This is a genomic window from Actinacidiphila glaucinigra, from assembly GCF_900188405.1.
Lineage (GTDB): Bacteria > Actinomycetota > Actinomycetes > Streptomycetales > Streptomycetaceae > Actinacidiphila > Actinacidiphila glaucinigra.
In genome coordinates, this window is sequence record NZ_FZOF01000002.1 from 570,775 (window position 1) to 613,468 (window position 42,694).

Sequence of the window (42,694 nt, forward strand, 5' to 3'; positions counted from 1 at the left end):
CAGCTCGGTCTCCAGAAGGTGCTTGCCGAGCAGCTCGGGGTCCGGCAGCTCCATCGGGTACTCGCCGTCGAAGCAGGCCCGGCAGAGGTTCGGCTTGGCGATCGTGGTCGCCTCGACCATCGCGTCGATCGAGATGTACGACAGCGAGTCCGCGTCCAGGGACTTGCAGATCTCGTCGACCGTCAGGCCGTTGGCGATCAGCTCCGCGCGGGTGGCGAAGTCGATGCCGAAGAAGCAGGGCCACTTGATCGGCGGCGAGGAGATCCGGATGTGGACCTCCGCGGCACCGGCCTCGCGGAGCATCCGGACCAGCGCGCGCTGGGTGTTGCCGCGGACGATCGAGTCGTCCACGACCACCAGGCGCTTGCCCCGGATGACCTCCTTGAGCGGGTTCAGCTTCAGGCGGATGCCCAGCTGCCGGATGGTCTGCGAGGGCTGGATGAAGGTCCGGCCCACGTACGAGTTCTTCACCAGGCCCGAGCCGTACGGGATGCCGCTCTCCTCGGCGTAGCCGACCGCGGCCGGCGTGCCGGACTCCGGGGTCGGTATCACCAGATCGGCATCGACCGGGGCCTCCTTGGCCAGCCGGCGGCCCATCTCGACCCGGGAGAGGTAGACGTTGCGGCCCGCGATGTCGGTGTCGGGGCGGGCGAGGTACACGTACTCGAAGACGCAGCCCTTGGGGCGGGCCTCGGCGAAGCGGGAGGCGCGCAGCCCGTTCTCGTCGACGGCGATCAGCTCGCCGGGCTCGATCTCGCGGATGAAGCTCGCGCCCACGATGTCCAGCGCGGCGGTCTCCGAGGCAACGACCCAGCCGCGCTCCAGGCGGCCCAGCACCAGCGGGCGGATGCCCTGCGGGTCACGGGCGGCGTAGAGCGTGTGCTCGTCCATGAAGACCAGGCTGAAGGCGCCCTGGACCTCGGGCAGCACCTTGCGGGCGGCGTCCTCGACGGACAGCGGCTTGCCGTCCTCGTCCACCTGCCCCGCGAGCAGCGCCGTCACCAGGTCGGTGTCGTTGGTCGCGGCGACCCTGGTCGCCCGCCCGTTGCCCTGGGGCAGCGCGGCGACCATCTCGGCCAGCTCGACGGTGTTGACCAGGTTCCCGTTGTGGCCGAGCGCGATGGAGCCGCTGGCCGTGGCGCGGAAGGTGGGCTGGGCGTTCTCCCAGACCGACGCGCCGGTGGTCGAGTAACGGGCATGCCCGACCGCGATGTGGCCCTGCAAGGAGCCGAGGGAGGTCTCGTCGAAGACCTGGGACACAAGGCCCATGTCCTTGAAGACCAGGATCTGGGAGCCGTTGCTCACTGCGATGCCCGCGGACTCCTGTCCGCGGTGCTGCAGGGCGTACAGCCCGAAGTAGGTGAGTTTGGCGACCTCTTCGCCGGGGGCCCAGACACCGAAGACGCCGCAAGCGTCCTGGGGGCCCTTCTCGCCGGGGAGCAGGTCGTGGTTGAGTCGTCCGTCACCACGTGGCACGGCACCGAGTCTAGGGCAGGTTCCGCCGTCGTCCGAACGAGGGAACCCGACAAAAGCGCGTTCTATGCGCGTAAACCCATGGGGCGCTTGGGCATGTGACCTTGGTCTAGGGACGCGGTCCGGGGTCTCGGGCAGGGTCTCGGGCCATGGCGGTCGGCTCGGCCGGGGCCCGGGGACACGGCGCGCGCTCGGCCGGACACCCGGGGTGCGGACGACCCCGCTCACGCCGGCCCGGGGGATGTGCCCGGTACGCGGGTACCGGCGGAACCGGCGGCGATGCGCCGGACGATCACCGCCACCGCCTCGGACAACTCGGGCAGCCGGGCCGCGGGGAACGCGGAAGCCGATCGCACGCGGCCGCGTCGGCACGAGCACCGGCACCGGCGGCACCGGCGCCTCATACGCCCTCCGGGGCCGGCTCAGCCCCGCAGGGGGAGGTACGGGGCCAGGTCGGCGCGCTCGCCGCTCGCGGAGACCGCGGCGGAGGCGAGGGCGTCCGCCCAGGACGTGCGGCCGGTGGCGAGGCGGATCCAGGTCAGCGGGTCCGTCTCGACCACGTTGGGCGGGGTGCCCCGGGTGTGCCGGGGCCCGGGCACGCACTGCACGGCCGCGTACGGCGGGACGCGGACCTCGACGGAGTTGCCGGGCACCGTGACGGCGAGGGTGTCCGCGAGGAGCCGTACGACGGCGGCGACGGCCTGCCGTTCCAGAGGGACGGGCACACCCGTCGCCCGGGCGAGGTCGTCGCTGTGGACGACCAGTCCGACGAGCCGGGTCACCAGGAAGTCCGTGGACCGCATCGCGCCGGGCGTGACGGCCACCAGGCGCTCGGGCGCCACCGCCTCGTCGAGCACCCCGGCGAGCCCCTGGGCGGCCTCCTCGAGGCGGCCGGCGGCGTCACCGCCCTCCGCGGCGCCCTCGCGGGGGCCGGCGGCAGGCGGGCCGGCGGCGCACGCCGCCGAGCGGGCCCACGTGGTGAGGTCGAGGTCCGCCTTCGCCGGGGCGGGCGCGGTCACCGCCCAGGCGACGGCCTCCACCTGCCGGGCGACGTGCACGAGCAGCGCGTGCACGTCCCACCCCGGCAGTCCGGAGGGTGCGGCCAGCTGCTCCTCCGTCAGTCCGCGGGCGGCCCCCAGGACGTGGCCGACCTGCGCGGTGAGCGCGGCGCGGGTCCTGGCGGGGTCGTAGGTGCGGGCCTTGCGGGCGGCGGGCGGCATGTCCGCAGCCTACGCGCCAGCCCGGCCCGCACCCCGACCCGTCGATCAGGCCTGGCGCGGGCGCTCGAAGGTGAGCAGCAGCCCCTGCACGGCGCCCGGGCCGATGCGGCCCTTGACGTCGGCCGAGGTGATCGCCTTCAGCTGCCAGCCGTCCTCGGCGTGCTTGTTGAGCGTCTTCTCCAGCTTGTCGTCGTCGATGGCGTCGCCTATCAGCGACTCGCGGAAGCTGACGACCTTGTACTCGTGCATCGTTGACACCCCTTGTCGTACCGGTGGTTGCGGGACGCACAGTAGTACCGCCGGTCGCGCGCTATGCAGGCCGGACCGGTCCCGCCGCCCGGTCGACGAGGGCGCCGCCCTCGGAGTCGGCGGACAGCAGCAGCAGTTCGGCGCCCTCGCACGGCGCCCCGAACAGCAGGGCCGGCCGCAGCCCGTCGTCCCGGAGCCCGGACGGGGTCTCGGGTTCGGGGTCCACCGGGCAGGAGAACAGCGCCCTGCGGCCCGCGTGGTCGTCGGCCGCGAACACCCATGTCCGGGCGTCCTCGTCCTCCCGGGTCAGCACGCGCAGCACCGGCTGCCCGCCGCGCCGCAGGGCGCCCGCCCGCATCCGGGCCGCCACGCCCGCGGCGAGCAGCGCGACGCCGGCCAGTGCCAGCAGGCGGGTCTGCGGCGGGACGGCGGCCGCGCACAGCAGCAGCCCGGACGCGATGCCGCCGAGGCCCCGGCGCAGCGGCGCGAGGGGTTCGGGGAGCGGAAGCCGCACGCCATGGGCGGCGTTGGCCGCGAGCAGCCGCTGCCTGCGGCGGACCCCCGTACGGTGCCGGGCACCGCCCCAGCACACCAGCAGCGCGGCGACGGCGGGGACCGCGGCCTGCGGTTCCACCCGCCAGACCAGGAGCGCGGCGAGCACCGGCGCCGACACGAGGGTGAGGCCGGGCAGCCTGAGGAGCCAGTACAACTGCACGGCGGCCAGCCCGTAGTGCGCCGCCCCGAAGGCCTCCGGGGCGGCGACGGCTGCGGCGGCCGCGGCCGCCGCGAGTGCCAGGGCGCCCCAGCGCGGGCGGGCCCACGCGGCGGGACGGCACGCCGCCCAGCGCACGGCGTCACGGCCGCGCCAACGGGGCAGTTCGCCGGGGGTATTGAGCTCGCTCACGCCAGGAGTATGGGGCCAACGACCGCGGCGCGGTCACGTGCCCCCGGCGGAGCGCCCCCGCGCCTGGCGGCACGGGGGCGCGTGGAGGGCGGACGGATCAGGCCAGAAGGGCCGGGATCGTACCCTCGTGAGCCGTACGGAGCTCGTCCAGCGTGATGCCGAACTCGCCCTGCAGCTCGACCGCGTCGCCGTCGACGACACCGATCCGCGTCGCGGGCAGACCGCGCGCGCCGCACATGTCGGTGAAGCGGAGCTCCTCGCTGCGCGGCACCGAGACGACCGCCCGGCCCGCCGACTCCGAGAAGAGGAACACGAACGGGTCGAGGCCGTCCGGCACGACCAGCCGCGCGCCGTTGCCGCCGCGCAGGCAGGACTCGACGACGGCCTGGATCAGCCCGCCGTCCGACAGGTCGTGGGCCGCGTCGACCATGCCGTCCCGGGAGGCCGAGATGAGGATCTCGCCGAGCAGCTTCTCGCGCTCCAGGTCGACCGCCGGCGGCAGTCCGCCGAGGTGGTCGTGGACCGCCTGGGACCAGGCGGAGCCGCCCAGCTCCTCCTTGGTGTCGCCCAGCAGGTAGAGCAGCTGGCCCTGGTCCTTGAAGGCGACCGGGGTGCGGCGCGTGACGTCGTCGATCACGCCGAGCACCGCCACGACGGGGGTCGGGTGGATGGCGACGTCGCCGGTCTGGTTGTAGAGCGAGACGTTGCCACCGGTGACCGGCGTGCCCAGCTCCAGGCAGCCGTCGGCGAGGCCGCGGCAGGCCTCGGCGAACTGCCACATCGCGGCCGGGTCCTCGGGCGAGCCGAAGTTGAGGCAGTCCGAGACCGCCAGCGGCTTGGCGCCGCTGGTGGCGACGTTGCGGTACGCCTCCGCGAGCGCCAGCTGCGCGCCGGTGTACGGGTCGAGCTTGGCGTAGCGGCCGTTGCCGTCGGTGGCGACCGCGACGCCGAGGTTGGTGTCCTCGTCGATGCGGATCATGCCGGAGTCCTCCGGCTGCGCCAGCACGGTGTTGCCCTGCACGAAGCGGTCGTACTGGTCCGTGATCCACGCCTTGGAGGCCTGGTTGGGGTGCGCGACCATGGTCAGGACCTGGGCGCGCAGTTCCTCGGCGGACCCGGGGCGCGGCAGCTTGTTGGCGTCGTCGGCCTGGAGCGCGTCCTGCCACGCGGGGCGGGCGTAGGGGCGCTCGTAGACCGGGCCCTCGTGGGCGACGGTGCGCGGCGGGACGTCGACGATCTGCTCGCCGTGCCAGAAGATCTCCAGCCGGTCGCCGTCGGTGACCTCACCGATGACGGTGGCGATCACGTCCCACTTCTCGCAGATCTCCAGGAAGCGGTCGACGTACCGCGGCTCGACGATCGCGCACATGCGCTCCTGCGACTCGCTCATGAGGATCTCCTCCGGCGAGAGCGTCGCGTCGCGCAGCGGCACGGTGTCCAGCTCGACCCGCATGCCGCCGGAGCCGGCCGACGCCAGCTCGGAGGTGGCGCAGGACAGACCGGCGCCGCCGAGGTCCTGGATGCCGGCGACCAGCTTCTCCTTGAAGATCTCCAGGGTGCACTCGATGAGCAGCTTCTCCTGGAAGGGGTCGCCGACCTGCACGGCGGGGCGCTTGGTCGGGCCGGTGTCGGAGAAGGTCTCGGACGCGAGCACGGAGACGCCGCCGATGCCGTCGCCGCCGGTGCGGGCGCCGTAGAGGATGACCTTGTTGCCGGCCCCGGAGGCCTTGGCCAGGTGGATGTCCTCGTGCTTCATCACACCGACGCACAGGGCGTTGACCAGCGGGTTGCCCTGGTAGCAGGCGTCGAAGACGACCTCGCCGCCGATGTTGGGCAGGCCCAGGCAGTTGCCGTAGCCGCCGACGCCCGCGACGACGCCCGGCAGGACGCGCTTGGTGTCGGGGTGGTCCGGCGCGCCGAAGCGCAGCGGGTCCATGACGGCGACCGGGCGGGCGCCCATGGCGAGGATGTCGCGGACGATGCCGCCGACGCCGGTGGCCGCGCCCTGGTAGGGCTCGATGTACGAGGGGTGGTTGTGCGACTCGACCTTGAAGGTGACCGCGTAGCCCTGGCCGACGTCCACGACACCGGCGTTCTCACCGATGCCGACGAGCAGCGCGTCGTTGGCGGGGGCCTTCTCGCCGAACTGGCGCAGGTGGATCTTGCTGCTCTTGTACGAGCAGTGCTCGGACCACATGACGGAGTACATGGCGAGCTCGGCACCGGTGGGACGGCGCCCGAGGATCTCGCGGATGCGGTCGTACTCGTCCTGCTTCAGACCGAGTTCGGCCCACGGCTGCTCGGTGTCCGGAGTCTCGGTGGCGTGCTTCACGGAATCGAGTGTCATGACGCGTGAACCAGCTTCTTGAGGATCGAGGTGAAGAATCCGAGGCCGTCCGTGCGGCCGGTCCCGATCAGCGACTCGACGGCGTGCTCGGGATGCGGCATGAGGCCCACGACATTGCCCGCGGCGTTGGTGATGCCGGCGATGTCCCGGAGCGAGCCATTGGGGTTCCAGTCCGCGTAGCGGAACACCACTCGGCCCTCCGCCTCCAGCTCGTCGAGGACGCGCTCGTCGGCGACGTAGCGGCCGTCGATGTTCTTCAGCGGGATGCTGATCTCCTGGCCCTGCTCGTAATCGGCGGTCCAGGAGGTCGAGTTGTTCTCGACGCGCAGCTTCTGGTCCCTGCAGATGAAGTGCAGGTGATTGTTGCGCAGCATCGCGCCCGGCAGCAGATGCGTCTCGGTGAGCACCTGGAAGCCGTTGCAGATACCGAGGACCGGAAGCCCGTCCTTGGCACCGGCGATGATCGACTCCATCACGGGCGAGAAGCGGGAAATCGCCCCGGCCCGGAGATAGTCGCCGTAACTGAATCCACCGGGCAGGACGACGGCGTCCACCTGGTGGAGATCCTTGTCACGGTGCCACAGCGGCACCGGTTCGGCGCCGGCGACGCGGACCGCGCGCTGGGTGTCCCGGTCGTCGAGCGTCCCGGGGAAGGTGACGACACCGATACGTGCGGTCACGACTCCACCTTCACGGTGAAGTCCTCGATCACGGTGTTGGCGAGGAAGGTCTCGGCCATCTCGCGGATACGGGCGAGGGCGGCGTCGTCGACCGGCCCCTCCAGTTCGAGCTCAAAACGCTTGCCCTGGCGGACGTCGGCGATTCCCTCGAACCCGAGACGCGGCAGCGCACGCTGCACTGCCTGGCCCTGGGGGTCGAGGATCTCCGGCTTGAGCATGACGTCGACTACGACGCGTGCCACGGTCACTCCCGGTGGTGTGCTGCGGTGAGATGTCCCCACCGTACCCCGCCGAAAAATCTACGCGGGTAGATATTCCAGGATGGTCACGGTATATCCACCGGCCGGATTGCCTCCGGGACGCCCGGAGGAATTGGCCGAGCGGTTGCGGCGAAAAAGACCGGACCGGTAAATGGAAAAGCATTGACCCCGGCCCTGAGCCTTCGATACAACAACGGGGCCAACGCAGGCCTCAGGCCTTCTCCATTGAAAGGACCGGCATCCATGGCGCAGCGCGTAGTGGTCACGCTCTCCGACGACCTCGACGGCGGTGAAGCGGCGGAAACGGTCTCTTTCGGCCTCGACGGCAAGTCGTACGAGATCGACCTGTCCGCCGGCAACGCCGAGAAGCTCCGTGAGGCCCTCGCGCCCTACGTCGAGGCGGGCCGCCGCCGCAGCCGGCTCGGCAAGGCCTTCAAGCACACCTCGCTCGCCCCCGACCCGGCCGCCGTGCGCGCCTGGGCGCTCTCCCGGGGCTTCGACGTGCCGCCGCGCGGCCGCATCCCCAAGAAGCTCTACGAGGCGTACGCCGAGGCCGGGTGATCCACCGGGCGGCGTCCCGGCCCGAAAGCGGGGGCGCCGCCCGGGAATCACCCGGAAGAAGCGATTGGACAGCGACCCCCGTTGATCCGCTAGAGTCTGGAGCACGCCGAGGGCAGGCCGAAAGGCCGGGCTCCCGGGCCACGCGGGTGTAGTTCAGTAGCAGAACATCCCCCTTCCAGGGGGAAGGCGCAGTGTGCGATCCCTGTCACCCGCTCTGATTGCTCGACCGATCCTGAGGATCGGGTACAGTAGTCGCCGTGCGGACGTGGCTCAGTTGGTAGAGCATCACCTTGCCAAGGTGAGGGTCGCGAGTTCGAATCTCGTCGTCCGCTCTTGAAAGAAGACCCCGGTCGAATCATCGACCGGGGTCTTCTTCGTTTTCCCGGCCGGCACCCGCGGTGTGACGGTGCCCACACGGTGGACACCCGAACTCCCCTCCGACGGGCGGTGATCGCCGCGACGCGGCGCCCCCGCGTGCTCCGGGGCGGATCCGCAGCGGGCGGCCCGAGCGCGCCTCAGGCGGCCCTGCGGTACGCGGTGGAACCGGAGTTGGCGTCCGCCGGTGAACACGGCGGCGGCCGCCCGCAGGCCCGCCAAGGGGCCCTCGCCCGCGCGGTGCGCCCCTGGCGGGCGCCGCGGGACACGACGCGGGACACGCCGCGGGCAACCCGCCGTGCCGGGGTGTGTGCCCAAGGCCCCGGGGGTTGGCTATAGTGGATGACGCACCGCACGGGAACGCGCGGAGCAGGCGGACGTAGCTCAGTTGGTAGAGCGCAACCTTGCCAAGGTTGAGGTCGCGAGTTCGAGCCTCGTCGTCCGCTCAACTGGAAGGCCCCGGTCGTGACGACCGGGGCCTTCGGTGTTCCTGGGACGGCTGGGCCGTTCGGCGTCGGCGCGGTCAGCGCACGCGGACGGCGCCCCCGCCTCACGCCCCTCTCATGCCCGCCTCACGCCCGCCGCGTACCCGCCGCATCCCCGCCGCACGGAGAGAGGCGGCGGGCACGCGGGCCGTGGACGGGCTACCAGCTGAGGCCGGTGAGCCGCTCGTACGCCTCGATGTACTTGGCGCGGGTCTGCTCCACCACCTGCTCCGGCAGGGGCGGCGGGGGCTGCTCGCTGCGGCGGTCCCAGCCGGACTCGGCGGAGGTCAGCCAGTCGCGGACGAACTGCTTGTCGTAGGAGGGCTGGGCGTGGCCCGGCTCCCACAGGTCGGCGGGCCAGAAGCGCGACGAGTCCGGGGTCAGCACCTCGTCGGCGATGGTCAGCACGTCACCGTCGAAGCCGAACTCGAACTTGGTGTCCGCCAGGAGGATGCCGCGCTCACGGGCGATGTCCCGGGCCCGGCCGTAGACCGCGAGGGTGCTCTGGCGCAGCTGCGCAGCGGTCTCGGCGCCGACCCGGCGGGCGACCTCCTCGTAGCTGACGTTCTCGTCGTGCTCGCCCACCTCGGCCTTGGTGGCCGGGGTGAAGATCGGCGCGGGCAGTTCCGAGCCGTCCACCAGGCCCTCGGGGAGGGTCACCCCGCAGACCGTGCGGTCGGCGTTGTACTCGAGCAGCCCGGAGCCGGCCAGGTAGCCGCGCGCGACGCACTCGACGGGGATCATGTCGAGCGGCTTGCAGATGGTCGTCCGTCCCTCCCAGTCGGCGGGGGCGCCTTCGGGGAGCTCGGTGGACAGCACATGGTGCGGCACCAGGTCGGCGATCTGGTCGAACCACCACAGCGACAACCGGGTCAGGACGCGGCCCTTGTCCGGGATCTCGGTGGGCAGCACCCAGTCGTACGCGGACATCCGGTCACTGGCGACCATCACCAGCTCCCCTGCCTCGTTCTGGTACAGCTCGCGCACCTTGCCGGTGTGCAGGTGCACCAGGCCCGGTACTTGCGCGGGCTCGGGCTTGTGGACGAATCCGGACATGGGTCCTCCCCGATCGGCGGTTCGGTTCCCGATTCTCCCGTACCGGTGCCCGTCGGGCGCGACGCGGGGTCAGCCGTGCTTGCAGATGTGGTCCAGGAGGTTGGCGGTGGCGCGCTGGATGCGGGGGTCGACATGGCCCGGGCGGTCCAGCGCCGGGGACCAGGCGAAGGTGCCGGAGGCGAAGACCAGGGCCCCGCCCGGCGCCCGGTACAGGGAGGTCTCCTGGTGCGCGCGGCGGCCCGCCGAGTCCTCGTACGGGGAGTGCGCGAGCAGGATCCGCTCCATGTAGTCGGGCAGCGGTGTGCGCGGGAAGTAACGGTCCGCCTCGCCCGCGACCAGGCCCGGGATCTCGTCGCCCTCCTCGGCGCCGGTGGCCTCCCACAGCCAGTGGCCGGCGTTCCGCACCACCAGCGGGGACGGTTCGGGCACCCGGCCGGCGTACTGCACGCCGATCAGCAGCTGTTCGGGCTCGCCCATGTCGCGCCACAGGGCGCTGCGGCCCGGCGGGAAGCCGCGGCGCTTGCGGCAGCTGAGCAGCCGGTCGGGGTCGCCGGACGGGGAGGGGCCCAGCTCGGTCTGCCAGTACATGGTGTTGGCGGACAGGAAGACCAGTGAGGTGCCGCCGTCCCGGGCCGCCTCGACGGCGCGCCGCATGGGCACCGTCCAGTACTCGTCGTGACCGGGGAAGACCATGCCCCGGTAGCGCGAAGGATCGATCCGCCCCGCGTGCAGGTCGCGGGCGTCGGCGTAGGCCAGGTCGTAGCCGTAGCGCTCGGCCCAGCGGATGAAGTCGTAGGCGTGGCCGACGTGCAGCGGGAGCCCCGCGCCCGCGTACGGGCGGTCGAAGGAGACGGTCACCGCGGCCTCCTCCTCGCCCAGCAGGCGGCCCTTCTCGTCCCACGCGTGGTACAGGCTGGCGCCCGTGCGGCCGTCCTCGGGGTAGAGGTTGTACGCCTGCCAGGTGACGTCGGGCAGCAGCAGGAGCAGATCGGCCGGCCGGTCGTCGCGCACGGTGAACGGGATGTGGCTGCGGTAGCCGTCCTGGGTGGTGAGGACGGCGACGTAGGCGCCGGGCTTCCAGTACGAGGGCACCTGCAGCCGCCAGGACTGCCACCAGTGGTGGCAGGAGACCGTGCGCCCGGCCGCGAGCGGTGTGGGCTGGACGATCCCCGACAACCGGGGGCTGGAGGTGAACTGGGCGGCGCCGTCCCCGCCGTAGTGGCCGATCCGGTAGACGTCGATGCCGAAGATCTGCGGCGGGTCGACGGTGATCCGGAAGTCGATGGCGTCGCCGGGGGCCACGGAGGCGCCCGGCGCGAAGCCCTTGACCTGGCACCGTACGTCGTCCGCCGCGCGCGGACCGGGTACGCGGGGCGTGCGCCCCACGGTGCCGCCCGGAAAACCCCCGGGTTCCCCGCGGCTGGCCGCCAGGTCGACGTACCAGGGCACGACCTGGCCGGTGTCGTCCAGATACTGCTCCGCACCACGCAGCCACGGCACCGGGCCCTGCCCGAAGGGGTCGGTGACCCCGTGCGCCAGTGCCCCGGACTGCCAGCGGCGGACCTGCTCCTTCACCACGATGGTCCCCTCCTCGTCGTCCCCCGAGGTGGTGTGCATGTGCGCACATCCAGCACATCACACAATGCGCTGACTTGGTTACTGTTCGTGGTGCATTATCGCCAGGATTTCACGCCGGGGCGGACAAACCCCGCCAATTTTCCGTCAGATGAGCCGTATCGGCTTCTCGGGGCGTACGCCCACGGCACTGAGCCAGGAACGCAGCGGGGCGGCGTCGCCGTTCTCCACGAGCCGGAGCACGGGCCAGGCCAGGTCTCCCTTGCGCACCCCGCCGACCAGCAGGGCCGGTCCGTCCAGCCAGTCCAGGCCCGGGGCGGCGCCGGCGGTGTCCACCGCGGCACAGCAGACCATCGCGGTCACGTGGTCGGTGAGCAGCTCGCGGCCGGTCCGCGGCGGGAGCAGATGGTAGACGGGCGTGAAAGCGCCCTCGGGCGGGACCTCGCCGGCAGACTCCTCCCGCACGGCCGCCTCGCGCACGGCCTCCTCACGGGCCACGTGCCGGGTGATGCGGGCCGCCAGCTCCTCGCCGCCGCCCGCGGAGAGCCGCTCCAGCACCCGGGCCAGGGTCGCCCGCCCCGGCTCGCCGCAGTCGTCCACGGCGCTCCTCGACCCGCCGGAGGGCACGGATATGCGCCGGCTCCCGGGGACCCCCGCGGGCTCGTGCACCTCGTCCAGGACGCTGACCAGGCGGGAGGCGTCGCTGCGCCAGATGCGGTCCACGACCTCCTGCGGGTAGGTGTCCCAGCCGACGGGCGCCCACTCGGGGCCGGACCGCCGAGGGCCGCCGTGGAACAGCCGGGCGGCGAGCAGCGAGGCCGCCTCGTCCACGGTGCCGGGCTCCTCCAGCAGGTCGCACGCCGGGCGCTCGCCGAGGCGGGTCTCGAAGCCCTCGGCCAGCCGGTCCCGCCGGGACAGCTCGGTCAGGGCCGCGACCACGCCCGCGTCGAGGCGGGACGGCCAGCGCCCCATGCGCCAGGCGGGCAGCGCGACCCGGGTCAGCAGCCGGTCCCACCCCGCGTAGGCCAGCCCCACCTGCTCCTGGGCGACGATGCGGAGCCCGTAGTCGACGGCCTGGGCCCGCTCGGAGGCGGAGGCGGCCACCGCGCGCTCCATCTCCGCCGCGTGTGCCCGGCAGCCGCGCAGCAGCAGTCTGGCGACCCAGCCCAGGAACCCGTACGCGGGCCGGCGCAGGAGGCCGACCGCCGAGGGCTCCCGAGGGGCGGTGGCCACGCCGACCGCGGCGTCCAGGCCGCGCACGAAGCGGCGGGCGGCCGCGATGTCCGGATCGGCGGCCGGGCCCGTGCCCGCCACGACCGGGGCGAGCAGGGCGCGCAGCTCGGCGACCCGCATCCACCACATGAACGGCGAGCCGATGACCAGCGCGGGCGCCTCGGTCTGCGCGCTGCGCCGCCGCCGGTGGGTGCGGTCCTCCAGCCAGCTGTCGCAGTCCGGGGTCAGTTCTATCGCCGAGGGGGCCGGCACCTGCAGGCGAACGGCCAGGTCACGCACCATGCGGTACAGATCGGGGGCGGACGCCTCGGAGACGGCCACGGTCGGGCTCACGGCCGGCCTGGCCCGTACGATCACCGCCGCGACACCGGCCGCGAGCAGCAGCACGAGCAGCGCACCCGCGACCACCGCCCAGCGCAGCACCTCGGACGCGTCGCCGACGATGCGGCCCGTCGCGCCGCCGACCAGCAGTACGACCGCCACCGCCGCGGGCAGCAATGCGACCGCCAGCGCGGCGCTGCGGATGCGCAGGACGGCGAGCGCGCGTGACCGCGCGTGACCCTCACCTGCTTCCCCGGCCAACGGTGTGCTCACCCCCAAGCTGCTGACGCGACTGCATGCCCCCACTGTCGCACCGCCCACCGACGCCGCAATGCCGGTAGGGCCGATAGTGCGGTGACAGCGGGGTTCCACAGTGCGCTTGCCGGGCACAGTAGTTGGGCTCGGGGCTCACGTCAGCAGGATGGCGAAGGCATCACCCCTTGGAGTGGCCTTGCCCGCTGATTCAGGCCTGGGCGGCCTTCTCTGCGATATCCGAACGGTGGTGCGAGCCCTTCAGCCCGATACGTCCCACCGCCAGGTAGGCGCGCTCCCTGGCCTCGGCCAGATCGGCACCGGTGGCCGTGACGGACAGTACGCGGCCGCCGGCGCTCACCACGCGGCCCTCCGCGTCCGCCTTCGTGCCCGCGTGCAGCACGTAGGCGTGCTCGTCCCGCTCCGCGACCTCGTCCAGGCCCGTGATCGGGTCGCCGGTGCGCGGGGTGCCGGGGTAGTTCTCGGAGGCGACGACCACCGTCACCGCGGCGCCGTCGCTCCAGCGCAGCGGCGGGAAGTCGGCCAGCCGGCCGGCGGCAGCGGCGCGCAGCAGGCCCGCCAGCGGGGTCCTCAGCCGGGCCAGCACGACCTGGGTCTCCGGGTCGCCGAAGCGCGCGTTGAACTCGATCACCCGCACACCGCGCGAGGTGATCGCCAGCCCCGCGTACAGCAGTCCGGCGAACGGGGTGCCGCGGCGGCGCAGCTCGTCGACGGTCGGCTGGAGCACCGTGCGCTCCACCTCCTCGACCAGCCGCGGATCGGCCCACGGCAGCGGGCTGTACGCGCCCATGCCGCCGGTGTTGGGACCCTCGTCGGCGTCGTGGGCGCGCTTGAAGTCCTGCGCGGGCTGCAGCGGGACCACCGTCTCGCCGTCGGTGACGGCGAACAGGGAGACCTCGGGGCCGTCCAGGTACTCCTCGATGACGACGCGCTCGCAGGAGTTGGCGTGCGCCCGGGCGGCCTCCAGGTCGTCGGTCACCACGACGCCCTTGCCCGCGGCCAGGCCGTCGTCCTTCACGACGTACGGGGCGCCGAAGGCGTCCAGCGCGTCGTCCACCTCGGCGGGGGTGGTGCACACGTAGGAGCGGGCGGTCGGCACGCCGGCCGCGGCCATCACGTCCTTGGCGAACGCCTTCGAGCCCTCCAGGGCCGCGGCCTGCCCGGACGGACCGAAGCAGTCGATGCCGCGGGCGCGCACGGCGTCGGCCACACCCGCCACGAGGGGGGCCTCCGGGCCCACCACGACGAGGTCGGCGCCAAGCCGCTCGGCGAGATCCGCCACGGCCGCGCCGTCCAGGGCGTCGACCGCGTGCAGCTCCGCCACCTCGGCGATGCCGGCGTTCCCGGGCGCGCAGTGCAGCGACTCCACGTCGGGGTCGAGGGAAAGGGCACGGCACAGGGCGTGTTCGCGGGCTCCGCCGCCGATCACAAGCACGTTCACGGTGCCCAGGGTATCGGCTGACGCCGTCCGCCCCGCGGGCCGGTCGCCACGGCTGCCGGGTCACTCTTTCGGGTGCCCGCGGCGCGGACCCATACCTGATCAAGCAACTCGTAAGGGCGGAAACTGCCGGATGACGCTCGCGGCGTCAGCCGTTCGGCGGTAAGAAGGTGCCTCGTCATCGGAAGTCGCGAGGGAGCGTGCAGGTGAGCCAGCCGGACATGTATCCCGAGGAGGTCCCCCGGGAGGAGCCGAAGCGGCGCGCGCTGCACAGGCAGGAGGACCTGCGGGCGCTGCCGTTCCCGCTCGGCGACTGGGGGGAGCCGGCCGAGCGGCTGGAGGAGCTCTACCGCTGGGTGGAGGCGGACGCCCTGCGCGCCGTCGAGTGGTACCTCGCCGACCGCCTGCGCAAGCGCCGCTGGGCCCGGTCGCTCCGGGTCGGCGCGGCCCTCTTCGCGACGTCCGGCGCCGTCCTGGCCGTCATGGGCGCGGGCGGCCGCATCCGCTGGGCGTACGCCGCCCTGGTGCTGGCCGTCGTGTGCGTGGGCCTGGACCGCTACCTCGGGCTGACGGCCGGCTGGATGCGGGACATGGCGACCGCCCAGGCCGTGCAGCGCCGGATGGAGGCGCTGCGCTTCGACTGGGCGTCCGAGTCGGTCCGCGAGGTGCTGGGCCCGACGGAGGGGACGGCGGCCGAGGCCGCCGAGCGCTGCCTGTCGGTGCTGCGCCGCTTCAGTGAGGACGTCTCGGAGCTCGTGCGCTGCGAGACCGCCGACTGGATGGTGGACTTCCGGGCCGGCGCCGCCCCGCTGCGGACCCAGTCCCTCACCTGGGCGGGGAGCACCCGGGGCACGGAGGGCGCCCCGTCCGGCAGCGGCGGACGGTTCCCGCTGCTGCCCGGCGGACGGCCGAGCATGCCGCGCCAGCGCCCACCGGAGGGCCCCCGCGCGAGCTGACCGCCGCCGGGAGCGCCCCCGGGCCCGGGCCTAACTGAAGACGATCATCGAACCCTGACCCAGCGCACGCGTCGCCGCCGCGTGCAGCCCCAGCCATACGTGGCGCTCCCGCGCGAAGGGGCTGCCGTCGTGGTGCGCGGGCGGGGCCGCCGGCTCCTCCAGCTCGGTGGGTCCGGCGGGCGGCGCCGGGGCGGGCGGCGGATTGCGCGGGTCGATGCCGATCACCGGGGCGACGAAGTCGAGTTCGCGCAGCAGGCCGTGGGCGGAGCCCAGCGGGCCCCCGGCGTCGAGGAGTTCGTCGTTGACCAGCGGGTGGGCGAAGTCGAGGGGGACGTACGCGCCCGCGTGGTCGTAGTGCCAGACCAGGTGCGACTGCTGGGCGGTGGTCTCGAACATCTCCAGCAACTGCTCGTAGTCGCCGCCGAGTTCGTCGACCGGGGCGACCGCGAGGCCCTGGATGTGCAGCAGGTAGGCGCGGCGCAGGAAGTGCAGCGCGTCGTAGTCGAAGCCCGCGACCGGGGCCACGTCGCCGGACAGGCCCGGCATGTAGCTGTAGACGGGCACCGGGGGGAGGCCGGCGTCGTTCAACGCCTTGTCATAGCGGGCGATCTCCTCGGCGAACGGGTTGTCGGGGCTGTGGCAGAGCACGTCCACCAGGGGAACCAGCCACAAGTCGCAGGCCACAGGCGCTCCAAGTCCTTCCGTGCGTGGTCGGACCAGCGTAGTGGGCGGCGGCCGTTCCTACCGGCCCGCTGCCAGTCGCCGCATGAGCGCGAGGGAATGGTCGTCGAACTCCTCGACGACGCGCTGGGCCGCCTCCGTGTCCCGCTTCTCGATCGCGGTGACCAGGGCCACGTGGTCCGACCAGCACAGACCCGCCACGTCCGGCCGGCCGCGCAGATAGGGCACCGCGTACACCCAGGTCTGGGTGCGGATCCGGTCGAGGAACTCGCCGACGTGGGCGTTGCCGGCCAGCGCGGTCAGCTCGCGCCAGAAGCGGATGTCGTAGCCGATGAGGACGTCCAGCTCGCCGGCCCGGGAGGCGCGCGACGCCGCCTCGGCCCGGCGCCGAACGGAGGCCAGCTCCTTGGGGTCCACCTCGCGCATGCCGCGCGCGGCGATGCGGCGGAAGATCCCCTCGACGACGAGGGTGCGCGCCTCGACCATGGAGCGGAACTCGGCGTCGGTGAAGCGCCGCACCTGGAAGCCGCGGTGGTGCTCGACGTCGAGCAGCCCCTGCGCCGCCAGGTCGACCAGGGCCTCGCGGACCGGGGTGGCGGACACGCCGTACAGCTCCGCGATCTCCTTGACCGTGAAGTGCCGCCCGGCCGTCATCCGCCCGGTGAGCACCTCGTCGCGGAGCGCGTCGGCTATCTGCTGCCGCAGACTGCTCCGTCGGACGGTTCCGCCCGCTGGGCCTTCCGGCATGCCGGTGCCTCCCTACAAGATGTGGCGGTGCGCTTACGGCTCCGCCACACCTTATGCGAGGCCGGGCCGCGAGTGGTCCACACCTGTGGTGCGGCTCACCCACGGCCCGGGCACCCGCCGGGGCGCGCTCAGCGCGTGTGCTCGTCGGCGACGGCCAGCGCCGCGTCCAGGAGCGCCAGCCCTTCCTTGGCCTCGGCCTCGGTGATGTTGCAGGCGGGCACCACATGGGTGCGGTTCATGTTGACGAACGGCCACAGGCCGCTCTTCTTGCAGGCCGCCGCGAAGGCCGCCATGGGGGCGTTCGCCTCGCCTGCCGCGTTGTAGGGGACGAGCGGCTCGCGGGTCTCCCGGTCGCGCACCAGCTCCACCGCCCAGAAGGCGCCGAGGCCCCGCACCTCGCCGACCGAAGGGTGGCGTTCGGCGAGCTCCCGCACACCCGGGCCGATCACCTTCTCGCCGAGCGCGGCGGCGTGCTCGACGACGCCCTCGTCCTCCATCACCCGGATCGTGGCGACGGCGGCGGCGCAGGCCAGCGGGTGGCCGGAGTAGGTCAGACCGCCCGGGTAGGGGCGGGTGGCGAAGGTCGCGGCGATCTCCTCGCTGATCGCGACACCGCCGAGCGGCACATAGCCGGAGTTGACGCCCTTGGCGAAGGTGAGCAGGTCGGGGATGACGTCGAACCGCTCGGCGGCGAACCAGCTGCCGGTGCGGCCGAATCCGGCCATGACCTCGTCGAGGACGAAGACGATCCCGTACCGGTCGCAGATCTCGCGGACGCCGGCCAGGTACCCGGGCGGCGGCACCATGATGCCCGCGGTGCCGGGCACCGTCTCCAGGACGATCGCGGCGACGGTCTGCGGGCCCTCGAAGACGATGGTGTCCTCGAGGTGCTGCAGCGCGCGGTCGCGCTCCTGTTCCTCGGTCTCCGAGTGGAACGGCGAACGGTAGAGGAACGGCGCCCAGAAGTGGACGACGCCGGCCGAGCCGCTGTCGGAGGGCCAGCGGCGCGGGTCGCCGGTGAGGTTGATCGCGGCCGAGGTGGCGCCGTGGTACGAGCGGTACGCGGAGAGCACCTTGGGGCGGCCGGTGTGCAGCCGGGCGAGCCGTACCGCGTTCTCGACGGCCTCGGCGCCGCCGTTGGTGAAGAAGATCTTGTCCAGGTCGCCGGGCGTGCGCTCGGCGATCAGCCGGGCGGCCTCGGAGCGCGCCTCGAGGGCGAAGGCGGGCGCGAAGGTGACGAGCTTCGCGGCCTGCTCCTGGATGGCGGCGACGACCACGGGGTGCTGGTAACCGATGTTGGTGAACACCAGGCCGCTGGTGAAGTCCAGGTAGCGGTTGCCGTCGTAGTCCCAGAAGTACGCGCCCTCGGCCCCGGCGACCGGCAGCGGGTCGATCAGGCCTTGCGCGGACCAGGAGTGGAAGACGTGGGCGCGGTCGGCGGCCTTGACGGCGGCACCGGTCTCGGGGTCGGCGAAAGGAGGGGTCATGCGCCCAGGCTAGGCAACGGCCCGGGCGCACGACATTGGCACCCTGTATGACGGTGGCCACGCGCGCCGACAGGTTGTAGCGCGCGCCGCCGCCGTCGCTCAGAGGAAGGAGTTGATCTCGATGGTCTCGGTGCGGCCGGGGCCGACGCCGATGGCCGAGATCGGGGCGCCGGACATCTCCTCCAGCGCCTTGACGTACGCCTGGGCGTTCTTCGGCAGGTCGGAGAAGGTCTTCGCCTTGCTGATGTCCTCGCTCCACCCGGGCAGGGTCTCGTAGACCGGCTTGGCGTGGTGGAAGTCCGTCTGGCTGAACGGCAGTTCCTCGACGCGCTTGCCGTCGATCTCGTAGGCGACGCAGACCGGGATCTGCTCCCAGCCGGTGAGCACGTCGAGCTTGGTGAGGAAGAAGTCGGTGAGGCCGTTGACCCGGGTCGCGTAGCGGGCGATCACCGCGTCGAACCAGCCGCAGCGGCGGTCGCGGCCGGTGGTGACGCCGCGCTCGCCGCCGATGCGGCGCAGCGCCTCGCCGTCCGCGTCGAACAGCTCGGTCGGGAACGGGCCGGCGCCGACGCGGGTGGTGTAGGCCTTGAGGATGCCGATCACCCGGTTGATCTTGGTGGGGCCGATGCCGGAGCCGGTGCAGGCGCCGCCGGCCGTCGGGTTCGACGAGGTCACGAAGGGGTACGTGCCGTGGTCGACGTCCAGCAGGGTGCCCTGGCCGCCCTCGAGGAGGACGACCTTGCCCTCGTCGAGCGCGGTGTTGAGGAGCAGCGTCGTGTCGGCGACGTAGTCCTTGATCTGCTCCGCGTAGCCCAGGTACTCCTCGACCACCTGGTCGATGCTGATGGCACGGCGGTTGAAGATCTTGATCAGGACCTGGTTCTTGTCGTGGAGGGCCGCCTCGACCTTCTGACGGAGGATCGACTCGTCGAAGAGGTCCTGGACCCGGATGCCCACGCGGTTGATCTTGTCGGCGTAGGCGGGGCCGATGCCGCGGCCGGTGGTGCCGATCTTGCGCTTGCCGAGGAAGCGTTCCGTCACCTTGTCGAGCGTCTGGTGGTACGGCGTGATCAGGTGCGCGTTACCGCTGATGACGAGCTTGGACGTGTCGACGCCGCGCTCGTTCAGCCCGCTCAGCTCGGAGAGCAGGACCGCCGGGTCGACGACGACCCCGTTGCCGATGACCGGGGTGCACCCCGGCGACAGGATCCCGGAAGGCAGGAGGTGGAGCGCGTACTTCTGGTCGCCGACGACGACCGTGTGGCCGGCGTTGTTGCCGCCCTGGTAGCGCACCACGTAGTCCACGGAGCCACCGAGCAGGTCGGTGGCCTTTCCCTTGCCCTCATCACCCCACTGAGCACCGAGCAGCACAAGTGCGGGCACAGGCGTACACCCCTTCCGGGCGGGGCATGTCCAACGTGGCTCCCCATGGCGGGGAGAGCCGTCGGACCGGTGCCCCGGAAATAGACGAAGCCCCTGGCGCAAGGCAGCGCAAGGGGCTCTTGCACCGAGATGTTACCTGAGGAAGGACCAAGGTGTCGGCTCAGCGACCGTCCGGGCAGCCCCTGCTCGTGGTCATCGACCCTGCCGCCCGCGTCATGGACGGCGAATCCGTACGCATCGCGAAGGACGTGCTGTGCGGGGGAGCGCCCTCCGTGAAGATCGCTCTTCCGGAGTCCGAGGAGGAGGCCGTCCGGGTGCTGGAGCACCGGGGCCGGCGGCGCCCGGTGGTCGTGGGCGACGACGCGGCGCTGCTGCGCACGGTACGGACGCTGCACTCGGCCCGGGGTTTGGGCGAGGCCGTCGTCGGCCTGGTGCCGGTCGGACGGCGCACCGGGCTGGCGCGGGCGCTGGGCGTGCCGGGCGGGGCGGTGAGCGCGGCGCGCGCGGTGCTGGACGGGGCGGAGCGCGAGCTCGACCTGCTGCTCGACGACAGCGGCGGCATCGTGCTGGGCGCGCTGCGCATCGGCTCGGCGACGCCCGCCTGGTGGACGCCGGTGGAGCGGCGGGCCCGCTCACTGGCCCGCACGCTGAGCCTGAACGGCCACTCCCCGCACCTGGGGCTGGGGATGCGCGGCGGCCACCGGCTGCGGATCGAGGCGGACGGGGTGGTGCTGGCCGACCTGGACGACTGCGTCGAGGAGGTGTCGGTCTCCACGGCGGTGCCCGGCGTCGCCGAGGTGCTGGTGCGCAGGGAGGGTGTGGCGCCCGCGGGGCCGGTGCACGCCCGGAGCGTCACCGTCTCCGGCCGGGACTTCCGCTACACGGCGGACACCGCGCCGGCCGGCCCGGTCCGGCGCCGCACCTGGACCGTGGTGCCCTCGGCCTGGCGGCTGACCGTCCCGCGGTCGGCCTACTAGGCCGACCGGAGGGTCGTCACAGGACGCCCTGTTCGCGCAGTTCCGACTTGCGCTCGCGCCAGCGGGCCATCATGTCCACGAGTTCGTCCTGCAGGAAGTCGAAGAAGGCCGCCGTCTCCGCGAGCCGCCGGCCGGCGGGGGTGTCGGGGCCGAGGGCGTCGATGCCGGAGCGCAGGGTGCCCTCCCAGCGGGCGAGTACCTGGTCGCGGCGGGTGAAGGTCTCGTACCACTGGTCGCTGTGCACCCGGTAGCGCTCGCGCCGTGAGCCCGGCTCGCGTTCGCGGGTGAGCATGCCGACCTGCGCCAGGTAGCGGACCGCGCCGGAGACGGCGGCCGGGCTGGCCTGGAGCCGTTCGGACAGCTCGGCGGCGCTCAGCACGCCGGTGTCCGAGGCGAGGAGCGCCGCGAACACGCGCGCCGCCATGCGCTGCATGCCCGCCTCGACCAGCTCCGCCGCGAAGCGCTCGACGAACGTCATCGGCTCCAAGGAATCCTCCGCCACCGTCATCGCCTCCCGTCCCGAAGTTTATACACTTCCTTAACTTCACAAATTTGTGAATCTACTGTACGTTCGGAATCATGACGAAGGCAATCAGTGTGGCCGGACTGCACAAGTCCTTCGGCCGCACGCACGCGCTGGACGGCCTCGACCTGGCCGTCGAAGAGGGAGAGGTGCACGGCTTCCTGGGGCCCAACGGCGCCGGCAAGTCCACCACCATCCGCATCCTGCTCGGGCTGCTGCGGGCGGACCGGGGGGCCGCCGTGCTGCTCGGCGGCGACCCGTGGCGCGACGCCGTCACGCTGCACCGGCGCCTGGCCTACGTCCCGGGTGACGTCACCCTGTGGCGCAACCTCAGCGGGGGCGAGGCCATCGACCTCCTGGGGCGGCTGCGCGGCGGGCTGGACGAGGCGCGCAGGCGGCAGTTGCTGGAGCGCTTCGAGCTGGACCCGACGAAGAAGGGGCGGGCGTACTCCAAGGGCAACCGTCAGAAGGTGGCGCTCGTCGCCGCGTTCGCCTCCGACGTGGACCTGCTGATACTCGACGAGCCCACCTCCGGCCTCGACCCGCTGATGGAGGAGGTCTTCCGCGAGTGCGTCCGGGAGGAACGCGACCGCGGCCGGACGGTGCTGCTCTCCAGTCACATCCTCGGAGAGGTCGAGGCGCTGTGCGACCGGGTCAGCATCATCCGGGGCGGCCGCACGGTGGAGACGGGGAGCCTCGGCGAGCTGCGGCACCTCACCCGCACCTCGGTCACCGCGGAGCTGGCGGGCCGGGCGGACGGCCTCGGCGGGCTGCCGGGCGTGCACGACCTCGAGGTGCGCGGCGACCACGTGCGACTGCAGGTCGACACCGACAAGCTCGACGCCGTGTTGCGGCGGCTGGGCGAGACGGGAGTGCGCAGTCTCACCAGCACTCCGCCGACGCTGGAGGAGCTGTTCCTGCGGCACTACGAGAACGGCCCCGACGGCCCCGACGGCCCCGCCGACCCTGCGGCCCCGGCCGTCGCCACCGGCGCCCTCGCGGCGGACGCGGAGGCCCGGCGATGAACGCCCTCACCGGGACGGGCACGCTCACCCGGCTCGCCCTGCGCAGGGACCGCGTCATGATCCCCGCGTGGGTCGTGCCGATCGCGCTGCTGGTCGCGTCCACCGCCTCCGCTTTCGGCGGCCTCTACGACACCCCGGAGGAACGCGCCGGGGTCGCGGCGAGCACCGCGGGCAACGGCTCGCTGCGCGCCCTGTACGGGCCGGTGTTCGACACGGGCATCGGCGGCCTGACGGCCTGGCGCATGATGGCCTTCGGCTCGGCGCTGGCGGGCCTGATGGCGATACTGCTGGTCGTCCGGCACACCCGGGAGGAAGAGGAGGCCGGCCGGCTGGAGCTGGTCGGCGCGGGCGCCGTCGGACGCCGGGCGCCGCTGGCCGCCGCCCTGGTCACCGGCTTCGGCGCGTCCCTGCTCCTGGGGCTGCTGGTCACCCTGGCCCTGCTCGGGCAGGGCACGCGGGGCGCGGTCGCCTTCGGGATCGCCTTCGCCGGCGCGGGCTGCTCCTTCGCGGCGGTCGCGGCCGTCGCCGCGCAGTTGACGGAGAGCGCCCGTGCGGCGCGGGGCATCTCGGGCGCGGTCCTCGGCCTCGCCTTTCTGACACGCGCCGTCGGCGACGCCGGGAGCGGCACCCTGACCTGGCTCTCGCCGCTGGGCTGGGCGGAGAACATCCGCCCCTTCGCGGACGAACGCTGGTGGGTGGCGGCCCTGTTCGCGGTCTGGGCCGCCGGTCTCGTCACCGTCGCCCACGCCCTGGTGGCCCGGCGCGACATCGACGCCTCCCTGCTGCCGCCCCGCCCCGGTCCGGCCGCCGCCGGTCGCCGTCTGCGCACCGCTCAGGGGCTGGCCTGGCGGCTGCAGCGCGGCTCCCTGTGGGGGTGGACGGCTGGCTTCGCCGTGGGCGGTGCCGCGCTGGGCGGGCTCGCCGACGGAGCCGCCGACCTCGTCCGGGACAACGAGCGGCTCGCCGACGTCATGCGCGACATGGGCGGCGCCTCCGGGCTGGTCGACTCCTATCTCGCCTCCATGACCGGGGTGATGGGGATGATCGCCGCGATCTACGCAGTCCAGGCCGTGCTCCGGCTCCAGGGCGAGGAGAACTCCGGCCGCGCGGAGCCCGTCCTCGCCACGGGGGTGGGCCGGGTGCGCTGGGCCGCGGGCCATGCGCTGCTGGCCTTCGCCGGTTCCGTCCTCCTCATGGCCGTCTCCGGCTTCACCATGGGGCTCGGCTACGGGGCGACGACCGGCGACACCGCGGGTCAGATAGGCCGGCTGACCGGGGCGGGCCTAGTGCAGCTGCCCGCGGTCTGGTTCGTGGCCGCGGTGGCGCTGCTGCTGTACGGCGCGGCGCCGAAGGCCGCGCGGGCGAGCTGGGGGGTGGCGTCGCTGACGCTCGCCACCGGGCTCTACGGGCCCGCGCTCAGGCTCTCGCCCTGGGTGATGGACCTGTCCGTCTTCACGCACCTGCCGAAGGTGCCCTCGGCGGACGTCACCGTGGCCCCACTGGCGGTGCTCACCGTGCTGGCCCTCGCGCTCGCCGCCCTGGGCCTCGCGGCGCTGCGCCGGCGCGACATCACGGCGTGAGCCGCGGGACCGGCGGCCCTAGGCCGTGTCGTCAAATGCCCTCCCCCAACCTTCGGCCGGGGGTGCCCCCACTAGGCGACGCTCCCCCAGCTCCGCTGGGAGGTGCCCCCACGCTGCGTTGTCGAATCGTCCGAGTAGCCCACTACGAGCGACTCTCCGCCTTGCGATGCACCGCACCTGGGGGCACCGCCCAGCGTCAGCTGGGGGAGCTCATGTGACGACACGGCCTAGCAGGTGACGCGCAGCTCGCGCAGACCCCGGATGACGTAGCCCTCGTTCCAGGCGGGCTCCGCCACGAGCTCCAGCCGCGGGGCGCGGCGCAGCAGCGCGGTGAAGGACGCGGCCAGCTCGATACGGGCCAGCGGCGCTCCGAGGCAGTAGTGGATGCCGGCGCCGAAGGTGATGTGCGGGTTGTCGGCACGGGAGAGGTCAAGCCGGTCGGGGTCGGCGAAACGCTCCGGGTCGCGGTTGGCGGAGCCGAAGAGCAGCGCCACCTCGCTGCCGCGCGGGATCACCGTGCCGCCCACCTCGATGTCGTCCAGCACCCAGCGCTCGAACATCTGCAGCGGGGTGTCGAAGCGCATCAGCTCCTCGATCGCCGAGGGCAGCAGCTCCTCCGGTGCCGCCCGCAGCTCCGCCAACTGCGCGGGGTGCCGGAACAGCGTCCACCAGCTGTTGGCGGTGGTGTTGACGGTCGCCTCGTGGCCCGCGTTCAGCAGCAGCACGCAGGTGGAGACCATCTCCTGCTCGCTGAGCCGGTCGCCCTCGTCGTGCGCCGCGATCAGCGCGCTGATCAGGTCCTCGCCGGGCGCCTTGCGGCGTTCGGCGATCAGTTCGCGCAGGTAGGCGGAGAACTCCTCGCTGGCGCGGACCGCCTTGCGCGCGGCCTCCTCGGAGGGATTGAGCTCGAACATCCCGACGATGTCGGCCGACCAGGGCCGCAGCAGGTGCCGGTCAGCGGCCGGTATCCCCAGCATCTCGGCGATGACGGCCACCGGCAGCGGCTCCGCGACCATGGCGACGAGGTCGCCGCCGCCCTCCGCGACCAGCCGCTCCACCAGTTCCCCGGCGAGCCGCTGCACGGTCGGCGTGAGCCGCTCGACCGTGCGCGGGGTGAAGGCCTTGGAGACCAGCCGCCGGATACGGGTGTGGTCGGGGGCCTCGAGGTCGAGCAGACCGTTGCCGTTGAGCGTGGTGAAGGGCTCGTGCTCCGGCGGCGGCGCGGTACGGCCGAACTCCTCGTGGGTGAAGCGGTGCAGATACGTCCGCCCGAGCCGCCGGTCCCGCAGCAGCGCGCTGACGTCCGCGAAGTGCGGGATGAGCCACTGCCCGCTCGGCTCGAACCAGTGCGCGCGCCCCTCGGCACGCAGCCGGGCGTACGCCGGGTAGGGGTCGGCGACGAACTGCGGCGACCAGGGATCGAAGGCGGTGGCGGTGCTGCTCATGTGCGGAGACTACCCTCCGCCCGCTCAGCCGCCCGGGGTGACCAGCCGCGCCTCGTACGCGAAGACCGCCGCCTGGGTCCGGTCGCGCAGCCCCAGCTTCACCAGGACCCGGCTCACGTGGGTCTTGACCGTCGACTCGGCGACCACCAGATGGTCGGCGATCTCCGCGTTGGACAGCCCCTGGGCGACCAGCACCAGGACCTCCGTCTCACGTTCGGTGAGCTCCCCCACCCGGTCCTGGGCGGGCGGCCGGGGAGTGCCCAGCCGGTTGAACTCGGTGATCAGCCGCCTGGTGATCGCCGGGGCGAGCAGCGCGTCGCCGGCCGCCACGATCCGCACGCCGTCCGCGAGCTGGCGGGCCGAGGCGTCCTTGAGCAGGAAGCCGGACGCGCCCGCGCGCAGCGCCTGGTAGACGTACTCGTCGAGGTCGAAGGTGGTCAGTACCAGCACCTTCGCGTCGGCGTCCGCGGCGACGATCTCCCGGGTGGCCTCCAGCCCGTTGAGCTCCGGCATGCGGATGTCCATCAGCACGACGTCCGGCCGCAGCGCCGCGACCTGCTCGACCGCCTGCCGCCCGTCGACGGCCTCGCCGACGACCTCGATGTCCGGCTGGGCGCCCAGCAGCACCGAGAAGCCCTCGCGGACCATCATCTGGTCGTCCGCGATCAGCACCCGGATGATATCGCCGCTCATGCGCGCTCCCCGGGGACCGGGATGAACACGGTGACCTCGTAGCCGCCGTCCTCGGCCGGCCCGTCGGTCATCTCGCCGCTCAGCATCGCCACCCGCTCCCGCATGCCGGCGATCCCGTGCCCGGCGCCCGGCGAGGGCTTGACCAGCCCGCGCGGCGGGCCGTTGACGACGCGCAGCCCGAGCCCGCCGAGTACGTAGCTGACCTCGACCCGGGCGGCGGCGCCCGGCGCGTGCCGCAGCGTGTTGCTCAGTGCCTCCTGGATGATCCGGTACGCCGACAGCTCCACGCCCTGCGGCAGCTCGCGCACCGCGCCGGTCACCGTCCGCTCCACGTCCAGCCCCGCCTCGCGCACATTGGCGACGAGCCGGTCGAGGTCGGCGAGGGTCGGCTGCGGCGCGTCGGGGGCCTGGTAGTCCTCGGCGCGTACGACGCCCAGGACGCGGCGCAGCTCGGTCAGGGCTATGACGGCGTTCTCGCGGATGATCGAGAAGCTCCTGGTCAGCTCCTCGGGCGGGTTCTCCACGCGGTACGGCGCGGCCTCCGCCTGGATCGCGATCACGGACATGTGGTGGGCGACGACGTCGTGCAGTTCGCGGGCGATGGTCGTGCGCTCCTCCAGCAGCGTGCGCCGGGTCCGCTCGACCTCGGTCACGGCGACCTGGGCGGCGACCTCCTGCCGGGACTGGCGCAGCCCGCGCACCGCCGACACGACCGACAGCACGACGGCGGAGAGGAAGATCATGATGAACGGGTCCGAGCCGTACATGCCCGACAGCGGCTGGAAGACCAGCGCCAAGGCGGCGGTGAGCAGCCACATCTCGGCGGCCACCCGCGCCCGGGTGCGCGCCGCCACCACGGCCAGCACCGTCAGGTGCGCGACGAAGCTCGTGTCCGTCCACGGGTAGGTGGACGACCACGATTCACCGGTGAACACGCCGGTGAGCACCGTGGCCCCGACGGACAGCCACCACGCCCCGATCGGCCGGAACATCGTGGTGAGCAGGGGCACGGCGATCAGCAGCGCCAGCACCAGGCCGCCCGGCCCGCCCTGGCTCTCCAGCGAGACGAACATCAGGAAGAAGGTGAAGGCGGTCAGCGCCGCGTGCGGCAGCCAGCGCCCGTACCCCCGGAGCCTGCGCGGCACCAGGGCGAGCAGCGCGTGCCCTTCCCGCAGCGGCGCCATCGGCCGGAAGGCGAAGGCGTCGGTGATCAGGTCGTGCCGCAGCCCGCTGAGGGCGCCGCGGGCCATGCGGAGCTCGGTCCGCAGCGAGGTCTGGCTTGTCTCGGTCACGCTCTCACGGTAGGGACTCCGTACGTCGCCGTCGTCACCTGCGAAGACGATGTACCGGCGTCATCCTCAAGGAGGACCCCCACGCGGGAGGAGGCCTCACCAGGCGAGCTGGGCGATCTCCTCGGCGACCACGGCCGCCGCGTCCGCCGCCGGGTCGATCACCGGGAAGTGGCCCACCCCCTCCAGCAGGGTCAGCTGGACCTCCTCCCCCGCCTTCGCCGAGGCCGCCGCGAAGGCCTCCGCGACCTGCGGCGGGACGACCTCGTCGCAGTCGCCGTGCACGACGGTCACGGGGATGCCGGTGGGCAGCAGCGCGGCCGGGTCGGTCTCCGCCCGGCGCCCGGCGAGCAGTTCGGGCCCGCCGAGGAGCTGGGCGACCGCTCCGGAGCACACGTCGTGCGCGACGGCGGCATCGAAGTCGGCGATGGGCGCGAGCGCCACCACCCCGCGCAGCGCCGGCGCGACGGGGCGGTGCCAGCGCGAGCCGGCCGGCAGTACGTGCCGGGCGGCCGCCCACAACGCGAGGTGCCCGCCCGCCGAGTGACCGGTCAGCACGATCCGCCGGACGTCCACGCCGTCCGCGCCGAGGGCGGTCACGGCCAGCTCCGGCACCGCGTCGGTGGCGGCCGCGACGTCGTCGAAGGTGTCCGGCCAGCGGCCCGCGGCCGTACCGCCGTTGCCCCGGCGGTACTCCACCGAGGCCACCGCGAAGCCGTGCCGGGCGAGCAGAGCGGCCAGCGGCGAGACGTGCGTCCTGTCGTAAGCCGCCCGCCAGGCGCCGCCGTGCAGCAGCACGACCAGCGGCCCCGGACGGGTGCCGCCGGCCGCGTGCCGCGGGCGGTAGAAGTCCACGACCTGGTCCGGGTGCTCACCGTAGGCGGCGGTGGCGTCCGGCGGGACGGGGGCGTGCGAGAACGCGGACGCCTCCTCGGCCGCGATCCGCTCCGCGGGGTCCCGCGGAGCGGACTTCGGCCCCACCGCGTCGGCGCGGCCGTCGGCCCGTGCCGGAATGGTGTCGCTCGACGAGGTGGGGTCGGACATGCGTTACCGCGTTCCTTCCAGGACCTGGGCCAGCACCCGCGCCGCCCGCTCCGCGTCGGCGAAGCGCGTGTACAGCGGGGTGAATCCGAAGCGGAGGATATCCGGCTCACGGAAGTCGCCGACGACGCCCCTGGCAATCAGCTCGCCCATCACCGCGCCCGCGTCGGAGCAGCGCAGCGCGACCTGGCTGCCCCGCTCCGCGTGCTCGGCCGGGGTGACCGACCGTACGACGCCGTCCGGCACGTACGCCGCGACGCACTCCAGGAAGAAGTCGGTGAGGGCCAGGCTCTTGGCCCGGACGGCGTCCAGGGACACGCCGTCCCAGACGTCGAGGGCCGTGTCCAGCGCCAGCAGCGACAGGATCTCCGGGGTGCCGACCCGGCCGCGGACGCTGCCGTCGGCGGGCCGGTAGGCGGCCTCCATCGCGAACGGGTCGCGGTGGGAGTTCCAGCCGGGCAGCGGGGAGTCGAAACGAGGCTGCAGGTCACGGCGGACGTACAGGTACGCGGGCGCGCCGGGGCCGCCGTTGAGGTACTTGTACGTGCAGCCGACGGCCAGGTCCACGCCGTGCTCGTCCAGGCCGACCGGCAGGGCACCGGCCGTGTGGCAGAGGTCCCAGACCACCAGGGCGCCGGCCGCGTGCACGGCGGCGGTGGTGCCCGGCAGGTCGTGCAGCCGGCCGGTGCGGTAGTCGACGTGGTTGACCAGCGCGACGGCGGTGCGCGGGCCCGCCGCGGCGGCGATGTCCGCGGCGTCGACCGCGCGGATCGCGCACCCGGTCATGCGGGCCGCGGACTCCGCGATGTACCCGTCCGTGGGAAAGGTGGTGGCGTCGACCAGCACCTCGTCGCGGGCCGGGTCGGCCTGCTGCGCCATCCGGACGGCGCCGACGACGGCCTTGAAGACGTTGACGCTGGTGGAGTCACCGGCCACGATCTGGCCGGGGGCGGCACCGGTCAGCGCTCCGATGCGGTCGCCGATCCGCTCCGGCGCCGTCCACCAGCCGCTCTCGGTCCAGGAGCGGATGCGCAACTGCCCCCACTCGCGCCCGACGACGTCGGCGATGCGGTCCTGCACGCCCGCGGGCAGCGCGCCCAGGGAGTTGCCGTCCAGGTAGACGGTGGCGTCGTCCAGGACGAAGCGGTCGCGGAGCTTGGCCAGCTCGTCGGTCGTGTCGAGACGGGCGGCCTTCGCCGCGGGGGACTCGGTGGGCTTCGTCGCGTCAGACATGGCTGCGGGCCGTCCAGAGCTCGGGGAACACGTTCTTGGTGGCGCGCTTCTCCAGCCAGGAGACCCCGGCGGAGCCTCCGGTGCCGGTCTTGGCGCCCATCGCGCGGCGGGTCGCCACCAGATGGTCGTTGCGCCAGCGCCACACCAGCTCGGCCACCTCGGTCAGCGCCTCGCCCAGCCGGACGAGTTCGCTCTCCTGGTCACCGGAGTAGACGGCCTGCCAGGCCCGCTCGACGGCCGGGTCGGCCTCGTAGCGCTGCGAGAGGTCGTCGCGCTGCGGGATGTCGTGGCCGCGGCGGGCCATCAGCCGCAGCACCTCGTCGTAGAGGCTGGGCTCGTGCAGCGCCTTCTGCAGTTCGTCGTGCACCCGCGGCGCTCCGCGGTGCGGGACCAGCATCGACGCGGACTTCTCGCCGAGCAGGAACTCCATGCGCCGGTACATCGCCGACTGGAAGCCCGACCCCTCGCCCAGGGCGGCGCGATAGGCGTTGAACTGCGCCGGGGTGAGGTGGGCGATCGGCTCCCAGGATGCGTTGAGCGACTGCAGTTCGTAGGTGCTGCGCTTGAGCGCGGCCAGCGCCGTCGGCAGGTCGTCGGCCGCGAGCGCACGGGAGGCGGTCTCCCATTCGTGCACGATGACGGTGAACCACAGCTCCATGACCTGGGTCGTCACCAGGAAGACCATCTCGCCGGGGTCGTCGGAGCGGGGGTGCTGCAGATGGGTGAGGACGTCGGCCTGGACGTAGTCCTCGTACGGGGTGGTCCCTTCGAAGTCCAGGTTCGGGGCCTCGGGGGCCGCCTGGGAAACGTCGGGGCGGTGGGACATCGGTGTCTCCGTGGATACGAGCTACCAGGTAGCGGTCTGTCCCGCACGCCGTCGCGGCGGGACCCCGGTCCCCTCGGGCCCGCGCTCTACCGGCGCCGGGCCCAACGGGCATCATGCGTGGTCAGAGCGCGGTACGGCAAGACCTGCCCGGCGGCACGCCGGGCAGGTCGCGGGTGGATGCCGTGGTCGACGGCGGGGCGGTGGCTCAGCCGAGGGTGTCGGCCGCGGTCTGCGAGGAGTCCCGCAGGAAGGTGCTGCAGCGCTCGTACTCCTCCTGCTCGCCGATCGCCTGGGCGGCCCGCGCCAGGGCGTGCAGGGCCCGCAGGAAGCCGCGGTTGGGCTCGTGCTCCCAGGGCACCGGACCGTGGCCCTTCCAGCCGTTGCGGCGCAGCGCGTCCAGGCCCCGGTGGTAGCCGGTGCGGGCGTAGGCGTACGACTCGACGACCCGGCCGGCCTCGAAGGCGTCGTCCGCGAGCTGCGCCCAGGCCAGGGAGGACACCGGGTACTTGGCGGCGACCTCGGAGGGGGCCGCTCCCGAGGCGAGCAGCTCGCGCGGCTCGGGGTCGTCGGGCAGGTTCGTCGGGGGCGGTCCCCCGAGCAGGTTCTCGTTGATGGCCATGGGTTCCAGTATGGCCGGGGCCCGGCCCCTCCACGTGGAAGGGCCGGGCCCGGTGCGTGCCGCCGTGCGGGGCGGTTACTTGAGCCTGGTGCCCGCGGAGCGCAGGTCCTGGCAGGCCTCGTGGACGCGGGCGGCCATGCCGCCCTCGGCCAGCTTGCCCCAGCTGCGCGGGTCGTAGGTCTTCTTGTCGCCGACCTCGCCGTCGATCTTCAGCACGCCGTCGTAGTTGCGGAACATGTGGTCCGCGACGGGGCGGGTGAAGGCGTACTGCGTGTCGGTGTCGATGTTCATCTTGACCACGCCGTTCTCCAGCGCGGTGGCGATCTCCTCCTTGGTGGAGCCGGAGCCGCCGTGGAAGACGAAGTTGAACGGGTCCTGCTTGCCGAACTTGGCGGCGACGCCCTCCGCGAGCTCCTTCAGCAGCTCGGGGCGGAGCACGACGTTGCCCGGCTTGTAGACGCCGTGGACGTTGCCGAAGGAGGCGGCCAGCAGGTAGCGGCCCTTCTCGCCCAGGCCGAGCGCCTCGGCGGTGCGGATGGCGTCCTCGACCGTGGTGTAGAGCTTGTCGTTGATCTCGTGGGTGACGCCGTCCTCCTCGCCACCGGTGGGGGTGATCTCCACCTCGAGGATGATCTTCGCCTTGGCGGCCTCGGCCAGCAGCTCCTGGGCGATGGCCAGGTTGTGGTCGAGGGTCTCCGCGGAGCCGTCCCACATGTGCGACTGGAACAGCGGGTTGCGGCCGGCCGCCACACGCTCCTGGGAGATCGCCAGCAGCGGGCGCACGTAGCCGTCCAGCTTGTCCTTCGGGCAGTGGTCGGTGTGCAGCGCGATGTTGACGGGGTACTTCTCGGCGACGACGTGCGCGAACTCGGCCAGCGCCACCGAACCGGTGACCATGTCCTTCTTGTACTGGCCACCGAGGAACTCCGCGCCGCCCGTCGAGATCTGGACGATGCCGTCGCTCTCCGCCTCCGCGAATCCGCGCAGCGCGGCGTGCAGGGTCTGGGTCGAGGTCACGTTGATGGCCGGGTAGGCGAACTTGCCGGCCTTCGCCCGGTCGAGCATCTCGTTGTAGATCTCGGGGGTTGCGATGGGCATGTGTCCGCTCCTTGTGATGTGCGGGTTGTTCGGTGAGTGACCCTGACCTGGGATCGACGTCATCGTCGCCCCCATCTTGGCAGACTCGCGCGAGAGCTCCACACACTGCGCACCACGGACATACCTCAGGGGTGAAGGGTTTCACGTGAAACCCTTCACCCCTGAGGAAAAGCGCAGGTCAGACGACCAGTCAGCCCAGGTCGAGATCGTCCAGACCGAACGCGCGGACGTACGGAAGACCCGCCTCCGCGATGGCCGGAGCGGCGCCCCGCTCGACGATCACAGCGACGGCCACGACCTCGGCCCCGGCCTCGCGCGCGGCCTCCACGGCGGTCAGCGGCGAACCGCCCGTGGTCGAGGTGTCCTCGACGACCAGCACCCGCCGGCCCTTGATGTCCGGCCCCTCGATGCGCCGCTGCATCCCGTGCGCCTTCTGCGCCTTGCGCACCACGAAGGCGTCCAGCCTGCGGCCGCGGGCCGCGGCGGCGTGCAGCATCGAGGTGGCGACCGGGTCGGCGCCCAGGGTGAGTCCGCCGACGGCGTCGAAGTCCAGGTCGGCGGTGACGTCGAGCATCACCTGGCCCACCAGCGGAGCGGCCTCGGCGTCCAGCGTGATCCGGCGCAGGTCGATGTAGTAGTCGGCCTCGAGACCCGAGGAGAGGGTCACCTTGCCGTGCACCACGGCCTTGTCCTTGATCTGCTGCAGCAGGGCATCACGCGCGTCGCTCATGGTCAGGAGCCTAGCCCAGCGGCTCCCAGGCCCAGGTCGCGCGGACCTCCAGCGGATCGATCGGGGTGACCAGGCGCGGCGCGGTGTTCAGCCCGTTCGGGGGACCCGACTGCGGCTCCACGCAGATGGCCGGGGGCTGTTCGTCGTAGACGACCACCCACTCGGCGGGGCTGGTGATCCGCAGCCGCAGCTCGTCCGGCCAGGTCAGGGTGACGTCCACACCGTCCGGCATGCCGAAGCAGTCGTCCCAGGGGCGGGGCTTGGTCTCCACCCGGCGGCCGGTGGGCAGGTGGTCGTCGCCGCGCTCCTCCATCCAGCCGGGGGTGAAGTCGATCAGGGCGTCCTGCCCGCCCCGGCCGAGGTTGCGCAGGAACCAGGGGTGCCAGCCGGCCTGGGCCGGGAAGGAGTCGTCCGTGGTCTCCACGCTCATCGTGAGGTCGAGGCGGTCCTCGGACAGCTCGAAGCGCTGGCTGACCCGGCCCTTGTACGGCCAGGGCTCGGCCAGGTCGTAGTAGAAGCAGGCGCTGCCGCCGGTGGTGCCCGGGGCCGTCCGCCAGGCGACGTGCCGGCCGGTGCCGTGGATGGCGTGCGGGCCCGCGTCGCGCGGCATCTGGTGCAGCACCCCGCCGTTGCGGAACTGCCCGTCCCTGGTGCGGCCGCACCAGGGGACCATCGGGAACGACCCGAAGTTGGGGCCCTGCCGCAGCAGCTCGACGCCGCCGACCGTCAGCGAGCCGACACGGCAGCCGAGATCCGGAAGGATCGTCAGCCGTGCCGCTCCGGCTTCGAGTCGGACAGCGTGCTCGTCGTCTCGCCCGTCAGGGGTCTCATCCGTCGCCACGGATCAGACCCTACGGGAACGAACGCCTGCGCCGCCGCAGCACCCGCCCCGCGACCACCGCGGACAGCAGCAGCGCCGCCGCGGCCGGCGCGTAGCGGCGCAGCGAGGCGGTCGCGGCACCGCTCTGCGGTGCGGGCACCGGCGCGTAGCGGCCGCGCGGCGGGGCGTGGTCGACCTCCTCGGCACTGCGGCCGATCAGGGTGCGGCGGGCGTGCGCGGCCTCGGCGGGCAGGTCGATCCCGGCCGGGTCCTCGGGCACCCCGGCCGCCGCGCCGCCCGCGGGCGGCACCTCCCCGGCGGCCTCACCGTCCGCGTCCTGCGGCTCGGGGAGTTCCTGCATTTCCTGCAGCTCCTCGGCGTCGTGCCCGGCGAACTCGTCGAGCTGCGCGGGCAGGTCGTCGGTGAGGTCCTCTACGGTGTCCGCCGCGGAGGGCTCGGCGGGGGACTCGGGCGCCCCGGCCGGGGCGTGCTCCTCCAGGTCCGAGGTGAGCGCCGCGACGAAACGGTCCAGCAACCGGTGGCCCGCGGCGGTGACCGTCGCCTCATCGTGGTCGGCGAGCCGCCCGTCGGCCTGCACGGAGCCGGTGACGGTGAGCAGCGCGCCGCCCGACACGCCGTCCACTCCGAGCTCCAGCGCCAGCTTGACCGTGCCCGCGCCGCGCGCCTCCACCGCCTCGCCCTCGACGGCGAGCCCGCCGCCGCGCGGCACCAGCCGCAGGGTGCCGCGGTAGGTGATGGTCGAGCCGCCGATCCGGAGCCTCAGCCGGCCGGCGAGCCCGTCCTCGGCGCCGGCATCGCGCTGGAGGCCGGGCACGCAACGGGCCACGCGCTCCAGATCGGCGAGGGACCGGCGAATGGTTTCGGCCGGAAACGGAACGAACACCTCATGCGGCTCCATGCCGCGAGCCTAATCCGCCGGGCGGCCCTTCGGTGCCCTTTCACCGCCGGTTCGCCCTCACCCGGAGCGCGGATGCATCAGTGTCGACGGGGGCACGTCGCGCAGCGGTGCGCGCTCGGCACGCCGGGCCGCCGAGGCGAGCGCCGCGGGGGACAGCGACCGCGGCCGCGGCGCGTCAGCGGCGAGCCGCAGCGCCGGGGCCCGGAGCGGGGCGGCGAGGACGAAGCCCCAGTCCTCGTCGCCGCGGCCGGTGCCGATCCAGTAGTCGGCGGTGCGCAGCCCGGCCGCGCGTACGCTCGCGTCGACCGTCCAGAAGCCGCGCCGGTCGGCACCCGGTGCGCCCGCGTGCACCGCGAGCCGGCCGCCCGGGGCCAGCGTGCGCCGGACCAGTCCGTAGAACTCCTGCGAGTACAGCTTCGCGCTGCGCGAGATCCCCGGGTCGGGGAGGTCGGCGAGCACGACGTCGTACCCGCCGGACGGCCGCGGCGGCCGCTCGCGCCGCAGCCAGTCGAAGACGTCGGCGGCGGCCACGCGGACCCGGGTGTCGCGGTAGGCGTGCCGGTTGAGCCGGGCCAGCGCGGGATCGTCCCGCGCCAGGGCGACCAGTCGGGCGTCGGGGTCCACGAGGGTCACCGAGCCGACCTCCCGGTGGCGCAGCACCTCGCGCAGCGCCAGCCCGTCACCGCCGCCGAGGATCAGCACCCGGCGGTGCCGGCCCGCCATCGCGGGGTGCACCAGCGCCTCGTGGTACCGGTACTCGTCGCGGCCGCGCACCCGCAGCCGGCCGTCGAGGAAGAGCTGCAGCGGCGCCGCGGTGAGCACGACCTCCTGGACGCCGGTCTGCTCGGCGAGCCGCACGTCACCGCCGTACACCGCCTGCCGGGCGGCCCGCTCGAAGGGCCCGGCGGTCCAGGCCGCGCCCGCGAGCACCGCGAGGACCACGACGTTGGCGGCGAGCAGCCGGGCGCGGGCACGCGGCGTGATGTCCCCGCGGAAGAGCCAGAGCACGATGGCGCCGCCCGCCACGGCGTTGACCGCGCCCGTGACGAGCGCCCCGGTCAGCTGGCCGTAGCAGGGGAGCAGGAGGAAGGGGAACGCGAGGCCGCCGACCAGCGCGCCCACGTAGTCCGCGGCGAAGAGGTCGGCGACGGCACCGCCCGCGTCCTGCCGCCGGATCCGCTGGATCAGCGTCATCAGCAGCGGGATCTCGGCGCCGATGAGCACACCGATGGCGAAGGCGAAGACCGCCATCGCGGGCCGGGACTGGCCGAACCACGCGAAACTCGCGTACAGCGCCATCACCGAGAGCCCGCCGACCAGCGCCAGCGCGATCTCGACGGCGGCGAAGCCGATGGCCGGCGCGCAGCTGAGCCGCTTGGCCAGCAGCGAGCCGACCCCCATGGCGAAGACCATCACGGACAGCACGATCGACGCCTGGGTCACGGAGTCGCCGACCAGGTACGAGGCGAGGGCGACCAGTTCGAGTTCGTACACCAGGCCGCAGGCGGCGCAGACGAAGACCGCGGCCAGGACCAGCGCCCTGGCCGCGGCCGGCGGGACCGGGAGCCGCGGCCGGCGGAAGCGCGGGGCGGCCCTGGCCGTACGGGAGGCGGACTGGTCGATCATGACTGCACGCTATGTCAGGTTTTTGGCGGTCCACGTCACCCACAGGGGTGCAATTCGTGTCACGCGGCGGCGCGTTGACGCCGCGCCGGGCGCTGCCGTACCACCGTGCTCACGGCTGCGCGCTGAGGGTCGAACGGGTCGCCACCAGCCGTCCTTCCTGGGGGTACGCGTGCCAGGTGCGCCACAGGACGCTGCCGCCGCGGTACTGCAGCAGCATCGCGGTGAAGGCCAGCGGATCACCCGGGAAGGTCCCCGCCAGGCCGTTGGGGTGATCGGCCACGAGGGCGAGCAGCTCCTGCGCCCGGCCGGCGAAGCACCCGCGGGAGAGCGTCTCGATCCGCGCCGCGAACTCGTAGTCCCAGCCGGCGATCCGCCGCGCCACGCCGAACGGCAGCGGCGCGCTGCTGCCCGGCATGCAGGCGACGGTCTCCGAGCAGCGGCCGCGCGGCGAGTCCAGGATGACCTGGTGGGATGCCCCGAGCAGCCGCAGCTGGACCTGCACGCGGGGCGCGGCGGGCACGGCGGGCACGGCGGCGGTGCCGGGCAGCTCGCGGTCGAGCACGGCGAGCGCCGGCAGTTCGTCCTTCCCCAGACACCAGGCCAGGTCGCCGGCGCGGGTGTCGGTGTAGGCGGTCTGAAGCGTGGTGAGCATGAAGTCGGCTCCGCAGGCACATCGCGAGCAAGCGAGGGAAGGTCACGGGCATGGGGGGAGAGGACGCGCCGACCCGCGCCTGTGGGGGAGGACGTCCGTCGGCTCGTGCCCACGGGGGGTCGGTGAATACGCAATCATGAATGGCGCGTCGCCTTCAGCGTTTTTACCCATCTCCACCCGCTTTACATCCCCAAGGGCATCCCCAAGGGCCCGGACGGGTTCAGGTGTTCACTACAAATGCGCCCGACGGGTGAACAACCCGCCGGGCGCATATGCGATTCGGCACGGGCAATACGCAATTTCGTATCGTCAGCTTCCGCCGCCGCAGCCGCCGCCCCCACCGCACGAGCTGCCGCCTCCCCCGCACGAGCTCCCGCCGCCGCAGGAGTGGTGGCCTCCCCCGTGGTGGCCACCGCCTCCCCCGTCCCCGGAACCCGAGTCCCCCGCCCACCAGCTCATCCCGCCACCGGCCTCGGCCGCGGCCGCGCCGGAGCCGTGCGAACGCCGCCGCCGGTGGCCGCGGCTGGTGTTCCACACCACCAGGACGAGCAGCCCTATCGCGCCGAAGACCAGCAGAATGATGAAGGCCTCCATCGTTCCCACCCCCGTTTTCCTTGCTTTCCGTTGTGCGACGGTGATGCCCCCGCCGTCCGGGGACGAAAGCAAAGTTGAGGAAGTCCAGAGGTTCGGCGGAGGATGGCGGTCATGACCTCCTCGCGACCTCCGCTCAACCGCGCACTCGCCGAGTTCGGGACCACGATCTTCGCCGAGATGTCCGCCCTCGCCGTCCGTACCGGTGCGATCAACCTGGGCCAGGGCTTCCCGGACACCGACGGTCCTGAGGAGGTGCGCGAGGCCGCCGTACGCGCGCTGCGCGACGGCCGCGGCAACCAGTACCCGCCCGGGCCCGGCGTGCCCGAACTGCGGCAGGCCGTCGCCGAGCACCAGTCGCGCTTCCACGGGCTCGGCTTCGACCCCGACACCGAGGTGCTGGTCACCGCGGGCGCCACCGAGGCCATCGCGGCCGCCATGCTCGGGCTGCTGGAACCCGGCGACGAGGTGATCGCCTTCGAGCCCTTCTACGACTCGTACGCCGCCTGCATCGCCATGGCCGGCGCCCGGCGCGTCCCGCTCACCCTGCGCGCGCCGTCCTTCCGGCCGGACCTGGACGCCCTGCGCGCGGCGGTCACCCCGCGGACCCGGCTGCTGCTGCTGAACAGCCCGCACAACCCGACCGGCATGGTCCTCACCCGCGAGGAGCTGGCGGCCGTCGCGGAGCTGGCCGTCGAGCGCGACCTGATCGTGGTCACCGACGAGGTCTACGAGCACCTGACGTACGAGGCCGAGCACGTGCCGCTCGCGTCCTTCCCGGGGATGCGCGACCGCACGGTGACCATCTCGAGCGCGGGCAAGACGTTCTCGTTCACCGGCTGGAAGGTCGGCTGGGTGACGGCCTCCCCCGCCCTGGTCAGCGCGGTGCGGGCGGCCAAGCAGTACCTGACGTACGTGAGCGCGGGACCGTTCCAGTACGCCGTGGCCGAGGCCCTCCGGCTGCCCGACACCTACTACCGGGACTTCCGCGAGGACCTGCGGCGCAAGCGGGACCTGCTCTCCGACGGCCTGGAGCAGGCCGGGTTCCGGGTCTTCCGCCCGCAGGGCACGTACTTCGTGACCACCGACATCCGGCCGCTCGACGAGAAGGACGGCCTGGCGTTCTGCCGGGCGCTGCCCGAACGCTGCGGGGTCGTCGCGGTGCCCAACGTGATCTTCTACGACGACGCGGAGGAGGGCCGCAGCCTGGTGCGCTTCGCCTTCTGCAAGCGCGAGGACGTGCTGCGGGAGAGCGTGGAGCGGCTGCGCCGGCTCTGAGGCGGCGCGGGGAGCGGAACAGGGCAGCCCGCCCGCGCACGCCCGCTCAGCGGCGGTCGCGTGGCGGACGGGCTGCCCCGACGCGGTCGGTGTGCGCGTCCGTGCGGGGCGGGCTCAGTCCTCGCCGTCGCCGTCGTCGTCCGTGGACTCCGCGTCCTTCTCCAGTCCGAGGGCCTCGAGGATCCACTTCTCGAACTCGATGGAGGCCCGGACCCAGCTGACGGTGCTGGAGACGAAGTGCTCCAGACCGACGCCGAGGCCGATCAGCATCTGGGCCTCACCGATCAGACGGACCGTGCCGTCGTCGTGAGTGTGGGTGTAGACCTTCGGCCACAGGGTGCGGCGGTTCCAGTCGTCGAGCGCCTCGTGCAGCTGAGGCTTGTCCTCGATGCTGTACGGCCGGTCGTAGAAGGTGCGGACCGCGAAGATCTGCTGGTCCTCCTCACCCCGGAACATGAAGTAGGTGCGGAACTCCTCCCATGGCGCCGCGAGGTCACCCTCCTCGTCGACGACGTACTTGAGCTCCATCTGCTCCAGCAGCTGCTTGACCAGATCCTGGTCAGGAATGACCACGTTCCCGGCAGAGCCGGGCTGGGGGTCCGGCTGGCCCCCGAAATTCGGAATCGAGGACGGGTCGATGCTCACCTTGGAGTTCCCTTCGTACGGATACACCCATCCTCCCTCACGGCGGGCCGCTCCGTGCAAGCGCGGCCCGCCGTACCCCATTCGCGTGGGATGCGCGCGGAAGGCCTCAGAGGGTCTTGCCGGTGGTGGCGCCCACCAGCAGCCGGTCACCGGCCCGGTCGACCCGTACCGTGTCGCCGTCCCTGACCTCGCCGGCCAGGATCTCCCTGGCCAGCTGGTCGCCGATGGCGGTCTGCACCAGGCGGCGCAGCGGGCGGGCTCCGTAGGCGGGGTCGTTGCCCTCCTCGGCGAGCCAGTCCAGGGCCTCGTCGGTGACGTCGAGGGCGATCCGCCGGTCGCGCAGCCGGACCGCCAGGCGGTCGGTCTGCAGCCGGGCGATACGGCGCAGCTCGTCCTTGTTCAGGGCGCTGAAGACCACGATGTCGTCGAGCCGGTTGAGGAACTCGGGCTTGAAGGACGCCCGCACCGTCTCCAGCACGCTCTCCTTCTTCTCCTCGGCGCCGAGCACCGGGTCGACCAGGTACTGGCTGCCGAGGTTGGAGGTGAGGATGAGGATGGCGTTGCGGAAGTCGACCGTACGGCCCTGGCCGTCGGTGAGCCGGCCGTCGTCGAGCACCTGGAGCAGGACGTCGAAGACCTCGGGGTGGGCCTTCTCCACCTCGTCCAGCAGCACCACGGAGTACGGGCGGCGGCGCACCGCCTCGGTCAGCTGACCGCCCTCCTCGTAACCGACGTAGCCGGGCGGGGCGCCGACCAGGCGTGCGACGGAGTGCTTCTCCCCGTACTCGCTCATGTCGATGCGGACCATGGCCCGCTCGTCGTCGAAGAGGAAGTCCGCCAGCGCCTTGGCCAGCTCGGTCTTGCCGACGCCGGTCGGGCCGAGGAAGAGGAAGGAGCCGGTCGGGCGGTCGGGGTCCGCGATACCGGAGCGCGAGCGGCGCACCGCGTCGGACACCGAGCGCACGGCCTCGGACTGGCCGATCAGGCGCTTGCCGAGCTCGTCCTCCATGCGCAGCAGCTTCTGGGTCTCGCCCTCCATCAGGCGGCCGGCCGGGATGCCGGTCCAGGCGGCGACCACGTCGGCCACGTCGTCCGGGCCGACCTCCTCCTTGACCATGGTGCCGCGCTTGGCCACCTCTTCGGCCTCGGTGGCCTCGGCGAGCTCCTCCTCCAGCTTCGGCTTCTCGCCGTACAGCAGCTTGGAGGCGGCCTCGAAGTCGCCGTCGCGCTGGGCGCGCTCGATCCGGGTGGTCAGGTCGTCCAGGCGCTCCTTGAGCTCACCGACCCGGTTCAGGCCCTCCTTCTCCTTCTGCCAGCGGGCGGTCAGACCGCGCAGCTCCTCGTCCTTGTTCGCGAGGTCCTTGCGCAGCTTCTCCAGGCGCTGCTTGGAGGCCTCGTCGGTCTCCTTGTCCAGCGCCATCTCCTCCATGCGCAGGCGGTCGACGGAGCGCTGCAGCTCGTCGATCTCGACCGGCGAGGAGTCGATCTCCATGCGCAGCCGCGAGGCGGCCTCGTCGACCAGGTCGATGGCCTTGTCGGGCAGGAAGCGGGCGGTGATGTAGCGGTCGGAGAGCGTCGCCGCCGCGACCAGCGCGGCGTCGGCGATCTGCACCTTGTGGTGCGCCTCGTAGCGTCCCTTCAGGCCGCGCAGGATCGCGATGGTGTCCTCGACGCTGGGCTCGGCCACCAGCACCTGCTGGAAGCGGCGCTCCAGGGCCGGGTCCTTCTCGATCCGCTCGCGGTACTCGTCGAGGGTGGTCGCGCCGACCATGCGCAGCTCGCCGCGGGCCAGCATCGGCTTGAGCATGTTGCCCGCGTCCATGGCGGAGTCGCCGCCGGCGCCCGCGCCGACGACGGTGTGCAGCTCGTCGATGAAGGTGATGATCCGGCCGTCGCTCGCCTTGATCTCCGCCAGCACGGCCTTCAGCCGCTCCTCGAACTCGCCGCGGTACTTGGCGCCCGCGACCATCGCGCCCAGGTCCAGGGCGACCAGGCGCTTGTTGCGCAGGCTCTCGGGCACGTCGCCCTTGACGATGCGCTGCGCCAGGCCCTCGACGACGGCCGTCTTGCCGACGCCGGGCTCACCGATGAGCACCGGGTTGTTCTTGGTTCGCCGTGAGAGCACCTGCACCACGCGCCGGATCTCGTTGTCCCGGCCGATCACCGGGTCGAGCTTGCCCTCGCGGGCCGCCGCGGTGAAGTCCGTGCCGTACTTCTCCAGCGCCTTGTACGTGCCCTCGGGGTCGGGTGTCGTCACGCGCTGACCTCCCCTGATCTGCTCGAAGGCGTCCTGCAGCTTGCTGCCGGTCGCACCGTACTGGTTCAGCAGCTCACCGGCCGCGCCGCCCTTGAGGGCGATGCCGATGAGCAGGTGCTCGGTGGACACGTACGCGTCCCCGAGTTCCTTCGCCCGCCCCGCCGCGTCGGCGATCACGGCGAGCAGTTCGCGGTTCGCCTGCGGCGGCGCCACCGTGCTGCCCTGCACGCTGGGCAGCCCGCCCAGCAGCCGCTCGGCGCCGGAGCGCACCGCGGCGGCGCCCGCGCCGCTCGCCGCGAGGACGTCCAGCACGCTGTCGTTCTCCGGCTGCTCCAGCAGCGCCAGCAGCAGGTGCGCGGGGGTCAGATCCGCATGCCCGGCCGAGACCGCCTTGGTGTTGGCGGCGTTCAGGGCCTCCCGGCTCTTGTTGGTCAGCTCGGTGTCCACGTCCGCGTACTCCTCCTTCTCGACCCATCGAAGCTGCCTTTTCCAGCGTAAGACAAGTTGAGTCTATTCCACTCAAGGTTGGTTTTCCAAGGCGCGCCCGCCATCCGGCCCACGCTTCGGCGGAAAGACCCCACCGACGTCGATCACACGTGCGAACATCCTTTCGGGAGGGGATCTTTCACATGTTCATACGCATCAGGGCGGCCCAGGCCGCCGCCATGACCGTCACCGTCGGCGCGACCTGCCTCGCGCTGCCCGCCGGTGCCGCCCACGCGGCCACCACCTGCTCCACCGGGGTCTGGGTCGCGTCGTACTACGCGAACACCACCTTCAAGGGCACCCCGAAGAAGACCACCTGCGACACCTCGATCAACGAGAACTACGGCACCGGCGACCCCACCGGCGTCACCCTGCCGAAAGACAACTTCGGCGTCCGCTGGAACCTCACCCGCGACTTCGGCTCCGGCGGCCCCTTCACCTTCACCGCCGCCACCCGCGACGGCATCCGCGTCTACCTCGACGGCACCCGCAAGATCGACCTCTGGAAAGACGTCACCACCACCCGCACCAAAACCCTCAACCTCACCATCCCCAAGGGCAAACACACCCTCCGCGTCGACTACGCCGCCTTCAAGGGCAGCGCCAACGTCAAGTTCACCTACACACCCCGCACGAC

39 protein-coding genes and 3 tRNA genes (1 of these 42 cut by a window edge) are annotated in these 42,694 nt (G+C 72.8%); 10 read left to right on the plus strand and 32 right to left on the minus strand.

The features are described 5' to 3' along the window. From purF to purS, 7 genes are all read right to left on the minus strand, one after another. Positions 1–1,476, minus strand: partial view of an amidophosphoribosyltransferase gene (gene purF / locus CHF15_RS06560; RefSeq protein WP_089222634.1) — the 5' portion only. The gene continues 42 nt to the left of window position 1, outside the view; 1,476 of the gene's 1,518 nt are visible here — the first part of the coding sequence; it begins with the start codon at positions 1,474–1,476; the stop codon falls past the left edge of the window. A 419-nt stretch (positions 1,477–1,895) separates the two neighbouring features. Further along, positions 1,896–2,693 (minus strand): maleylpyruvate isomerase family mycothiol-dependent enzyme, encoded by a 798-nt coding sequence (locus CHF15_RS06565; RefSeq protein ID WP_089222635.1) that lies wholly within the window; start codon positions 2,691–2,693, stop codon positions 1,896–1,898. Between the two features lie 45 nt (positions 2,694–2,738). Beyond that, positions 2,739–2,942 (minus strand): DUF4177 domain-containing protein, encoded by a 204-nt coding sequence (locus CHF15_RS06570; protein ID WP_018558397.1) that lies wholly within the window; start codon positions 2,940–2,942, stop codon positions 2,739–2,741. 61 nt (positions 2,943–3,003) lie between these two features. After that, positions 3,004–3,846, minus strand: coding sequence for a hypothetical protein (locus CHF15_RS06575; protein ID WP_089222636.1), 843 nt, complete (start codon positions 3,844–3,846; stop codon positions 3,004–3,006). Between the two features lie 97 nt (positions 3,847–3,943). Beyond that, a complete protein-coding gene (gene purL / locus CHF15_RS06580) occupies positions 3,944–6,193 on the minus strand; it encodes a phosphoribosylformylglycinamidine synthase subunit PurL (protein ID WP_089222637.1) in 2,250 nt (749 codons plus the stop codon). Continuing rightward, positions 6,190–6,873, minus strand: coding sequence for a phosphoribosylformylglycinamidine synthase subunit PurQ (gene purQ / locus CHF15_RS06585; RefSeq protein WP_089222638.1), 684 nt, complete (start codon positions 6,871–6,873; stop codon positions 6,190–6,192). The genes purL and purQ overlap by 4 nt, the downstream gene beginning before the upstream one ends. Next, entirely contained in the window at positions 6,870–7,115 is a 246-nt protein-coding gene (purS, locus tag CHF15_RS06590) for a phosphoribosylformylglycinamidine synthase subunit PurS (RefSeq protein WP_089222639.1), read from the minus strand. The genes purQ and purS overlap by 4 nt, the downstream gene beginning before the upstream one ends. Positions 7,116–7,376: 261 nt before the next feature. Here purS and CHF15_RS06595 point away from each other — a divergent pair, with 261 nt between their 5' ends. The 4 genes from CHF15_RS06595 to CHF15_RS06610 all read left to right on the plus strand — a co-directional run bounded on the left by CHF15_RS06595 (position 7,377) and on the right by CHF15_RS06610 (position 8,515). Beyond that, complete coding sequence (locus CHF15_RS06595; RefSeq protein ID WP_089222640.1) at positions 7,377–7,694, plus strand: histone-like nucleoid-structuring protein Lsr2; 318 nt, start codon at positions 7,377–7,379, stop codon at positions 7,692–7,694. Between the two features lie 142 nt (positions 7,695–7,836). Next, positions 7,837–7,908: transfer RNA gene (locus CHF15_RS06600), tRNA-Gly, on the plus strand. A 45-nt stretch (positions 7,909–7,953) separates the two neighbouring features. Next, positions 7,954–8,026: transfer RNA gene (locus CHF15_RS06605), tRNA-Gly, on the plus strand. Between the two features lie 416 nt (positions 8,027–8,442). Next, positions 8,443–8,515 (plus strand) — tRNA-Gly (locus CHF15_RS06610). Positions 8,516–8,713: 198 nt separating this feature from the next. On the opposite strand, the gene CHF15_RS06615 is transcribed toward CHF15_RS06610, so the two are convergent. From CHF15_RS06615 to purD, 4 genes are all read right to left on the minus strand, one after another. Further along, positions 8,714–9,610, minus strand: a complete 897-nt coding sequence (locus tag CHF15_RS06615) for a phosphoribosylaminoimidazolesuccinocarboxamide synthase (RefSeq protein ID WP_089222641.1) — start codon at positions 9,608–9,610, stop codon at positions 8,714–8,716. A 69-nt stretch (positions 9,611–9,679) separates the two neighbouring features. After that, positions 9,680–11,227, minus strand: coding sequence for a N,N-dimethylformamidase beta subunit family domain-containing protein (locus CHF15_RS06620; RefSeq protein ID WP_410169622.1), 1,548 nt, complete (start codon positions 11,225–11,227; stop codon positions 9,680–9,682). Positions 11,228–11,332: 105 nt separating this feature from the next. Continuing rightward, a complete protein-coding gene (locus tag CHF15_RS06625; RefSeq protein WP_245938690.1) occupies positions 11,333–13,012 on the minus strand; it encodes a hypothetical protein in 1,680 nt (559 codons plus the stop codon). Positions 13,013–13,202: 190 nt separating this feature from the next. Beyond that, positions 13,203–14,453, minus strand: a complete 1,251-nt coding sequence (gene purD, locus CHF15_RS06630; protein ID WP_089222643.1) for a phosphoribosylamine--glycine ligase — start codon at positions 14,451–14,453, stop codon at positions 13,203–13,205. A gap of 203 nt (positions 14,454–14,656) precedes the next feature. Between purD and CHF15_RS06635 the strand changes: the two genes are divergently transcribed. After that, positions 14,657–15,406 (plus strand): SLATT domain-containing protein, encoded by a 750-nt coding sequence (locus CHF15_RS06635; protein WP_179279677.1) that lies wholly within the window; start codon positions 14,657–14,659, stop codon positions 15,404–15,406. Positions 15,407–15,436: 30 nt separating this feature from the next. On the opposite strand, the gene CHF15_RS06640 is transcribed toward CHF15_RS06635, so the two are convergent. The 4 genes from CHF15_RS06640 to CHF15_RS06655 form a co-directional block, all read right to left on the minus strand. Then, on the minus strand, positions 15,437–16,090 hold the full coding sequence (locus CHF15_RS06640) for a hypothetical protein (RefSeq protein ID WP_089222645.1): 654 nt from the start codon (positions 16,088–16,090) through the stop codon (positions 15,437–15,439). Between the two features lie 57 nt (positions 16,091–16,147). Beyond that, on the minus strand, positions 16,148–16,834 hold the full coding sequence (locus tag CHF15_RS06645) for a GntR family transcriptional regulator (RefSeq protein WP_089222646.1): 687 nt from the start codon (positions 16,832–16,834) through the stop codon (positions 16,148–16,150). A 128-nt stretch (positions 16,835–16,962) separates the two neighbouring features. Then, on the minus strand, positions 16,963–18,321 hold the full coding sequence (locus CHF15_RS06650; RefSeq protein ID WP_089222647.1) for an aspartate aminotransferase family protein: 1,359 nt from the start codon (positions 18,319–18,321) through the stop codon (positions 16,963–16,965). 99 nt (positions 18,322–18,420) lie between these two features. After that, positions 18,421–19,704, minus strand: a complete 1,284-nt coding sequence (locus CHF15_RS06655; RefSeq protein ID WP_089222648.1) for an adenylosuccinate synthase — start codon at positions 19,702–19,704, stop codon at positions 18,421–18,423. 188 nt (positions 19,705–19,892) lie between these two features. Here CHF15_RS06655 and CHF15_RS06660 point away from each other — a divergent pair, with 188 nt between their 5' ends. Further along, positions 19,893–20,681: a diacylglycerol kinase catalytic domain-containing protein gene (locus CHF15_RS06660; RefSeq protein WP_089222649.1), complete on the plus strand. Its 789-nt coding sequence runs from the start codon at positions 19,893–19,895 to the stop codon at positions 20,679–20,681. 16 nt (positions 20,682–20,697) lie between these two features. Here the strand turns inward: CHF15_RS06660 and CHF15_RS06665 are convergent, their stop codons facing one another. Further along, positions 20,698–21,159 carry a GbsR/MarR family transcriptional regulator gene (locus CHF15_RS06665; RefSeq protein WP_245938691.1) on the minus strand — a complete coding sequence of 154 codons (462 nt, stop codon included), beginning with the start codon at positions 21,157–21,159 and terminating at the stop codon, positions 20,698–20,700. Positions 21,160–21,260: 101 nt separating this feature from the next. Here CHF15_RS06665 and CHF15_RS06670 point away from each other — a divergent pair, with 101 nt between their 5' ends. Both CHF15_RS06670 and CHF15_RS06675 read left to right on the plus strand, forming a co-directional pair. Next, positions 21,261–22,229 carry an ABC transporter ATP-binding protein gene (locus tag CHF15_RS06670; protein ID WP_089222651.1) on the plus strand — a complete coding sequence of 323 codons (969 nt, stop codon included), beginning with the start codon at positions 21,261–21,263 and terminating at the stop codon, positions 22,227–22,229. Further along, positions 22,226–23,809 (plus strand): ABC transporter permease, encoded by a 1,584-nt coding sequence (locus tag CHF15_RS06675; RefSeq protein WP_089222652.1) that lies wholly within the window; start codon positions 22,226–22,228, stop codon positions 23,807–23,809. Before CHF15_RS06670 ends, CHF15_RS06675 begins: the two co-directional genes overlap by 4 nt. Before the next feature lie 227 nt (positions 23,810–24,036). Here CHF15_RS06675 and CHF15_RS06680 read toward each other — a convergent pair whose 3' ends face one another. From CHF15_RS06680 to CHF15_RS06745, 14 genes are all read right to left on the minus strand, one after another. After that, the gene (locus tag CHF15_RS06680; RefSeq protein WP_089222653.1) at positions 24,037–25,254 is read right to left on the minus strand and encodes a cytochrome P450; all 1,218 of its coding nucleotides are present in this window, start codon (positions 25,252–25,254) and stop codon (positions 24,037–24,039) included. Positions 25,255–25,278: 24 nt separating this feature from the next. Beyond that, complete coding sequence (locus CHF15_RS06685) at positions 25,279–25,947, minus strand: response regulator (protein ID WP_089222654.1); 669 nt, start codon at positions 25,945–25,947, stop codon at positions 25,279–25,281. Beyond that, the gene (locus CHF15_RS06690; RefSeq protein WP_089222655.1) at positions 25,944–27,239 is read right to left on the minus strand and encodes a sensor histidine kinase; all 1,296 of its coding nucleotides are present in this window, start codon (positions 27,237–27,239) and stop codon (positions 25,944–25,946) included. Before CHF15_RS06690 ends, CHF15_RS06685 begins: the two co-directional genes overlap by 4 nt. A 96-nt stretch (positions 27,240–27,335) precedes the next feature. Further along, complete coding sequence (locus tag CHF15_RS06695; RefSeq protein WP_245938692.1) at positions 27,336–28,280, minus strand: alpha/beta hydrolase family protein; 945 nt, start codon at positions 28,278–28,280, stop codon at positions 27,336–27,338. Between the two features lie 3 nt (positions 28,281–28,283). Continuing rightward, positions 28,284–29,510: a kynureninase gene (gene kynU, locus CHF15_RS06700; RefSeq protein ID WP_089222656.1), complete on the minus strand. Its 1,227-nt coding sequence runs from the start codon at positions 29,508–29,510 to the stop codon at positions 28,284–28,286. Beyond that, positions 29,503–30,336 carry a tryptophan 2,3-dioxygenase family protein gene (locus tag CHF15_RS06705; RefSeq protein ID WP_089222657.1) on the minus strand — a complete coding sequence of 278 codons (834 nt, stop codon included), beginning with the start codon at positions 30,334–30,336 and terminating at the stop codon, positions 29,503–29,505. The genes kynU and CHF15_RS06705 overlap by 8 nt, the downstream gene beginning before the upstream one ends. Positions 30,337–30,541: 205 nt before the next feature. Continuing rightward, positions 30,542–30,955 carry a DUF3151 domain-containing protein gene (locus tag CHF15_RS06710; protein WP_089222658.1) on the minus strand — a complete coding sequence of 138 codons (414 nt, stop codon included), beginning with the start codon at positions 30,953–30,955 and terminating at the stop codon, positions 30,542–30,544. Positions 30,956–31,030: 75 nt separating this feature from the next. Further along, positions 31,031–32,053 carry a class II fructose-bisphosphate aldolase gene (fbaA, locus tag CHF15_RS06715; RefSeq protein ID WP_089222659.1) on the minus strand — a complete coding sequence of 341 codons (1,023 nt, stop codon included), beginning with the start codon at positions 32,051–32,053 and terminating at the stop codon, positions 31,031–31,033. Positions 32,054–32,243: 190 nt separating this feature from the next. Then, on the minus strand, positions 32,244–32,783 hold the full coding sequence (gene pyrE / locus CHF15_RS06720) for an orotate phosphoribosyltransferase (protein WP_037731532.1): 540 nt from the start codon (positions 32,781–32,783) through the stop codon (positions 32,244–32,246). A gap of 10 nt (positions 32,784–32,793) precedes the next feature. Continuing rightward, positions 32,794–33,624: an aldose epimerase family protein gene (locus CHF15_RS06725; protein ID WP_089222660.1), complete on the minus strand. Its 831-nt coding sequence runs from the start codon at positions 33,622–33,624 to the stop codon at positions 32,794–32,796. Between the two features lie 10 nt (positions 33,625–33,634). After that, positions 33,635–34,522 carry an SRPBCC domain-containing protein gene (locus CHF15_RS06730; protein ID WP_089222661.1) on the minus strand — a complete coding sequence of 296 codons (888 nt, stop codon included), beginning with the start codon at positions 34,520–34,522 and terminating at the stop codon, positions 33,635–33,637. A 57-nt stretch (positions 34,523–34,579) separates the two neighbouring features. Continuing rightward, positions 34,580–36,148, minus strand: coding sequence for a polyamine aminopropyltransferase (locus CHF15_RS06735; protein WP_089222662.1), 1,569 nt, complete (start codon positions 36,146–36,148; stop codon positions 34,580–34,582). A 109-nt stretch (positions 36,149–36,257) separates the two neighbouring features. Next, positions 36,258–36,800 carry a DUF2617 family protein gene (locus CHF15_RS06740; RefSeq protein ID WP_089222663.1) on the minus strand — a complete coding sequence of 181 codons (543 nt, stop codon included), beginning with the start codon at positions 36,798–36,800 and terminating at the stop codon, positions 36,258–36,260. A gap of 309 nt (positions 36,801–37,109) precedes the next feature. Beyond that, complete coding sequence (locus CHF15_RS06745) at positions 37,110–37,394, minus strand: hypothetical protein (protein WP_089222664.1); 285 nt, start codon at positions 37,392–37,394, stop codon at positions 37,110–37,112. Between the two features lie 102 nt (positions 37,395–37,496). Between CHF15_RS06745 and CHF15_RS06750 the strand changes: the two genes are divergently transcribed. Next, positions 37,497–38,669 carry a pyridoxal phosphate-dependent aminotransferase gene (locus CHF15_RS06750; protein ID WP_089222665.1) on the plus strand — a complete coding sequence of 391 codons (1,173 nt, stop codon included), beginning with the start codon at positions 37,497–37,499 and terminating at the stop codon, positions 38,667–38,669. Between the two features lie 114 nt (positions 38,670–38,783). Here CHF15_RS06750 and CHF15_RS06755 read toward each other — a convergent pair whose 3' ends face one another. Together CHF15_RS06755 and clpB are read right to left on the minus strand one after the other, a co-directional pair. Next, on the minus strand, positions 38,784–39,314 hold the full coding sequence (locus CHF15_RS06755) for a type III secretion system chaperone family protein (RefSeq protein WP_089222722.1): 531 nt from the start codon (positions 39,312–39,314) through the stop codon (positions 38,784–38,786). A gap of 106 nt (positions 39,315–39,420) precedes the next feature. Then, entirely contained in the window at positions 39,421–42,018 is a 2,598-nt protein-coding gene (gene clpB / locus CHF15_RS06760) for an ATP-dependent chaperone ClpB (protein ID WP_089222666.1), read from the minus strand. A 182-nt stretch (positions 42,019–42,200) separates the two neighbouring features. Between clpB and CHF15_RS06765 the strand changes: the two genes are divergently transcribed. Beyond that, positions 42,201–42,694: PA14 domain-containing protein (locus CHF15_RS06765; RefSeq protein WP_245938693.1), on the plus strand; the 494-nt coding region annotated here is incomplete at its 3' end.

Coding starts and splice junctions, on each gene's coding strand:
- fbaA (WP_089222659.1), bottom strand. CDS start 32,053: ATGCCCATCGCAACCCCCGAGATCTACAACGAGATGCTCGACCGGGCG.
- CHF15_RS06620 (WP_410169622.1), bottom strand. CDS start 11,227: ATGCACACCACCTCGGGGGACGACGAGGAGGGGACCATCGTGGTGAAG.
- CHF15_RS06750 (WP_089222665.1), top strand. CDS start 37,497: ATGGCGGTCATGACCTCCTCGCGACCTCCGCTCAACCGCGCACTCGCC.
- CHF15_RS06745 (WP_089222664.1), bottom strand. CDS start 37,394: ATGGAGGCCTTCATCATTCTGCTGGTCTTCGGCGCGATAGGGCTGCTC.
- CHF15_RS06570 (WP_018558397.1), bottom strand. CDS start 2,942: ATGCACGAGTACAAGGTCGTCAGCTTCCGCGAGTCGCTGATAGGCGAC.
- CHF15_RS06735 (WP_089222662.1), bottom strand. CDS start 36,148: ATGATCGACCAGTCCGCCTCCCGTACGGCCAGGGCCGCCCCGCGCTTC.
- CHF15_RS06705 (WP_089222657.1), bottom strand. CDS start 30,336: ATGTCCCACCGCCCCGACGTTTCCCAGGCGGCCCCCGAGGCCCCGAAC.
- CHF15_RS06665 (WP_245938691.1), bottom strand. CDS start 21,159: ATGACGTTCGTCGAGCGCTTCGCGGCGGAGCTGGTCGAGGCGGGCATG.
- CHF15_RS06710 (WP_089222658.1), bottom strand. CDS start 30,955: ATGGCCATCAACGAGAACCTGCTCGGGGGACCGCCCCCGACGAACCTG.
- CHF15_RS06740 (WP_089222663.1), bottom strand. CDS start 36,800: ATGCTCACCACGCTTCAGACCGCCTACACCGACACCCGCGCCGGCGAC.
- CHF15_RS06680 (WP_089222653.1), bottom strand. CDS start 25,254: ATGAGCAGCACCGCCACCGCCTTCGATCCCTGGTCGCCGCAGTTCGTC.
- purL (WP_089222637.1), bottom strand. CDS start 6,193: ATGACACTCGATTCCGTGAAGCACGCCACCGAGACTCCGGACACCGAG.
- CHF15_RS06645 (WP_089222646.1), bottom strand. CDS start 16,834: ATGCCGGAAGGCCCAGCGGGCGGAACCGTCCGACGGAGCAGTCTGCGG.
- CHF15_RS06685 (WP_089222654.1), bottom strand. CDS start 25,947: ATGAGCGGCGATATCATCCGGGTGCTGATCGCGGACGACCAGATGATG.
- kynU (WP_089222656.1), bottom strand. CDS start 29,510: ATGTCTGACGCGACGAAGCCCACCGAGTCCCCCGCGGCGAAGGCCGCC.
- CHF15_RS06730 (WP_089222661.1), bottom strand. CDS start 34,522: ATGGAGCCGCATGAGGTGTTCGTTCCGTTTCCGGCCGAAACCATTCGC.
- CHF15_RS06670 (WP_089222651.1), top strand. CDS start 21,261: ATGACGAAGGCAATCAGTGTGGCCGGACTGCACAAGTCCTTCGGCCGC.
- CHF15_RS06650 (WP_089222647.1), bottom strand. CDS start 18,321: ATGACCCCTCCTTTCGCCGACCCCGAGACCGGTGCCGCCGTCAAGGCC.
- CHF15_RS06595 (WP_089222640.1), top strand. CDS start 7,377: ATGGCGCAGCGCGTAGTGGTCACGCTCTCCGACGACCTCGACGGCGGT.
- pyrE (WP_037731532.1), bottom strand. CDS start 32,783: ATGAGCGACGCGCGTGATGCCCTGCTGCAGCAGATCAAGGACAAGGCC.
- CHF15_RS06675 (WP_089222652.1), top strand. CDS start 22,226: ATGAACGCCCTCACCGGGACGGGCACGCTCACCCGGCTCGCCCTGCGC.
- CHF15_RS06565 (WP_089222635.1), bottom strand. CDS start 2,693: ATGCCGCCCGCCGCCCGCAAGGCCCGCACCTACGACCCCGCCAGGACC.
- CHF15_RS06615 (WP_089222641.1), bottom strand. CDS start 9,610: ATGTCCGGATTCGTCCACAAGCCCGAGCCCGCGCAAGTACCGGGCCTG.
- CHF15_RS06695 (WP_245938692.1), bottom strand. CDS start 28,280: ATGTCCGACCCCACCTCGTCGAGCGACACCATTCCGGCACGGGCCGAC.